49 protein-coding genes, 1 tRNA gene and 1 pseudogene (2 of these 51 only partly in view) are annotated in these 57,671 nt (G+C 45.7%); 14 read left to right on the top strand and 37 right to left on the bottom strand.

Annotated features, from left to right (window positions below):
- The 9 genes from EKN56_RS01945 to rlmE all read right to left on the bottom strand — a co-directional run.
- Positions 1-77, bottom strand: a tRNA-Leu gene (locus EKN56_RS01945) (it extends 10 nt beyond the left edge of the window).
- A 51-nt stretch (positions 78-128) separates the two neighbouring features.
- Positions 129-458 (bottom strand): preprotein translocase subunit SecG, encoded by a 330-nt coding sequence (gene secG, locus EKN56_RS01940; RefSeq protein ID WP_130590265.1) that lies wholly within the window; start codon positions 456-458, stop codon positions 129-131.
- Between the two features lie 304 nt (positions 459-762).
- Entirely contained in the window at positions 763-1,587 is an 825-nt protein-coding gene (locus EKN56_RS01935) for a hypothetical protein (RefSeq protein WP_130590264.1), read from the bottom strand.
- Positions 1,588-1,686: 99 nt separating this feature from the next.
- Positions 1,687-2,415 (bottom strand): glycoside hydrolase family 25 protein, encoded by a 729-nt coding sequence (locus EKN56_RS01930; RefSeq protein WP_210405324.1) that lies wholly within the window; start codon positions 2,413-2,415, stop codon positions 1,687-1,689.
- Positions 2,416-2,512: 97 nt separating this feature from the next.
- Positions 2,513-3,853: a phosphoglucosamine mutase gene (gene glmM, locus EKN56_RS01925; RefSeq protein ID WP_130590263.1), complete on the bottom strand. Its 1,341-nt coding sequence runs from the start codon at positions 3,851-3,853 to the stop codon at positions 2,513-2,515.
- Positions 3,854-3,860: 7 nt separating this feature from the next.
- Positions 3,861-4,694: a dihydropteroate synthase gene (gene folP, locus EKN56_RS01920; protein WP_130590262.1), complete on the bottom strand. Its 834-nt coding sequence runs from the start codon at positions 4,692-4,694 to the stop codon at positions 3,861-3,863.
- A 163-nt stretch (positions 4,695-4,857) separates the two neighbouring features.
- Entirely contained in the window at positions 4,858-5,805 is a 948-nt protein-coding gene (locus tag EKN56_RS01915; RefSeq protein ID WP_130590261.1) for a hypothetical protein, read from the bottom strand.
- Between the two features lie 190 nt (positions 5,806-5,995).
- Positions 5,996-7,948, bottom strand: a complete 1,953-nt coding sequence (gene ftsH / locus EKN56_RS01910; protein WP_168189577.1) for an ATP-dependent zinc metalloprotease FtsH — start codon at positions 7,946-7,948, stop codon at positions 5,996-5,998.
- 47 nt (positions 7,949-7,995) lie between these two features.
- On the bottom strand, positions 7,996-8,625 hold the full coding sequence (gene rlmE / locus EKN56_RS01905; protein ID WP_130590259.1) for a 23S rRNA (uridine(2552)-2'-O)-methyltransferase RlmE: 630 nt from the start codon (positions 8,623-8,625) through the stop codon (positions 7,996-7,998).
- A 116-nt stretch (positions 8,626-8,741) separates the two neighbouring features.
- Between rlmE and yhbY the strand changes: the two genes are divergently transcribed.
- Positions 8,742-9,035, top strand: coding sequence for a ribosome assembly RNA-binding protein YhbY (yhbY, locus tag EKN56_RS01900; protein WP_130590258.1), 294 nt, complete (start codon positions 8,742-8,744; stop codon positions 9,033-9,035).
- Between the two features lie 86 nt (positions 9,036-9,121).
- On the opposite strand, the gene greA is transcribed toward yhbY, so the two are convergent.
- A complete protein-coding gene (gene greA, locus EKN56_RS01895; protein WP_130590257.1) occupies positions 9,122-9,598 on the bottom strand; it encodes a transcription elongation factor GreA in 477 nt (158 codons plus the stop codon).
- 378 nt (positions 9,599-9,976) lie between these two features.
- Between greA and dacB the strand changes: the two genes are divergently transcribed.
- Positions 9,977-11,413, top strand: coding sequence for a serine-type D-Ala-D-Ala carboxypeptidase (gene dacB / locus EKN56_RS01890; protein WP_130590256.1), 1,437 nt, complete (start codon positions 9,977-9,979; stop codon positions 11,411-11,413).
- Positions 11,414-11,474: 61 nt separating this feature from the next.
- Here dacB and amyA read toward each other — a convergent pair whose 3' ends face one another.
- From amyA to rplU, 5 genes are all read right to left on the bottom strand, one after another.
- A complete protein-coding gene (amyA, locus tag EKN56_RS01885) occupies positions 11,475-12,965 on the bottom strand; it encodes an alpha-amylase (RefSeq protein WP_130590255.1) in 1,491 nt (496 codons plus the stop codon).
- A gap of 147 nt (positions 12,966-13,112) precedes the next feature.
- On the bottom strand, positions 13,113-14,291 hold the full coding sequence (gene cgtA, locus EKN56_RS01880; RefSeq protein ID WP_130590254.1) for an Obg family GTPase CgtA: 1,179 nt from the start codon (positions 14,289-14,291) through the stop codon (positions 13,113-13,115).
- Between the two features lie 86 nt (positions 14,292-14,377).
- Entirely contained in the window at positions 14,378-15,340 is a 963-nt protein-coding gene (locus EKN56_RS01875; protein WP_130590253.1) for a DMT family transporter, read from the bottom strand.
- Between the two features lie 203 nt (positions 15,341-15,543).
- A complete protein-coding gene (rpmA, locus tag EKN56_RS01870; RefSeq protein ID WP_108901277.1) occupies positions 15,544-15,801 on the bottom strand; it encodes a 50S ribosomal protein L27 in 258 nt (85 codons plus the stop codon).
- Between the two features lie 19 nt (positions 15,802-15,820).
- Positions 15,821-16,132 carry a 50S ribosomal protein L21 gene (rplU, locus tag EKN56_RS01865; protein WP_130590252.1) on the bottom strand — a complete coding sequence of 104 codons (312 nt, stop codon included), beginning with the start codon at positions 16,130-16,132 and terminating at the stop codon, positions 15,821-15,823.
- Positions 16,133-16,406: 274 nt separating this feature from the next.
- Between rplU and ispB the strand changes: the two genes are divergently transcribed.
- Positions 16,407-17,378: an octaprenyl diphosphate synthase gene (gene ispB / locus EKN56_RS01860; RefSeq protein WP_130590251.1), complete on the top strand. Its 972-nt coding sequence runs from the start codon at positions 16,407-16,409 to the stop codon at positions 17,376-17,378.
- Between the two features lie 57 nt (positions 17,379-17,435).
- On the opposite strand, the gene EKN56_RS01855 is transcribed toward ispB, so the two are convergent.
- Both EKN56_RS01855 and EKN56_RS01850 read right to left on the bottom strand, forming a co-directional pair.
- Entirely contained in the window at positions 17,436-17,810 is a 375-nt protein-coding gene (locus EKN56_RS01855; protein ID WP_130590250.1) for a DNA-binding protein, read from the bottom strand.
- Between the two features lie 28 nt (positions 17,811-17,838).
- The gene (locus EKN56_RS01850) at positions 17,839-18,219 is read right to left on the bottom strand and encodes a DNA-binding protein (RefSeq protein ID WP_130590249.1); all 381 of its coding nucleotides are present in this window, start codon (positions 18,217-18,219) and stop codon (positions 17,839-17,841) included.
- A 609-nt stretch (positions 18,220-18,828) separates the two neighbouring features.
- Between EKN56_RS01850 and EKN56_RS01845 the strand changes: the two genes are divergently transcribed.
- Positions 18,829-19,086 (top strand): helix-turn-helix domain-containing protein, encoded by a 258-nt coding sequence (locus tag EKN56_RS01845; RefSeq protein WP_130590248.1) that lies wholly within the window; start codon positions 18,829-18,831, stop codon positions 19,084-19,086.
- 84 nt (positions 19,087-19,170) lie between these two features.
- Here EKN56_RS01845 and mdh read toward each other — a convergent pair whose 3' ends face one another.
- The gene (gene mdh, locus EKN56_RS01840) at positions 19,171-20,109 is read right to left on the bottom strand and encodes a malate dehydrogenase (RefSeq protein WP_130590247.1); all 939 of its coding nucleotides are present in this window, start codon (positions 20,107-20,109) and stop codon (positions 19,171-19,173) included.
- Between the two features lie 288 nt (positions 20,110-20,397).
- Between mdh and argR the strand changes: the two genes are divergently transcribed.
- Complete coding sequence (gene argR, locus EKN56_RS01835; RefSeq protein ID WP_108901271.1) at positions 20,398-20,868, top strand: transcriptional regulator ArgR; 471 nt, start codon at positions 20,398-20,400, stop codon at positions 20,866-20,868.
- 57 nt (positions 20,869-20,925) lie between these two features.
- Here argR and mpl read toward each other — a convergent pair whose 3' ends face one another.
- Complete coding sequence (gene mpl, locus EKN56_RS01830) at positions 20,926-22,299, bottom strand: UDP-N-acetylmuramate:L-alanyl-gamma-D-glutamyl-meso-diaminopimelate ligase (RefSeq protein WP_130590246.1); 1,374 nt, start codon at positions 22,297-22,299, stop codon at positions 20,926-20,928.
- A 171-nt stretch (positions 22,300-22,470) separates the two neighbouring features.
- On the opposite strand from mpl, the gene fbp reads away from it, so the two are divergent.
- The 3 genes from fbp to ppa all read left to right on the top strand — a co-directional run bounded on the left by fbp (position 22,471) and on the right by ppa (position 25,361).
- The gene (fbp, locus tag EKN56_RS01825) at positions 22,471-23,475 is read left to right on the top strand and encodes a class 1 fructose-bisphosphatase (RefSeq protein WP_130590245.1); all 1,005 of its coding nucleotides are present in this window, start codon (positions 22,471-22,473) and stop codon (positions 23,473-23,475) included.
- 199 nt (positions 23,476-23,674) lie between these two features.
- Positions 23,675-24,421, top strand: a complete 747-nt coding sequence (locus tag EKN56_RS01820; protein ID WP_130590244.1) for a sulfite exporter TauE/SafE family protein — start codon at positions 23,675-23,677, stop codon at positions 24,419-24,421.
- A 412-nt stretch (positions 24,422-24,833) separates the two neighbouring features.
- A complete protein-coding gene (gene ppa, locus EKN56_RS01815; protein ID WP_108901268.1) occupies positions 24,834-25,361 on the top strand; it encodes an inorganic diphosphatase in 528 nt (175 codons plus the stop codon).
- Positions 25,362-25,450: 89 nt separating this feature from the next.
- Here the strand turns inward: ppa and EKN56_RS01810 are convergent, their stop codons facing one another.
- Genes EKN56_RS01810 through tamA form a run of 3 tightly spaced genes read right to left on the bottom strand, consistent with a single transcriptional unit; the run spans position 25,451 to position 31,250 of the window.
- The gene (locus EKN56_RS01810; protein WP_130590243.1) at positions 25,451-25,798 is read right to left on the bottom strand and encodes a gamma-glutamylcyclotransferase family protein; all 348 of its coding nucleotides are present in this window, start codon (positions 25,796-25,798) and stop codon (positions 25,451-25,453) included.
- Positions 25,799-25,800: 2 nt separating this feature from the next.
- Positions 25,801-29,547, bottom strand: coding sequence for an autotransporter assembly complex protein TamB (gene tamB, locus EKN56_RS01805; protein WP_130590242.1), 3,747 nt, complete (start codon positions 29,545-29,547; stop codon positions 25,801-25,803).
- Positions 29,548-29,549: 2 nt separating this feature from the next.
- Positions 29,550-31,250 (bottom strand): autotransporter assembly complex protein TamA, encoded by a 1,701-nt coding sequence (gene tamA / locus EKN56_RS01800; protein ID WP_130593559.1) that lies wholly within the window; start codon positions 31,248-31,250, stop codon positions 29,550-29,552.
- A 219-nt stretch (positions 31,251-31,469) separates the two neighbouring features.
- On the opposite strand from tamA, the gene msrA reads away from it, so the two are divergent.
- A complete protein-coding gene (gene msrA, locus EKN56_RS01795; RefSeq protein ID WP_130590241.1) occupies positions 31,470-32,108 on the top strand; it encodes a peptide-methionine (S)-S-oxide reductase MsrA in 639 nt (212 codons plus the stop codon).
- Positions 32,109-32,253: 145 nt separating this feature from the next.
- Positions 32,254-33,591, top strand: coding sequence for a hemolysin family protein (locus EKN56_RS01790; RefSeq protein ID WP_130590240.1), 1,338 nt, complete (start codon positions 32,254-32,256; stop codon positions 33,589-33,591).
- A gap of 82 nt (positions 33,592-33,673) precedes the next feature.
- Here EKN56_RS01790 and EKN56_RS01785 read toward each other — a convergent pair whose 3' ends face one another.
- The gene (locus tag EKN56_RS01785; RefSeq protein WP_130590239.1) at positions 33,674-33,880 is read right to left on the bottom strand and encodes a DUF1107 domain-containing protein; all 207 of its coding nucleotides are present in this window, start codon (positions 33,878-33,880) and stop codon (positions 33,674-33,676) included.
- A gap of 247 nt (positions 33,881-34,127) precedes the next feature.
- Positions 34,128-34,904: a 3'(2'),5'-bisphosphate nucleotidase CysQ gene (cysQ, locus tag EKN56_RS01780; protein WP_130590238.1), complete on the bottom strand. Its 777-nt coding sequence runs from the start codon at positions 34,902-34,904 to the stop codon at positions 34,128-34,130.
- 200 nt (positions 34,905-35,104) lie between these two features.
- Here cysQ and ytfE point away from each other — a divergent pair, with 200 nt between their 5' ends.
- Positions 35,105-35,770, top strand: a complete 666-nt coding sequence (gene ytfE, locus EKN56_RS01775) for an iron-sulfur cluster repair protein YtfE (protein ID WP_130590237.1) — start codon at positions 35,105-35,107, stop codon at positions 35,768-35,770.
- A gap of 71 nt (positions 35,771-35,841) precedes the next feature.
- On the opposite strand, the gene fklB is transcribed toward ytfE, so the two are convergent.
- Together fklB and EKN56_RS01765 are read right to left on the bottom strand one after the other, a co-directional pair.
- Positions 35,842-36,462, bottom strand: a complete 621-nt coding sequence (gene fklB, locus EKN56_RS01770) for an FKBP-type peptidyl-prolyl cis-trans isomerase (RefSeq protein WP_130590236.1) — start codon at positions 36,460-36,462, stop codon at positions 35,842-35,844.
- Positions 36,463-36,573: 111 nt separating this feature from the next.
- Positions 36,574-37,788, bottom strand: coding sequence for an MFS transporter (locus EKN56_RS01765; protein ID WP_130590235.1), 1,215 nt, complete (start codon positions 37,786-37,788; stop codon positions 36,574-36,576).
- 316 nt (positions 37,789-38,104) lie between these two features.
- On the opposite strand from EKN56_RS01765, the gene EKN56_RS01760 reads away from it, so the two are divergent.
- Positions 38,105-38,770, top strand: a complete 666-nt coding sequence (locus tag EKN56_RS01760; protein ID WP_130590234.1) for an OapA family protein — start codon at positions 38,105-38,107, stop codon at positions 38,768-38,770.
- Here EKN56_RS01760 and EKN56_RS01755 read toward each other — a convergent pair.
- The 7 genes and pseudogenes from EKN56_RS01755 to EKN56_RS01725 form a co-directional block, all read right to left on the bottom strand.
- A pseudogene (locus EKN56_RS01755) lies at positions 38,730-39,119 on the bottom strand (DUF488 domain-containing protein). The gene EKN56_RS01760 and the pseudogene EKN56_RS01755 overlap by 41 nt on opposite strands.
- 159 nt (positions 39,120-39,278) lie before the next feature.
- Complete coding sequence (gene rplI, locus EKN56_RS01750; RefSeq protein ID WP_130590233.1) at positions 39,279-39,731, bottom strand: 50S ribosomal protein L9; 453 nt, start codon at positions 39,729-39,731, stop codon at positions 39,279-39,281.
- 36 nt (positions 39,732-39,767) lie between these two features.
- Complete coding sequence (gene rpsR, locus EKN56_RS01745) at positions 39,768-39,995, bottom strand: 30S ribosomal protein S18 (protein WP_000135199.1); 228 nt, start codon at positions 39,993-39,995, stop codon at positions 39,768-39,770.
- A 4-nt stretch (positions 39,996-39,999) separates the two neighbouring features.
- Positions 40,000-40,320, bottom strand: coding sequence for a primosomal replication protein N (gene priB / locus EKN56_RS01740; RefSeq protein WP_130590232.1), 321 nt, complete (start codon positions 40,318-40,320; stop codon positions 40,000-40,002).
- A 6-nt stretch (positions 40,321-40,326) separates the two neighbouring features.
- Positions 40,327-40,728 (bottom strand): 30S ribosomal protein S6, encoded by a 402-nt coding sequence (gene rpsF, locus EKN56_RS01735; protein ID WP_108901257.1) that lies wholly within the window; start codon positions 40,726-40,728, stop codon positions 40,327-40,329.
- Positions 40,729-40,910: 182 nt separating this feature from the next.
- The gene (locus tag EKN56_RS01730) at positions 40,911-41,312 is read right to left on the bottom strand and encodes a RidA family protein (protein WP_130590231.1); all 402 of its coding nucleotides are present in this window, start codon (positions 41,310-41,312) and stop codon (positions 40,911-40,913) included.
- Positions 41,313-41,324: 12 nt separating this feature from the next.
- A complete protein-coding gene (locus EKN56_RS01725; protein ID WP_130590230.1) occupies positions 41,325-42,461 on the bottom strand; it encodes a threonine synthase in 1,137 nt (378 codons plus the stop codon).
- A gap of 253 nt (positions 42,462-42,714) precedes the next feature.
- Between EKN56_RS01725 and EKN56_RS01720 the strand changes: the two genes are divergently transcribed.
- A complete protein-coding gene (locus EKN56_RS01720; RefSeq protein WP_246019932.1) occupies positions 42,715-46,146 on the top strand; it encodes an autotransporter outer membrane beta-barrel domain-containing protein in 3,432 nt (1,143 codons plus the stop codon).
- Positions 46,147-46,212: 66 nt separating this feature from the next.
- Here the strand turns inward: EKN56_RS01720 and EKN56_RS01715 are convergent, their stop codons facing one another.
- From EKN56_RS01715 to EKN56_RS01705, 3 genes are all read right to left on the bottom strand, one after another.
- On the bottom strand, positions 46,213-46,950 hold the full coding sequence (locus EKN56_RS01715) for a DUF3142 domain-containing protein (protein WP_407656518.1): 738 nt from the start codon (positions 46,948-46,950) through the stop codon (positions 46,213-46,215).
- A complete protein-coding gene (locus EKN56_RS01710) occupies positions 46,920-49,088 on the bottom strand; it encodes a hypothetical protein (RefSeq protein WP_130590229.1) in 2,169 nt (722 codons plus the stop codon). The genes EKN56_RS01715 and EKN56_RS01710 overlap by 31 nt, the downstream gene beginning before the upstream one ends.
- A gap of 89 nt (positions 49,089-49,177) precedes the next feature.
- Positions 49,178-49,666 carry a YbaK/EbsC family protein gene (locus tag EKN56_RS01705; protein WP_407656517.1) on the bottom strand — a complete coding sequence of 163 codons (489 nt, stop codon included), beginning with the start codon at positions 49,664-49,666 and terminating at the stop codon, positions 49,178-49,180.
- A gap of 123 nt (positions 49,667-49,789) precedes the next feature.
- On the opposite strand from EKN56_RS01705, the gene EKN56_RS01700 reads away from it, so the two are divergent.
- Entirely contained in the window at positions 49,790-50,449 is a 660-nt protein-coding gene (locus EKN56_RS01700) for a helix-turn-helix transcriptional regulator (RefSeq protein ID WP_130590227.1), read from the top strand.
- 318 nt (positions 50,450-50,767) lie between these two features.
- Here EKN56_RS01700 and EKN56_RS01695 read toward each other — a convergent pair whose 3' ends face one another.
- Positions 50,768-57,671, bottom strand: the 3' portion of a protein-coding gene (locus EKN56_RS01695; protein WP_246019930.1) for an autotransporter outer membrane beta-barrel domain-containing protein. Its footprint extends 569 nt past the window's final position; the window shows 6,904 of its 7,473 coding nt (coding positions 570-7,473); its start codon lies off the right edge, out of view — the gene reads right to left on this strand; the stop codon is at positions 50,768-50,770.

Here is a 57,671-nt window from a genome sequence, read left to right as displayed (position 1 = left end):
GACGGGACTTGAACCCGTAAGCCCAATCGGGCACTACCACCTCAAGGTAGCGTGTCTACCAATTCCACCACCTCGGCACTACATTACATGATGACAGGGTAATCCTGTCATCTATTACTCTTTATCCCTTAACGAGGGATGTCGCTGCTTGGGGTCTGAGGAGCTGGTTTAGCTGGCTCAGTTTTTACCGGAGTGCTCAGGTCATCCCACTCGCCGACTTTTTTGTCCTGATGTGTGCTCAGGTTACCCAGCGCCAGGCTGATAACAAAGAACAGCGCAGCTAAAATTGCTGTGGTACGGGTCATGAAGTTACCTGAACCGCCGGAACCAAATAAAGTCGCAGATGCACCAGCACCAAAAGAGGCACCCATATCAGCACCTTTACCTTGTTGCAGCATGATCAGGCCAATCAGACCGATGGCTACCAACAGGAAAACAATAAGAAGCGCTTCGTACATATTCTTGCCTTTATCCTTGCGGGATAATCCCGTGCTAAAGCTTTAACCCGTTATCGGAGTAATTCATGTTGAATGATGACACTTATTATACCCGACCGGAGCGGGTGTGAATACTAACTAAAGCCAGAAAGAGGTGCAAGTGCATTTTCACAGTCAATGCGTATTTGCAGAAAAAAACAACACCAGATCGGATATTTGCATCGATTCGTTAAGCCATACGGCCTCAAATGACAACATCTCACTGCCTGTATCAAGCTTTTCTGAGCGTTAGACTATACGCTAACAGCAACAATAACTCTGATACCTAGTAGTAAACAATAGTGCGATTCTGAATAAATTTGTTATCCTCAGTGCCCCACTCTGCCTGTAACCAGTTGTAGTTTCTGTCGAAATAAGTGTAATACTTTTCAGCCCTGCGCTTTTGCGTCGAATAAGCAATAGCCTCACCTACAATGCGTTGTAACATGTCTTTATCGTTGTAATCAAAGTAGTAGGTAGAAACAAAATTATTTCGACTGGTCTTGAAGTCCCGACGGGCTAAAAATCCCTTAGAATTATAATAATACTTTTTAACCGTATATTTTTTACCGCTGTCGTAGTTGGCCTTTTGTTTTTCAACCACTTCACTCAGTTGTGCATTGTCATTATAGACATACTCACGAATCCACTCACTGTTCATTAATTCACTGCGAACAATTCGCCCTTGCCGATCGCTCAAATAACGAATAATCACCTTGCCTACATCGGATTCCTTACCATCCATCAACCATTTGATGCACTTTATCCAGTGCCCTTCCTTATTCTTATAAATCTTGGTCACTGACTCACCGCGTCGATTTTTTTCGTGTCGTTCAAAGGCGGCCATGTTGCCTGAAATATCATAATCAATCCAACTGGTGCTTACCCATTCACCATTTTGATGGGTTACTTCTTCCAGTTTTTTGACCCGATAATCAGGTGGAAATATAGAGTGGCTTGCATTCTCTGTTAACACCAGATTTGCAGAGAAAATAGCGTTTTCTTCTGTGGTTAAACTGCTGTAAGAGGTTAAAGCATAAGAAAAAGGAGAGAGGATAAATGCGACTATCGCTATAAAAGAACGAGAAATCAAAAAGCGAGCTGTCATCATTGCTATCCTGCGGTAGTTACTGTAATTCCGTTGCGCAGGATTCTACCATCGAGAAATAGTTACTTACAATGATTATAAATGATGTAAATCAATTTAAACTCAATTCTTAATGAGTGTTTCAAACTCTTCTTTAGTCCCATTAAACGTGTTGAGATCGACAACAGTTTCAATTCCACTTAAACGCCCACGGTTCGCATATTGCCAGAACATCCAGGGGCGCCGATCTTTCAAAGCCGGACGACGATATATGTTTCTAATCCAAAGAGGATTCTGCTCAAATTTTCCTACCAGAAAATCGTCAAAGAACTCTTGAGTCACGTACAAAATAGGCTTCTTCTGATAAAAAACCTCAAGTCTCTCAATAAGTATGGCTATTTCCGCCAGTACTTGCTCTTTTCCGGTGGTTAACTGGCAATTACCGCCATATTCCAAATCAATGACCGGAGGTAGCATATTCGCTACCTTTGGTACGGTTTCAATAAAATTGATTGCCTGTTCTTCCCCGGATCTGCAAAAGGTAAAAAAATGATAGGCCCCTACTACAAATCCTTGTTCGCCAGCATGTCGCCAGTTGGCGGTAAAAGAGTTATCTTTAAAGTCACTGCCTTCCGTTGCTTTGATAAAAACAAAGCGAACTCTTTCTTTATCTAACTGTTGCCAGTTAATTTCATTCTGATGATGGGATACATCAATCCCCTGAATCGGATACTCAGTAAGTGATGGATAATTGAACCTGATATAACCGCTATACAATCCATATATAAGCACTAATCCAACAATGATTAAGCCTGAAAAAATGATGAGTACTTTATTGATTAGCTTATACATGGGTATGTGGCGTCCTTGCTTACAGCGGCCTATTTATAGTTAAACAAAGGGCGGAAATATTTCCGCCCTTTGTATCAACTCAATATCTAAAAACAAATTAGCCTGCGGCTTTTACTGCATCCGCGATACGGTTAGCCAATCGCAGAACCTCTTCGTCGTTCTCGCCTTCTACCATCACGCGAATAAGTGGTTCGGTTCCTGATTTACGTAACAGTACCCGACCACGGCCTTCCAGCTCTTTTTCTACTTCAGCGGTCACGTTCATCACGGTTTCATTAGCCAGCGGATCGTGTTGACCAGCAAAACGAACGTTAACCAAAACCTGAGGTAATAGTTTCATACCACTGCATAAATCATGCAGTGACATATGATTGCGGACCATAGCAGCCAGTACCTGTAACGCTGCAACAATACCGTCTCCGGTTGTTGTTTTGTCTAACAGGATAACATGGCCTGAGTTTTCGGCACCAATAGTCCAACCAAGCTCCAGCATTTTTTCCAGCACGTAGCGATCGCCCACTTTCGCTCTGGTAAATGGAATGCCCAGTTGCTTTAGCGCCAACTCCAGGCCAATGTTGCTCATCAGCGTACCAACGGCACCGCCTTTAAGCTGCCCCTGACGTAAGGATTCACGAGCAATGATATACATTATCTGATCGCCATCGACTTTATTGCCCTGATGGTCAACCATAATGACCCGATCGCCATCACCATCGAATGCAATACCCAAATGCGCTTTTTCAGCTACTACACGCTCTTGCAGCAAACGAACATCCGTCGCACCGCATTTTTCATTAATGTTCATACCATCAGGATCGCAACCGATAGTAATAACATTAGCGCCCAACTCACGCAGTACGCTTGGTGCGATATGATAAGTTGCACCATTTGCGCAATCGACTACGATCTTTAATTCACTCAGACTAAGCTCGCTTGGGAATCCGCCTTTGCAGAACTCAATGTAACGACCCGCAGCATCATTGATGCGACTGGCTTTACCCAGCTCAGCTGACTCAACACAAGTCAGTGGTTTTTCCATTTCCGCTTCAATGGCTTCTTCAACTTCATCCGGCAGTTTTGTACCGTCAATCGAGAAGAACTTAATACCGTTATCGTAATAAGGGTTATGAGAAGCAGAGATAACAATGCCCGCTTCCGCACGGAAGGTGCGGGTTAGATAAGCAACTGCCGGTGTTGGCATTGGACCGGTAAATGAAGCAGAAAGCCCCGCAGCAGCCAAACCGGCCTCCAGAGCAGACTCCAACATATAGCCAGAAATGCGTGTATCTTTACCGATAATGATTTTACGTGAACCGTGACGGGCTAAAACTTTACCAGCTGCCCAACCAAGCTTAAGCACAAACTCAGGCGTGATTGGATGATCGCCCACCTTTCCCCGAATACCATCTGTACCAAAATACTTACGATCGCCGCTCATGTTATCTCTATTCCTTAGCAGAAAGTGTTGCTTCAACAATTCGCATTGCTTCAGCGGTTTCTTTTACGTCGTGAACACGAATAATTTGTGCCCCCTGCATCGCGGCGATTGTTGCACAGGCTATGCTGCCAATAACCCGCTGATCGGGAGGAACATTTAATAATTGCCCAACCATCGACTTTCTCGACATTCCAACCAACAGTGGAAGGTTAAAATGGTGGAAATCTGACAGATGGGCTAATAACTGGTAATTGTGCCTCAAATTCTTGCCAAAACCGAATCCCGGATCGAGCAAAATCTTCTCTCTGTCCATACCGGCATTAACGCAGCGGGTAATGTGCTCAGTAAAGAAGTCATCAACTTCAGACACTACATCGGTATATTGTGGTTCATGTTGCATGGTTCTGGGCATACCCTGCATATGCATCAGGCATACGGGCAGTCCGGATTCTATTGCGACTTCTAACGCACCCGGTTCTTGTAGCGCCCGGATATCATTAATCAGATGAACACCAACCCGATGAGATTCTCTCATAACTTCGGGCTTATAAGTATCTACAGATACCCATACTTCAAAATTTTTTGCGATGGCTTCCGCAACCGGAATAACCCGCTCAAGTTCTTCATCCGTTGGAACTTCGTCTGCACCAGGGCGGGTCGACTCACCACCAATATCAATAATGGTTGCCCCGGCCTGAATCATCTCATTGGCATGGCGCAGGGCATTTTCTATCTGGCGGTAACGACCTCCGTCAGAAAAGGAGTCAGGCGTTACGTTAAGAATTCCCATTACCTGAGGGTAATTGAGATCTAACGTTAATCCCCTACTTTCTAACTTCATGATGAATTCCTTAAGACTGGTTAAAACATGACTATCGTGCGGATACCTACTCAAAGATAAGTGAGCAGATACTTACAAATTTAATAAGGCTATCAGAATATACCAAAACAGAGGCAGGGATGAACATTCAGCTCAAATTCCCTGCCTTAAGAAATGAAAATAACTAACCGGTAATTTTTAGGCTCTCAGCAATCTTTCTGAACTCAGGCAGATATTGTTCACTTTGTTCGGCTTTAACCAACCCCTTAATCACATAATAAGTGCCATTAGATTCCACAATTAGCTGATAGACCTTCATCGGCTCATGATTTTTTGCATTTTCTGCATTAGCCAATAGCTCAACACCATGCTGACCGTTTATATCTACGGACTTAATGCTCTCTTTCTGCACCTCAATTTCGATTAAAGAGGCCGTATTCATCATATGCTTTTCGCTGAATGCGACCAGATCGCCAATAGCCACCTTGCTGTATGATGAAGCGATAACCATCATTGGTTGAACCCCAGCAGCTGCCGGAGCGGGAGCCGCATCGCCAGGCAGGCTTAATATCAGCATATTATTAACCCGGCGAACAATCTTAAGATTATCGGATTCCTGTATAGAGTAGCCCAGCGCATCCAGATTCAGTTTGCCTTCTTCTCCCTGAGCAAGCTCCATGCTGATGAGTGAACGTTTAATTGCATCACCCAGCTTAGCTTCTTCAGTTGCAGGATAAGTACCTACTAACATCAGTGAGCGCTTACTGTCGCCCTGAAGTAATATCCACTTATTGAACTGTTGATTATTTGCGGTTTGGCCAATTTTATATAACCAGACCTTATGTTGGTGGCTAACGGCTTCTTCAGTTCCCAGCAGGCGAACGCCTTCTGTTTTCATCAAATCGGGGATAAATGCGTGCTTAATCTCTTCCAAAGGAGCTGGCATCTCGTTAACCATAATCGATGCGCCTGCTGCCTCATTCATATATCCGGTAAACTGTTTGGATAATGAAAAACCAGCAGGTGGTTCAATAGAGACAGAGGTGCCCGGAATACGTTCAACAGCCTGAGCTGTACTTAAAAGACCACAGCCAGTCAGTAATACAGCTACCATTAATCGAAACATCTTCATTGTTATAATTTCACTCCTTAAAATCAAAATCATCCCTTGAATAGCACCGTGGCAGCCAAAGGTGTGTTTAGACCACTGCGAAAGCACCTGACAATAGCACACATCAAAAGGGATGTTACATCCCGGATTAATATTTTAGAGATAAAAAAACGGCTCCCGTTTGGGAGCCGTTATTATTCATTTACGCAGATTAAACCGCTGGTTTGTCACTTGGTTCATCAGTCTTGCTGAATTCCGGTGATGCAGGTTTCTCTTCTGGCGTTACCGGAGGTTGAGTATTGCTGGCTGGTGGTTTAGTTCCACCACTTTGCGCATCATCCCAACCCGCTGGCGCACGAACTTCACGACGAGCCATCAAATCATCGATTTGTGGTGCATCAATGGTTTCATACTTCATCAGCGCATCTTTCATCGCATGCATGATGTCCATATTGGCTTCCAGGATTTCTCTGGCACGCTGATAGTTACGTTCAATCAGCAGCTTAACTTCCTGGTCGATAATACGTGCAGTTTCATCAGACATATGTTTGGTTTTCGATACTGAACGTCCTAAGAAAACCTCGCCCTCTTCTTCTGCATACAACAGCGGCCCTAATTTTTCAGAGAAGCCCCACTGAGTCACCATGTTACGGGCGATAGAGGTAGCAACTTTAATATCGTTAGAAGCACCGGTAGACACTTTTGCCGGTCCATAAATCAACTCTTCAGCTAAACGACCGCCATACAGCGTTGATATACGGCTTTCCAGCTTCTGACGGTTTTCACTGATAGCATCGCCTTCCGGTAAGAAGAAAGTCACACCCAGCGCACGACCGCGAGGGATAATGGTAACTTTATGCACAGGATCGTGTTCCGGTACTAAGCGACCAATAATCGCATGTCCTGCTTCATGGTATGCCGTAGACTCTTTCTGCTCTTCGGTCATTACTAAAGAACGACGTTCAGCACCCATCATGATCTTATCTTTGGCTTTTTCAAACTCAACCATCGATACCACACGTTTATTAGTACGTGCAGCGAACAAAGCAGCTTCGTTAACCAGGTTAGCCAAATCTGCACCAGAGAAACCTGGAGTACCGCGAGCAATCACAGACTCATCCACATCCGGAGATACTGGTACTCGACGCATATGCACCTTCAGAATTTGTGCACGACCACGAACGTCTGGCAGACCAACAACAACCTGGCGGTCAAAACGGCCCGGACGCAGTAACGCAGGGTCCAGAACGTCCGGACGGTTAGTTGCAGCAATGACGATAACGCCTTCGTTGCCTTCAAAACCATCCATCTCAACCAGCATTTGGTTCAGCGTTTGTTCACGTTCGTCGTGACCACCACCTAAACCAGCGCCACGCTGACGACCTACCGCATCGATCTCATCGATGAAGATAATACAAGGTGCAGCTTTCTTCGCTTGTTCGAACATATCACGAACACGAGAAGCACCCACACCCACAAACATTTCTACGAAGTCAGAACCCGAGATAGTAAAGAATGGCACTTTCGCCTCACCGGCAATTGCTTTTGCCAATAAGGTTTTACCGGTACCCGGAGGACCTACCATCAAAATACCTTTTGGAATCTTACCACCCAGTTTCTGGAAACGGCTCGGATCTCTCAGGAATTCCACTAACTCGCTGACATCTTCTTTCGCTTCATCACAACCTGCAACATCAGCGAAAGTGGTTTTAATTTGCTCTTCCGTTAGCATGCGCGCCTTGCTCTTACCAAAGGACATCGCACCTTTACCACCACCGCCTTGCATTTGACGCATAAAGAAGATCCATACGCCAATCAACAGCAACATTGGGAACCAGGAAATAAATACCTGTTGCAGGAATCCTGGTTGCTCCGGTGGTTCACCAACGGTTTTAACATTATTTTTCAGCAGAAGACTCAGCAGCAGAGGGTCTTCTGTTGGCATGTATGTTGTATGAGACGCGTTATCTGGCTGCGTTTTATACTGAATTTCACGTCCACTTATCCGAGCTTCGCTGACCTGATTATTACTAACCTGCGTCATGAACGTCGAATAATCAATTCGGCGTCCACCCGACTCACTAGGCCCGAAGCTCTGAAATACGGTCATCAGCACGACGGCGATGACTAACCAGAGAATTAGGTTCTTTGCCATATCACTCAAGGAATTAACCTCATATTACAATGGTGTTAACAATACGCGTTAGGGTACTATAGTTTGCGCCCAGTCGCTACAATGTATACTTCACGTGAACGAGACCGTGAAGCATCGGGCTTACGGATCTTCACTGTTTTAAACAGGGCCCGGATTTCTCGTAAATACTCATCAAATCCATCCCCCTGAAAGACCTTAACCACAAAACTTCCACCTGGCGCCAGCACGTCTTTACACATGTCTAACGCCAATTCAACCAGATACATCGCCCGGGGAATATCAACGGCAGGAGTACCGCTCATATTTGGCGCCATATCAGACATAACTACCTGAACTTTACTGTCACCCACGCGCTCAAGCAAAGCCTTTAGCACCATCTCATCACGAAAGTCGCCCTGAAGGAAATCGACTCCGGCAATTGGATCCATTGGTAAAATATCACACGCAATTACTCTACCTATGTTACCAATCTGTGTCACAACATATTGCGACCAGCCACCGGGAGCTGCTCCTAAATCAACGACCGTCATACCCGGTTTAAACAGTTTGTCTGCTTGCTGTATTTCATCTAGTTTAAACCATGCGCGGGAACGTAGCCCCTTTTTCTGCGCCTGTTGTACATATTTGTCGTTAAAGTGTTCTTGTAACCAGCGCGTTGAACTGGCCGAACGCTTTTTATTACCCATGTGGTATTCCAACCATAACTTAATATCAGGTTTTACACCAAACCTTGGTGATAACTATCAGATGGCGGTAGAATACACCGTTTTCAACCCCCAACCCCAAACTGACGTAAAGAAAAATGAATCTATCTAACAAGCAAAAACAGCACCTTAAAGGCTTAGCGCACCCATTAAAGCCGGTTGTCATGGTAGGTGCAAGCGGTCTCACTGAAGGCGTTCTCGCCGAAGTTGAGCATGCTTTAGAGCATCATGAACTCATCAAAGTAAAGATATCAACAGAAGATCGTGAAACTAAACAATTGATTGCAGACGCGATCGCTCGTGAAACTGGCGCTAACAATGTGCAGGTGATTGGTAGTGTTTTAGTGCTCTATCGAGCCAGTAAAGACAAAAAAATCAGCCTGCCACGTTAAGTTTGATGAAAAAAGGTGATAATTGTCGCCTTTTTTCATTTCTTTACACTCGGTCAAATAACAACCTGCATAAATTGGGTTGATGGCTAAAGATATTCGACGTTCAGAATTTCAAACTCAATATCACCACCGGGTGCTTTAATCACTACCACATCATCGGCTTCTTTACCAATCAGACCACGGGCCATCGGGGAGTTAATTGAGATCAGATTTTGTTTAAAATCTGCTTCATCATCACCCACGATACGGTAGACAACTTCTTCTTCTGTTTCCAGATTCATCACTTTAACCGTCGCACCAAAAATTACCCGGCCGGTATAAGGCATCTTGGTAATATCAATGACTTGTGCATTAGACAGTTTAGCTTCAATTTCCTGAATTCGCCCTTCACAGAAACCTTGCTGCTCACGCGCGGCATGATATTCAGCATTCTCTTTCAGGTCACCGTGGGCCCTTGCCTCAGCGATATCGGCAATAATTTTTGGTCGACGTACACCTTTTAAGTATTCGAGCTCTTCGCGCAGTCTTTCTGCACCCAGTAACGTCATTGGAATTTGTCGCATACTCTTATATCCCTCTCAAATCACTTGTCACTCTCAAATAATCAGTGATTTATATAATAATCAACCTATAGCAGTCGGTGACTCCCACTGCTTTTATAAGCAAAAAGCGCCCGGTCCGGTATAACTTCGCCAGACCAAACGAGATGTCATAGATAAATACTATTTTACCTTAGAGTTGCATTGGGGTCATCGTTTACTTTTATTTCACCTCTGGCCATCGATAAACCAGCGATAACAACAAGGGTATAAATTAGCCGCTCAAATGATGATACACTACCCATTAAACAGACGTTTGCCCTGAGCGTATTACTGATTTATTGATATCAAACGGCGTTGGGTAATCATTTTTTCATGCAGAAAAGCAGGTCATTTTTCACTATGCGCTTATTGAAAGTTTTCAGCGGAATTGCCTGTTCACTGGTTATTACTGGTGCACAAGCCACTCAAATAGAACAGTACACTCAATTATTACCTGAAGGTGCCAATCTTTCATTAATGGTACAGAAAGTTGGGGCATCAACACCGTCTATCGATTATCAGGACAAACAGCTAACCTTACCGGCCAGTACACAAAAAGTCGTTACTGCGCTGGCGGCTCTGTTACAGTTGGGCGCCGATTATCGTTTTACAACCACGATTGAAGGCTCTGGTTCTGTCAATAATGGCGTATTAAATGGTGATTTAATTGTTCGTTTTAGTGGCGATCCTACCCTGAAAAGCCAGCAAGTACGCTCGATGATTCAATCGCTAAAACAGCAAGGGATCCGTCAGGTATCAGGTAGTCTGGTCATTGATACTTCTGTATTTGCCAGTCATGACAAAGCGCCCGGATGGTCATGGAATGATATGACCCAGTGTTTCAGCGCACCGCCATCAGCTGCGATTATTGATAAAAACTGCTTCTCCGTAGCATTACAAACCTCCAAACAGGAAGGTGGTACAGCTACGGTGCAGGTGGCATCTTACTTCCCGGTACAGGTCAGTAGTCAGGTGCGTTCTTATTCAAGAAACTCCCCAAATGCTCGCTTTTGCGAGTTTGACGTGACTGCTGGTGAGAACTTGCGCTATACCCTGACTGGCTGCCTGACCCAGCAGGATAAGCCGATAACGCTGTCATTCGCCGTTCAGGATGGTAATGCGTATGCGGCTCAAATCGTGAAAAATGAGCTGAGACAGGCAGGTATTCAAATTGGCAATGCGATTCGCTATCAAACCACTCGCACTGGCTCAGGTAAAGTATTAGTCCAAAATCAGTCTGCCCCTCTGCATGACCTGTTAAAAGTAATGTTGAAAAGTTCAGACAATATGATTGCTGATACCGTTTTCCGCACAATGGGTAATAAACAATACGACTTACCGGGAACCTGGCGTTCAGGCTCCAGCGCCGTTCGTTTGATATTGCGTCAACAAGCTGGCATTGATATTGGCAACACGGTGATTGCGGATGGCTCTGGTTTATCACGCCATAACCTGATTTCTGCAGACACTATGATGCAAATTTTGCAGTACATTGCCCGCAACGATAGCCAGCTGGATTTTATCTCTATGTTACCTACCGCCGGTCAGGATGGAACACTGCGCGCGCGCAGCGGTTTTAAAGATGCAGGTTTGGAAGGTAAAGTTTCTGCTAAAACAGGCGCATTACAGGGCGTATATAATCTGGCCGGATTTATGACGACCGCCAGCGGAGAGAGAGTGGCGTTTGTTCAATTCCTTTCCAGCTATGCCGTGTCACCACAAGATCGCTCTGGCCGTAAAGCCACGCTGGCAAACTTTGAAAGTACGCTATACCGGGATCTGTACAACAGCAATTAACTGATTCGTTGATAATACTAACCCATCTGCTTGATACACAAGCAGATGGGTTTCTTCAGTTTTATTCCAGAAACTCTTCTAACACCCAAACGCTAACACTGCTGGCATTAACCGGAAAGGTTCCCTTTCCCTGCTCATCCGTTATCACGGTATCCTGACGAATACCGAGATAATCACGATATTGTTTATTGGCTAATCCCTCACCCAGTTCGATTAACTTGCTGTTTTCTGCATCATTCGACAACACGACGACACAACCCGGTTCTTCCGCCGTTCCTTCCCGAACAAATGCAATACAGTTTGGAGAGTCAAAATAATCAGTCTGCTGACCATTAGCAAAGCGTTGACGGGCACCAATTAGCAGAGGAAGCTCACGGATGGCTGGCATATCAACCCGGCACATTTTTCCATCATGCCCCTTATCACGGTAGCTGGCACCAAACAGATCGGGATAGAAAATACAGGGAACACCCTGCTCTCGCAGTAAAATTAATGAATAGGCTAATGGTTTAAACCATGGATCAACCGGCGTTTCTAACGCTTGTAAAGGCTGGGTATCATGATTAGCAACCAAAGTAACTGAATGTTCCGCATCAGCTTCAGTTAACGTCTCAACAAAGATCTTACTGAGATCGAACTCTTTACCTTGTTGTGATGCATGATGAAAATTGAGATGTAATGGGGCATCGAACAACATCAGTTTATCGTCAACCAATTCCAGATAATTCTGTAATATCGCCAGATCGTGAGACCAGTACTCCGCCACGGTAAATAAATCGCGCTGAACCGTACCACGCGCATGATCGAGCCACTGCTTAAAAAACCATGCCGGGATATGTTTAACTGCATCCAACCGAAAACCATCGCTGGGAACCGTTTCCATCAACCAGGTAACCCAGCGTTTAAGCTCCTCCATTACCGCTGGATTACGGAACTCAATATTGGCCCCCATCAGATAGTCATAATTCCCATTTTCACTGTCGACTTCATCAACCCATCCATCGTCAGTGTAATCATTAACAATTTTGAAGATCCCTTCTTCTCTGGGTTCATCAAGATAATCCACACCGTTAAAACTGTGGTAGTCCCATACGTATTCTGAATAAGTATTTTTTCTACCAGGAAATGTAAAACGGGTATAGGCCTTCGCCTCAATAACTTCATCAGAGATAATATTTCGATCGTCAGGATCAACCCGGGAAACTTTTATCAGTTCAGTTTCATCAGCCCCGATTTTATGGTTTAGCACCACATCCAGATACACTTCCAGACCATTTTCTTTCAGCGTATTAACTGCTTTAAGTAGCCCTTCTTTATCGCCATATTTGGTTGCCCGGCTGCCCTTTTGTTCAAACTCACCTAAGTCGAACAGGTCATAACTGTCATAACCAACCGAGTAACCACCAGAAGCGCCCTTATAAGGTGGTGGCAACCATACGGCGGTAATGCCCATCTCCGCCAGCTCTGGTGCTCGCTGCGTAGCTTCTGGCCACAATTTGCCGCCATCCGGATAATACCAGTGGAAAAACTGTAATAAGGTCGCTTTCTTCATGGTGTTTCGATTCCCCGATTTATAAAGGTACGGCCAAATCATAGAATCGATTTAGCAAATAGCTGTTTAAACCATAGACAATTTTAGTTCAGATGTAAAAAAGGCTACCGTATCAGGTAGCCTTTTATGGTTTTGGTATGGGCCTAATCAACGCTCATAGACGATTTCAACACCATCATCATCTTCTTCGTCCCAATCGTCGTCATCCCAGTCTTCCTCATCAACATGTGGTTCTGGTTCTTCCAATTGAGTACGATGATAGTCATCCCACATGAATTCGACTTTTTCTGGAGATTTCTCTTCAATCGCCATCGTTTTAGGGTGCGCGTTCAGGAATGACATGACATCCCAGCAAAGTGCTGTAGTGCCTTCACGATTCGCAGCAGAGATCAGATAATATTTACCTTCCCAGCCTAATGCATCGGCAATGGTTTTTGCTCTTTGCTGTGCTTCTTCTTCGTCAACCAGATCCACTTTATTGAACACTAGCCAACGAGGCTTATCCGCCAGATTTTCACTGTATTGATTCAGTTCATTCACAATAACGTGAGCATTTTCTACCGGATCTGACTCATCAATTGGTGCAATATCGATCAGGTGTAACAATACCCGACAGCGCTCAAGGTGCTTAAGGAAGCGAATTCCTAAGCCAGCACCATCAGAAGCACCTTCAATCAAACCGGGAATATCCGCTACAACAAAGCTCTGTTCGCTGTCCATACGCACTACGCCCAAACTAGGTACCAGTGTGGTAAATGGATAATCAGCGACTTTAGGCTTGGCAGCTGAAACCGCACGAATAAACGTCGATTTACCGGCATTCGGTAGCCCTAACATACCTACGTCAGCTAACAGCAGTAGCTCCAGTAACAGTTCGCGCTTATCACCGGGTGTACCACTGGTTTTTTGACGTGGAGTACGGTTAACCGAAGATTTAAAGCGCAGGTTGCCCAAACCGTGGAAACCACCTTTGGCTACCATCAATTTTTGCCCATGACGCGTTAAATCACCTAATACTTCACCCGTTCCCTGATCCAGAATACGTGTACCGACAGGCACCTTAATGGTGATATCAGAACCTCTACGACCAGTACAAGCTTTGCTTTGACCATTTTGCCCGCGTTCGGCACGGAATGATTTTTCAAAACGATAGTCAATCAGTGTGTTCAGGTTTTCATCAGCAATCATGAAAACGTCGCCGCCGTCGCCGCCGTCGCCGCCGTCCGGCCCGCCTTTAGGAATATATTTTTCGCGGCGGAAACTGACACAACCATTACCACCATCGCCTGCTTCAACGCGAATGACGGCTTCATCAACGAATTTCATTCACTGTCTCCGTAATTTATCTGTTTGGCTTACCCACACACTTTTCTGCCAACAAGCCTTAGCATGTCTGATGCATAAAAAATGTATTATTTCAGGGGTAAACCGGTGTTTTTCTCTGACCGCCGGGGAAATAATCGATGACCCGCAGCGGAAAACATGGCGCCCATTACCACAATGAATGCGCCGCTATATCCAAGTATATTTAGCACGGTGCTGGAGAACATCTCCGGCCACATCAACGCTAATAAATCAGAAAATAATAAAGTAAACAGCGGTGTCAGGGTGATCAATGCGCTCACCTGAGCCACTTGCCAGCGCGCCATGGCTTCGCCCAGCGCACCGTAAGCAACCAGCGTGTTTAAACCACAAAAGGCTAAACAGGCAAGTTGCCAGCTATTCAGTTGATAAACCTCCGACGGATCCGCCAACGGAGTCACAAAAATAGTGCTCAACACATAGAGTAAAAACAGGATTTGAGAGGCTGAGAGCCTACGCTGCAATACCTTCTGCGCTACGCCATAACTCACCCAAACCAGAGATGCACATACGCCTAATAAAACACCTCGGGTGTAATCCGTCAGGCGAGTAAAAATCTCGATCAGGTTCGTATTAAAAAACAGTATTAAGCCCACAATCAGCATCACGGCACCGATAATTTGAGTGACCCGCATATTCTCTTTAAGAATAAGTACGCTGGCAAACAACATTCCCACCGGGGAAAGTTGCCCTATGACCTGCGAAGCCGTTGGACTCAGATACTGTAAGGCCGAGCTAAAAAAAACAAAGTTAGCCGCCAGTCCTACCGCAGCAACAAGCAGCAATATCAACCAACGAGGCCGCCGAAATAGACCTAAACGAGGCAACTTACGCTGCATCACTAATATTAAGCCTAATCCAAGAGCTGAAATTAGAAAGCGATACCATACCAACGTATAAGGCGTCATCACCGGAAGAACTTGTTTCATCGCGATAGGCACCACACCCCATAACACGGCGGTGATCAGGGCAAACGTTATGCCTAATGCCATACTTTGCTTAACTTGCGACATTTCTTTCCGGAAGCTCCAGAGCAGCGCTTCTGCTCTTAACTGTATCTAACTGATGAACGTTTGATATTTTATCAGGTATGGCGCTTGAGCTAACCAAACCTTCGCCTGCGACTTTATATAGTCCCTATAAAGTAACACATTTTGAAAATAAAAAGCCCCGCAATAATCATTGCAGGGCCTGGATCTATTTGGCTATCGGAAAATTATTCAGCAACGATGCTTATAAATTTACGATTTTTTGGGCCTTTTACTTCAAATTTGACTTTACCGTCAATTAAAGCAAACAGGGTGTGGTCGCGACCACAACCAACATTGGTACCAGCGTGGAATTTAGTACCACGTTGACGAACCAGAATGTTACCTGCCAGAATTGATTCACCGCCGAAACGCTTTACGCCCAGACGTTTACTTTCAGAATCGCGGCCATTTCGTGAGGAACCGCCAGCCTTTTTATGTGCCATTTATCCGCTCTCCTAAACCTTAAGCGCTGATACCAGTGATTTTAACATCAGTAAACCACTGACGGTGGCCCTGCTGCTTACGGTAGTGTTTACGACGACGGAACTTAACGATTTTAACTTTATCGCCACGACCGTGCGCCACAACTTCTGCTTTAATTTTGCTGCCGTCTACAAATGGAACGCCGATTTTAACGTCGTCACCATTAGCAATCATCATCACCTGATCAAACTCAATAGTTTCACCAGTTGCGATGTCCAGCTTTTCCAAGCGAACAGTTTGACCTTCGCTTACTCGGTGTTGTTTACCACCACTTTGGAAAACCGCGTACATATTAACTCCGCATTTCCGCACACTCACTTCCAGCTAAATATAGTGTTATTAGAGTGCGCTATAAAATATTCACAATAGGGCGCGAATTCTACGCAAAAAACTTACCGTTTACAAGCTCAGAATAAGAGAAGAATCAGAAGAAAATAAATAAGCACTTTTAATGGCATTCATCTATGCTATTTTTCGAGTACAATCATCCCCCGACCCTGCGTTCATTTTGCTGCGCTAGTGGATGGCTCTTACTATCAAAATCATAATATTATAATTTGACGCTATGAATATTGAAAAAATCACCCAGTTAGCAGAAAAGGACATGGCGGCAGTTAATGCCGCAATACTTGCTCAGTTAGATTCCGATGTTGTGTTGATCAATCAGTTGGGGCATTACATCATCAGCGGTGGTGGGAAACGCATTCGCCCTATGATTGCCGTTCTCTCTGCCCGTGCACTGGGATACCAAGGGGATGGGCACATTACTTCCGCGGCTCTAATCGAGTTCATTCATACCGCAACGTTACTGCATGATGACGTGGTTGATGAATCGGATCTTCGCAGAGGAAAGGCCACGGCTAATGCTGCATTTGGCAATGCTGCCAGCGTATTAGTCGGCGATTTCATCTACACCCGCTCTTTTCAAATGATGACCAGCCTGGGTTCATTAGAAATTTTAAAACTGATGTCATCGGCGACTAACGTTATTGCCGAAGGCGAAGTTATGCAGCTTATGAACTGTAACGATCCTGATATTACCGAAGAAAACTATATGCAGGTGATTTACAGCAAAACGGCACGACTCTTTGAGGCTGCCGCACAAGCTTCAGCGATACTTGCAAGCGCAACGCCAGTACAGGAAAAAGCATTGCAGGATTATGGTCGTTATATTGGTACCGCATTCCAACTGATCGATGATCTGCTGGATTACAGCGCTGATGGTTCAAAACTGGGTAAAAATCTGGGAGATGACCTGAACGAAGGCAAACCAACATTACCGTTGCTTCATGCTATGCGTAATGGCTCAGCTGAAAGCTCAGCTCAAATTCGTGAAGCTATTGAACAAGGAAATGGACGCCATTTACTGGAATCTGTACTTGAGACCATGAATCAATGCGGTTCATTAACTTATACCCAGCAGCGTGCAGAAGAAGAAGCCGCTAAAGCAATTGCTGCACTATCCTGTTTGCCAGATACACCTTATAAAACAGCATTAGAATCGCTGGCTCGACTGTCTGTACACAGAGACACCTAGATTCTCTACTTTACTATGCTCGATTATTCACAGAGCTGATTTAACCTGACGGTCATATCAGCTCTGTGAAGCATCATCACTGCCATCATCCCAATTAACTTTCGCCATTAACCCGGCAATACCCTGCCTCATAATCAGAGAAATAATCTTCTCTCGCTCTGCTTCTGTTAATTGGTGAAACGCACTTATCCAGATGGATAATGAATCATTACCAATAGCATCAAACTGCACTCCATTCTCTCTGGCCTGTAATGCAATTTGAACCTTTTCAGGAATACTATTGATATGATATTCCAAAGCCTTCCCCTGAACACCCGTGCGTTTACGGCTTTCCCACTTCTCCCGATGGGCTTTTTGATTGATGCCCTGAATGGTGCCGGGTAATCCAGCAACGCCAGTCAATTCTCTGGTCGAAAACCATTCTTTTTTCATTGCACCACCCGATATCAAAAGTGCTAAATCAGCAAACTTCTTCTACTTCAGCAGGCTCAACGGTAAACATATTAACCTTATCCATTAATCCTGAAATACCATGACGAACGATTAAAGAAATAATTCTTTCTCGTTCGGTTGCCGTCAGTTGATTGTATGCAGTGACCCAAATGGCAAAAGGATCATTAACCATCGCGCTATACTTTGCCCCTTCTTCATGGCTGCGAAGTACGATCCTGACTTTATCCGGAATGCTATCAATGTGGTATTCAAGAGCCTTACCCTGTACGCCAGTGCGTTTGCGACTTTTCCATTGCTCACGACGTGCTTTTTGATTAATTCCCTGAATGGTTGAGGGTAGCCCAGCTATTCCAGTTAACTCACTTGTTGAAAACCATTCTTTTTTCATAAAACACCATCCCTTTATTCCAATATTCCTACTGGTTCCAGTTACTTCTTACTCTCCTGAAAAAACAAACAATAAAGAAGTAAACAAATCCATATCTCTGATAATTCTCAATCAGAGTATATAAACAAGTAAGTAGTTTATGTTAGTTGATTAAATAAAAGAATAGTTTATTTATCACAGATGCCCTGTCTTTTAATACAGGGAAATGCGTTGCAATAGTGCATCCTATGTGTTGCGTTGTTTTTTATAATCAATTGATAAAAAACAACATTTAAATGTAAAACAGTATTTTACCAATATTTATTGGTGTAAATAGCATATTAATGTTATTTAAAAACAATTTAATTGATTCAATAAATTATTTTTAATAAACAAGTTAAGAAAACAAAAAAAATATTCAATTTAATTTTGTTAAAAAACAAGTCACTAAATCATACAAACCGCAGACCATAATAAAAGCCACCCTATTCAATAAAAATAAATCATTTGAATTATATTAAGAAATTTATTGATATAAATTTTACTAAAAAATCAATATGGTCAATAAATATTGTGTTATCTATCACTTATAAACAACAAGTTTGTACTGACTTTAAAAGGAGATATTAAATGATTTCAAGGAAAGAAGATTGGCATTCTGCAGATATCATTGCCGCCTTACGTAAAAGAGGTACCACATTAGCCGCTTTATCACGCCAATCTGGTTTAAGTTCATCGACATTAGCCAATGCACTTGTTCGTCCATGGCCCAAGGGAGAAAGGATTATTGCGGAAGCTCTGGAAAAACACCCTTCTGAAATTTGGCCCAGTCGATACTTAAAGATACAAAACAATCGATTGCATTCAGGTGAACAGCAGCACACCTGACAGTAATAAAAATGACATTAAATGAAAAACCGCTACCGAAATAACTTCGATAGCGGTTCGATGTAACTTAGTTCTGAGAAAAAATTATCCCTGAATGAATTTTTCACCCAGTTCAATATCTTTGTGCAGTACATCCAGCATCGAATCCAGCGCTTTTTGCTCAAATGCGCTTAATGTACCGATCTCTTTTCTGCTCTCAATACCGTTCTTGCCTAATACCAATGGCTGTGCGAAGAAGCGTGCGTACTTGCCATCACCCTCGACATAAGCACATTCAACAACGCCTTGCTCACCCTGTAATCCGCGCAGCAGTGACAGAGCAAAACGAGCGGCGGCTTGTCCCATTGACAGCGTTGCCGATCCACCACCAGCTTTAGCTTCAACCACTTCGGTACCGGCGTTTTGGATACGTTTAGTCAGTGATTCTATTTCAGCATCGGTAAAGCTTACGCCAGAGATCTGTGATAACAGAGGCAGAATAGTTACCCCAGAGTGACCACCAATAACGGGAACTTCCACATCGCCAGGTAACTTACCTTTCAGATCTGCGACGAAAGTATTAGAACGAATAATGTCCAGAGTAGTGATACCGAACAGTTTATTTTTGTCATAGACACCCGCTTTCTTCAATACTTCTGCCGCGATAGCAACAGTGGTATTGACTGGGTTGGTAATGATACCAATACAGGCTTTTGGACATACCTGAGCTACCTGCTCAATCAGATTACGCACAATACCCGCATTAATATTGAATAAATCAGAGCGATCCATACCTGGTTTACGTGCAACACCTGCAGAAATTAAAACAATATCAGCACCTTGTAGAGCTGGTTTTGCATCTTCACCGCTAAAACCGGTGACTTTAACTGCTGTAGGAATATGACTTAAATCAACAGCAACCCCCGGAGTAACCGGTGCGATATCATAGAGAGATAACTCAGAATTCGCAGGAAGTTGCGTTTTCAGTAACAGGGCTAAAGCCTGACCAATTCCACCGGCTGCGCCAAGAACTGTAATTTTCATTCATTACTCCTTTTGTTTTTGCTTATTTTGATGTGTAACTAAAATGCAACATCAAGCTTAGAGGATCGTGAGCATAATCACCAATCCTTAGATTTAAGATTGAGATATGCTGCAAAGAATAATTAATTAAAAACATTTTGGTCACATAAATCGGGAATTAAAATCATTTTGGTCGTGAGAATCAGCAGTTAAATACATTTTAATCACAACAATACGTAAAGACTTTTGAGTACTTGACCATTTTTATTCATAATACCAGTATTGTTATCCAACTATCGACGGTGCAAGATGCGAAGCCCAACAAAACAAGATGATTTGGTGAAGGCGTTTAAAGCGCTGTTAAAAGAAGAAAAACTCAGTTCTCAGGGCGAAATTGTTCAGGCTTTACAGGATGAAGGCTTTGAGAATATTAATCAGTCTAAAGTCTCCCGAATGCTAACCAAATTTGGCGCAGTACGAATTCGTAACGCTAAAATGGAGATGGTGTACTGCCTGCCAACTGAGCTGGGCGTGCCTACTGCAACCAGCCCGCTAAAAAACCTGATTCTGGATATTGATTACAACGATGCTCTGGTGGTGATCCGCACCAGTCCCGGAGCCGCGCAGCTTCTGGCACGATTACTCGATTCAATCGGTAAATCAGAAGGGATTCTCGGTACTATTGCTGGTGATGACACGATTTTTACTACCCCGGCCAGAGGGTTTAGCGTAGAACAGCTTTACGAAGCCATTCTCGATTTGTTTGAGCAGGAACTCTGATTCCGCTCAAAAAATAAAGGCCTTCCAAAGAAGGCCTTTTTTATACATCAAACCAAGCTACTGGGTATCTTTCTGCTTTTGTTTTAGCCCGGCTAACAGCTTATCGTGAATACCACCAAAGCCGCCGTTACTCATGACCAGAATGTTATCTCCCGGCTGAGCGCTGCGAACAATCATATCTACCAGAGTATCCAAATCACCAGACCAGTGAGCGGGCTGAATACAGGCATCGGTTACATCAGACACCTGCCAGGGAAGATTTGCCGGCTGCAACAAGAAGACTTCATCCGCCCGACCAAATGCCGGAGCCAGTTCATCTTTGCTCACGCCCATCTTCATCGTATTTGAGCGTGGTTCTAACACCGCCAGAATACGAGCAGTTCCGCCAACTTTACTGCGTAGAGCCGTCAGCGTAGCCAGAATGGCCGTTGGGTGGTGAGCAAAATCATCATAAACGGTAACGCCATTAACCTCGCCGCGTAATTCCAGACGACGACGAGCATTAATGAAGTCATTCAGCGCACGGCAAGCGTCCTGAGGTTGAACACCAACATGACGAGCCGCAGCGATAGCCATCAGACCATTTTGCATATTGTGTTCACCAACCAGCGACCAGTTAACTTCACCTACCACCTCGCCATTTAACAGCACCTGATAATGACTTGCATCAGCCGTGAGCTTATTTGCTGCCCATGCTTGTCCTTCACCGGTGGTTTCTAATTCACTCCAGCACCCCATATTAATCACGTGCTTTAAGTTCAGATCGTTTTCTGGCAGTAAAATCTTGCCTTGTCCCGGCACTAAACGCACCAAATGGTGGAACTGTTTCTGGATTGCGCGTAAATCTTCGAAGATATCCGCATGATCAAACTCAAGGTTGTTCAGTACCAGCGTGCGTGGGCAGTAATGAACAAATTTGGAACGCTTATCAAAAAAGGCGCTGTCATATTCATCGGCTTCAATCACAAAAAATGGACTGTCGCCCAGACGAGCAGAGACATCGAAATTTCCCGGCACGCCGCCGATAACAAAACCGGGCTTATAGCCACAGCTTTCTAAAATCCAGGTCGCCATACCAGCGGTAGTCGTTTTACCGTGAGTACCGGCAATGGCCACCACCCAACGGTCGCGCAATACATTGTCATGTAACCACTGAGGTCCGGAAGTGTATGGAATACCCTCTTCCAACACCGTTTCAACGCAAGGATTGCCACGCCCCATGGCATTACCAATAATAACCAGGTCAGGACGAGGATTAAGCTGCGATGGAGAATATCCCTGAATGAGGTCGATACCCTGTTTTTCTAACAGCGTACTCATCGGTGGATAAACGTTAGCATCAGAGCCGGTGACCTGATGTCCGAGGGCACGGGCCAACATGGCAATACCGCCCATGAAAGTGCCACAAATACCAAGAATATGAATATGCATTATATTTCCAGTTTTTGGTGTATCGAGTTAGCTCTCATTCTAACGCCTCAGGTTAGTTATAAGAAGGGGAATAACCTATCAATTTCTTTAACCTTTAGTTAAAATTTCCCCACACATAACACGGATGGCATACCATCGCCATTATACCTTCGGTTGACTCAGGAATCGTTCATGAAAACGTTAGGCGAATTTATCGTCGAGAAGCAACAAGACTTCCCTCACGCTACAGGCGAACTTACTTCACTGCTTTCAGCAATTAAACTAGGCGCCAAAATCATTCACCGTGACATTAACAAAGCGGGCCTGGTTGATATTCTGGGAACAAACGGCGTATCGAACGTACAGGGCGAAGCGCAGATGAAGCTTGATCTGTATGCCAACGAAAAGCTTAAAGCCGCATTAATCGCTCGTGGCGAAGTGGCAGGAATTGCCTCCGAAGAAGAAGATGACATTGTTGTTTTTGAAGGCGAGCGCGCCACTCATGCAAAATATGTTGTCTTAATGGACCCATTGGATGGTTCTTCAAATATCGATGTAAACGTCTCTGTCGGTACCATTTTCTCTATCTACCGTCGCATTACGCCAATCGGTCAACCTATCACTGAAGCTGATTTTTTACAGCCAGGTAACCGTCAGGTTGCTGCAGGTTATGTAGTTTATGGTTCATCAACCATGCTGGTGTATACCACTGGTGTTGGTGTACATGCCTTTACCTACGACTCTTCTATTGGGGTGTTCTGCCTGTCCCATGAAAAAGTTCGTTTCCCAACCAAAGGAAGCATGTACTCCATTAACGAGGGCAACTACATCAAGTTCCCATTAGGCGTTAAGAAATACCTCAAATTCTGTCAGGAACAGGATGAATCTACCGGTCGTCCTTATACCTCCCGGTATATTGGTTCTCTGGTAGCTGACTTTCACCGCAACCTGCTGAAGGGCGGAATTTACCTCTACCCAAGCACCGCATCACATCCAAAAGGCAAACTTCGTTTACTGTACGAATGCAACCCGATGGCTTTTCTGGCGGAACAGGCCGGTGGTCGCGCCAGCGACGGGTTCAGACGTATTCTGGACATTGAGCCTGAAGAGCTTCACCAGCGTATGCCGCTATTTATCGGCACTGAGTCCATGGTTAAAGATGCTGAACGCTTTATGCATAACTACCCGGATGAGTAATGTTTCTCGTCTATAGATAAACAGATGTTAGAAAGGGCAGATATTTCTGCCCTTTTTTATTTATTGCCATTACACAAGAAATTTGATCAATACGACAAATTTTAACATTTAAAATCATATTTATTAACATATTCAAGAATCATCGTCATTTAACGATTAAGATATCAGTATCAATCCTATCATCATTAAAGAGGATGCCATGTTAGAACACCTTCAGTGGATCGATCTGATCGTCATTGGCGTTGGACTAACCATAGCCTATATCATATTCGGCATTACCGGTTTTGGTACTGCTCTGATTGCCAGTCCGTTACTGGCCTTCTTTATTCCGGTAGATAAAATCGTTCCTCTGTTAGCCCTGCTGGATTGCTCTGCTGCTATCACCAATGTCATGCGTGACAGAAAAAGTGCCGTGATGAGTGAAATTAAACGGCTGGTTCCTTTAATGATTATCGGTAGCCTGCTGGGAGCAGCCATTTTGCTCTATACCAATCCGGACAACTTACTGATCTATCTGGCGATATTTGTTATTGCTTATGCGCTTTACTCCCTGAGCGGTTTTAAACCTAATACGCAATTTACTGTCAAAGCTTCAGTACCATTTGGTTTCATTGGCGGTATTTTCAGCGCCCTGTTTGGCAGCGGCGGATTTATTTATGCCATTTACCTGTCAGGACGGATTTCTGATAAGAATGATATTCGGGTTACTCAAAGCACGTTGATTGGACTAAGCACTTTCACTCGCATCCTGATATTTCTGGCTGCTGGCGTCTATACTGACTGGTCATTCCTTTCTATGGCATTGGCCCTGTTCCCCGCCATGATTATTGGCGTATTTATTGGCCGCCGCATCACGCTGGCACTTTCCAGAGAAAGCTTTCTACGTATCATTAATCTAGTGATTCTGGTTTCAGGTATCAGTTTGCTGATTCGTGCGGTTATTTAATGATGAGTATAAAAATTGGCGGGTTATCATTGTTTACATTTATAAAACATTTATAATAATTCTGGTTTACAATTCTCTGAGGCTGGGTAATGAATAACATCATCAATAAAAGCATTGTCGCGCTGATTTCTATCTGTGCATTATCCGGTATCGGTGGTGTGGCGCTTGCAGGTCTGATTATCTATACCCACTCCATTTCCTGATAGCACCACTTCGTTTCTGACACCAGAGAGTAATTGTACTCTGGCTGCTTCCTCGTTTGTATAAATCCCCTGCCCGCAATGTTTTAACTTATCTGTTTGATTACTCTTTAATTAAAAGCAATCTTGTCAAAAATTGAAGATTCCGCTCCAGAGTCGGCTATAATAGGCGCCAACTGTAACCAACTTTATTTGAGTAAAAGGAAATAGAGATGAGCCTTAATTTAGTCCCGGCAGGAAAAGACCTTCCGGAAGATATCTATGTTGTTATTGAAATCCCAGCCAATGCCGATCCAATCAAATACGAAGTAGACAAAGAGACTGGTGCTATTTTTGTTGACCGTTTTATGTCAACCGCCATGTTCTACCCGTGCAACTATGGCTACATTAACCACACATTATCTTTGGATGGGGATCCGGTTGACGTTTTAGTCCCAACGCCTTATCCACTGCTGCCAGGCTCTGTTATCCGTTGCCGTCCGGTTGGCGTACTGAAGATGACCGATGAGTCAGGCGAAGACGCGAAGTTAGTTGCCGTTCCTCACACTAAGCTAAGCAAAGAATACGATCACATCAAAGATGTTAACGATTTACCTGAGCTGCTGCGTGCACAAATCACTCACTTCTTTGAACACTATAAAGATTTAGAAAAAGGCAAATGGGTGAAAGTTGACGGTTGGGATAACGCCGCCGCCGCTAAAGCTGAAATCATGGCCTCTTTCGAACGCGCTAAGAAGTAATTTCGCTGTTGATGATCGTAAAAAGAGCGCTAATTAGCGCTCTTTTTTATGGTGATATACCTTAGTAATGAATATTACCCAACATGATTTTACTCATCATGTTTACGGTGAACCCAGTCACCGCTATCAATACGCGTTAACCCTTCAACAGAATGTAAATACAGATACATCCATGCACTTCCATAAGGCGTTTGTACCAGCTCTCGCTTGTAGTCCCGCGTATCGTTTTTCAGTTCATCAAGCTCAGCCAGAATGGATGAATCAATGCGATAAACTTCGCAGTCGATCTCTCCCTCTCCTTTAATCACGGCAGGGTAGTGCCCTAAATCATACAGCTCATAGCCAGCAATGCGATATTCACCAAGCCACTGGGCGTTTGTCATCCAGTGACTATTACCCTGACCCCGTCGTAAACTACCATAAACAATAATTCGCATAATCAAAACTCAAACTGATAGAGCAAATCCAACGCCTGATCGAGACCAGACACCGCTTCAAGATACAATTTTGGCATCAGTCGATAGCGTAAAGTTAATGTTGCCAGTGAGTCAAAGATCCCTACACCATATTTTACCTGTAAGCCCGGCATAATATAGCCACTCACCACAACAGAAGAACTATCGCCAACACCCTGCGTATCCAGTGATAAATTTTTAACACCAAAAGCTTCGCCGATCTGTCCAACCAGCTTACCGCTCTTGGCAACGCCTATTCCAATCAGCATTGAGGTCATCATATCACTGTCACCACCACCGCTGTCCAGCCCCTGCCCTCTGAGCAGGTAAGATAGCGCTTGTTCCTGTGACATTGCCGGATCCGAGAAAATCTCTACTTTCGGTTCACTGGCAAGCCCGGTGACGCGAACCCCGGCGGTAACATCATTTTCTGTCGCATCCGGATTTCGTATGGCCTCCAGATTCAGCATTGGCTGATCGGCAGCTCCGGCAAACAAAATTTGGCCTTTACGAATCACTAAATCCTGTCCATAAGCGCGGAAAGAGCCATCCGGAATATTAACCTGACCGTTTAAGCCCAATCCTTTTTTATCCTGAGCGACTTTTAAATCACCCTGTAAACGCGCTTTTAAACCAAATGCGTTAATCGAGACGTTATTGCCGATATGAATAACTAAATTACTGTTAATCGGTATTGATGCTGTCTTGGTTTCAATCGGTTTTAGCTGGTTGTCCAACATCACTTCATCAGAAGAAATACCCGTGGCACTTTCAGGGATCTCCTCTACCGTGATTCTGGCCCAGGGTACGCCAACAGAACCATTTAACGTCAACAATTGAGGTGTTGCCTCAAAAACAATATCAGGAGAAACATCCAGCATCACTGTTGGTGGCATAGAAATGCGAATCCGGTCGCCTTTTGCCGTAATTGAAGCTCTCCACGCATCAATTTGACGCCAGTCTGCGTTCCCCCCAAGATTCAATGAACCTTTCTCGGTCTGAATAAGTCCGGTTAATTCAGAACTGGTACCATTGAAGTTCAGGGCAATACGGCCATCTTTCACCGTCAAAGGAACCATCTGGGTATTCAATTTCAATTGATCAAGTACCAGAGGGCCAGAAATTCTTGGATTTTGTGCATTACCAGACAGGCTTAAATTAGCATTCAGCACGCCGTCAGCTTTTTCACTGCTCAGCAATACTGGCTTCAATAATGCGAGAGAAAAGGCATCAATTTTTACATTACCGGATAAGCCTCGGCTGTTCTGCGGGTCATTCACCTGAAGATTACCGCTGAAACTTCCGTTATTGGCTATTTTCATCAGCCAGTTAAGCTGGGCACGATTACCCGTCAGGTTAGCGTCCAGCTTCATATCATCCAGCACCACAGGCAGCGGACGACCATTAACAATTTGAGTTACTGCTACGCCATCCCCTTTCAGCACTACTTTTGCCTGAGGTAATCCACCATTGGCTTTCCAACTAATATCCGCATTGCCGCTAAATACGCCTTTAGCTTTGGTGTCTCTATCCAGCAATGGAGCCAGCATGGCTAAGTCAAAACGGCTAAGTACAATGGAAGCCTGACCGCTCGGGCCTGCTTCAATAGTTTTTGGCACACAAAGCTCTGCGTTCGGGTTACGCCAACAGTGAGAACCAATGCTGATGGTTTGCTGTGTGTTACGATAGTCCAGCGCAACATCTTGTGAAGTTTTCCATTCGCCAACAGGGGTGTCAAATCGGGTATTACTCAGTGCACCTTTCCATCGCTCGCTGGCCCGGTCAAAACTACCGGATAATGCCAACTGCCCGGACACCGGTTTACCGTTAATATTCAGCTTAAGGTGATGTTTGCTTTCATTACCTTCAGCATCAAGACTCAGTTGGCTAACATTTAGGTCGCCCTGCTTCAAACCGCTTATTGCCAGCGCCAGAACCCCTTTGACCTGTGATTCAGAGGTGATATCGCTGTTCAGGGTCACTTTGGCAATCTGCATATCCTGCCAGCCTAAACCACTTGCCGTTACGTCAGCTAACAGTTGAGGCGCTTTAGCATTTCCTCTGAGTTTCACTGTGCCTTTAGCAACACCGCTGAGTCCCGGCAGCATTCCCGTCAGTTTAGGTGCATTAATATCGGCATCCAGCACCCATTTATTAGCCAGATCCCCTTTAACCTCTACCGTATTAGGGCCCAGAGCCAGATTAATACCCGGAATCACCCACTGTCCGGCATCGTTGCCTTTTAGCGATCCGGTCGCACTCAGGCGATTTTGTTTCACCTGACCATTCAGATTAAGTTCCGGAACATCTATCTGCCAGCTTCCGCCATTCAGGCTGCCTTTGGTACTTACTTTCCCATTGAGGCTTACAGGCCATTCGGGCCATTGTTTTGCAGTATTGATACCATCAATCGTTAACAGTGAACGCCAACTAATGGCATTACTCCAGTCAACGACACCATTCATCTCTGCTTTGCCCTGTAAGGCATTTAAACGCAAACGAGATAAATTGAACTGTTGAATATTGCCTTTACCATCAACCTGCACATTGGCTGGAGGAATCTCTGTTCCTTCAACCGCTGAACGTAAAGATAAGGCGTAGTCGGTCGCTTTTCCGGTCAGGCGCAGACGAGTATCATTAACTTTATAATCAGCTTTCCCTGTCAGTGGCCAGCGAACCTGCTTACTTTCCAACGTTAGAGCAAGCGGTAATCCTGCAGTAGCCAGCTCAGTTTCTGCTTTTAGCTGAGCACCAATCGGTCCAGAAGCATTAAGATCGACAGTTAACTGGCCAGTAATTTCACCACCCGCCACCAACTTAACCTTCTCTCCCTTCAGAGAAGGGTCATTAACAGTAGCATTAAGCGTAAGATTCACCGGCCAGTTATTATTCATAGTGACTTCACCAGTCAGAGCGGCAATCCCTTCTGGCGCATTTACTTTTAATGACTGAATCTGGACATGAGACGCTTTGCTGGCGGCCTGTAACTCCAGACGATCTATCTGGATTGGCGTACTTCCTGCCAATCGAAGATCCTCACCAATCAAATCTGGCAGATTGAAATCCATTGGCAAAGGCACTTCCGGCAATGATGCCAACAGAGGTTCGGCAAACAGCTGTTTCAGCATCTCACCGGTAGTTTGCTGTGGGCCAGTCGGTGCGGGTTCTGGCTCCGATGACTCAGGTAACACCACCAATAATTGACGAATAGTGGTTGGCTGGATGGACACTTCACGCTGCTGCCAGTTAGCGGCGGTACGGAACTCATTCAGACTAATAGCGATATCATCAACGGTAACATTGACGTTATTTAAACGAAGTAGGTTAAGTGCAATCGGGTAAGGGGTTTGAATATCGGTAACCGGTTCACTTTCCGGCTCATCAATCACATCGGATGATGGGATCTGACTGGTATTAACCTTAACATCAACGTCGGTCGCGGTAATGGCATTAACGCAAATCTTCTTGTTAGTGATGCAGCCCCAATTTATCGACAGATGAAACTCACCAACACCAACCTCAATACCGGGCATAGCATAGTTAACTTTTGATAGCGTTAAATCACGCCATCCACCATCAACTTTGCCAATCTGTAATCCGGATACCAGACGCGGTGCCTGATTAAGCACAAAATGCAATCCACTCTGGGTTCCCAGCAACCAGGCCAGTGCACCACACAACAGCACAATCAACAATAACAGAGCAATCAGAACTCGTTTAACCCACTTCATCCTCATAGCTCTGGCCCCAAACCGATATATATCTGCATACCATGCTTATCGCTATCCCCAATAGGAGCGGCGATATCCAACTTAATTGGCCCTATCGGCGACGCCCAGCGAACACCAACACCTGCCCCTTTCTTAAAGGTATAATCATCTAATTTATTAACGGCGTCGCCACCATCAGCAAAGGCAGCTCCCCACCAGTTACCCGTGACGTTATATTGATACTCCAGCGATCCGGTTGCCAGCTTGGAGGCTCCGGTTAATTTGCCATCATCATCTTTTGGAGAGAGCGATTTGTACTTATAACCCCGAATACTGCGATCGCCACCGGCGAAGAAACGTAATGAAGGAGGAACTTTGCTGAAATCACCTGTTTCTATCCAGCCCAGATTACCTCTGGCGATAAAGCGATGCTTATCCCCTAACGAACGGATCCAAACGTTTTGCGCCTGAACCACGGCAAAATTCACATCTGAGCCCCAGCTGGTTTCCGATACGTCTAATGAATAACGCTGGCTATCGCCCCACATGGGCATCAAACCTCCGCGCTGACGAGTTCGGTTAATGCTAACGCCGGGGTAGAGCAACATGGTGGTATTGGTAACAGAACCTTGGGTAAAGTTATCCAGACTCCAGCGCAGGTTTACCGCTCGCTGCCAACCGCTGGTGCTGTCCCAATATCGGGCGACGTTAAACATTCCAGAGCTGGATTTAGTATCATTTTGGTCTTCATGTTTGTAACCAGATTGCAGCAGGTAATACTCTTCTAACGGACTTTTCTGCAATGGGATCTTATAGCTGAAATCAACGCTTTGCTCCGGAGCTGACAGGCTAATGCCGGTCTCCAGACTGTGGCCACGATCGTTAATCCACGGTTTCTTCCAGTTGGCTTTAACTCGAGGGCCAATATCCGTGGAATAACCGCCACCAAGCTCAATAATATTTTGAGTTCTTGGAGAAAGAACGCCTTCCAGCGGCAATAACTTATCACCATAAACGCCGTCAAAATTAGGAGATACCACCACACTGTTAAACCAGTTGGTTGAGGAAAGACGGCGGTTCAGTTCTGAAAGCTGGGCAGAGGTGTAATATTCACCCTCTTTAAACGGAATCAGATTCTGCAGGTAGTCATCGCGAATCTGTGAATCAATAAAGGTGACCTTACCAAAGCGATAACGATCGCCACTGTTAAAATCGATATCCCAGAATGCCTGGTGGAGATCGGCGGCAACACCTAACTGGCTTCGCTCAATGCTGGCATCAAAGAAACCGCGACGAATAGCCAGTCCGGTAAGAGAGCCCTTAAAACCATCATAAGTACCATGGTCAAGAATGGTTCCTTTGGCCGGAATATCCTTTTTCAGCAGGTCTATATAGAATTCATCATCTTTTGCCTGCCCGGTAATAACTACATTAGTCTGCTCAATACGTACTGGCTCACCTGGCGTTACCGTAGCAGTCAGTGCGGGTTTTAGTGCCAGACCAGACTGAACAACATCAAACTTAATTTCAGGATCGTAATAGCCTTTAGCCCGTAGCCCTTTACGGATAGTTTCTTCTACCTGACGGGTAAAGCGAGGATTATCAGATATTTCTTCTTCAGGAATCGTTGAAAGTAACGCCTCAACGTTTGCCTCCAGATCACCACTTAATCCTTTTACCTCCAGACTCAGTCCCGCCGTTTTTGCCGATGAGACAACCAGCATAAAGGGCAACAACAGGTAAAATACTTTGTATCGTGATTGAGGCACTACAACTCCTAAAATATTCTATCTGATTTACTACAATGATTAACAACGTAGTAAGAGTTTAGATCAGGTATGCTTTATCTCATACCCTGTTAATTACTTGTATATTGTCGGTAAAGATTGATTCAGATACAACCGGCTTAACCCTATCTTGACAAAAACATCCGGAGATAATTTATGTTACCCGTTAATATATTGGAATTCACCTCACCGGAAAACGCCCTTCCAGGCAGAGATACTCCGATGAAAGTTGCTGCTGAGCATTTGGTGTCACACACATCAATGACTGAGACGCCCCAAAATATGTCAGAGGCAATTTTCGCAATGGGTTGTTTTTGGGGGGTGGAACGTCTGTTTTGGCAACAGGTTGGTGTATATAGCACCGCCGCAGGATATAGTGGAGGCATAACGCCTAATCCCACCTATCGCGAAGTTTGCAGCGGGCAAACAGGACATGCCGAAGTAGTAAAAATCGTTTTTGATCCATCGATTATCAGCTATACCGACTTACTCAAACTGTTTTGGGAAAATCACGACCCGGCACAGGGAATGCGGCAGGGAAATGATATCGGCACTCAATACCGCTCGGCTATCTATGCAACCACTCCTGAGCAGTTGCAGCAGGCACTGGATAGTGAAACAGCGTTTACTAAAGCCATGAGTGATGCCAAAGATACACGACATATCACCACGGAAATTACCCTGGCGAAGCCTTTCTATTTCGCTGAGGATGAGCATCAACAGTATCTGGCGAAGCATCCTAATGGCTATTGTAATCTGGGGGGTATTGGCGTTTGCCTGCCGCCAGAAAGCTAAAGGCATATGACAAGCGTTAACCAACTGTTATACTAATTGATGATAACGGACTAAAGCCCGTCGGTCCTCATAGTCCGTTACCCTTTTTTGCTCATTCTGAGTACTCAACGTTAAACTCTATTTCCGATATAACTGCGGATAAAATATGTTAAACAGTCTATTACTGATTATTTTGTTGATCGCGATAAGTGCGTTCTTCTCTTTTGCCGAGATCTCTCTCGCTGCCTCACGAAAAATGAGGCTGAAAATGCTGGTGGATGAAGGCAATGTTAATGCTGCGCGGGTACTGGAACTACAGGCAACCCCTGGGGTTTTCTTTACCGTGGTACAAATTGGCATTAATGCCGTGGCCATTTTGGGCGGTATTGTGGGTGATTCGATTTTCTCACCTTATGTTGCCGCGTTCCTCAGCCGTTTTATGGAGCCTGAGCTTTCAGAACAACTTGGATTCATTGTTTCATTTTCTATTGTTACCAGCTTATTTATTCTGTTTGCTGACCTGACACCAAAACGCATTGGCATGACATCTCCGGAGGCAGTCGCAATCCGGATTATCAATCCAATGCGTTTCTGTATTGCCCTGTTCCGTCCGCTGGTTTGGTTCTTTAACGGTATGGCGACTCTGATTTGCCGCCTGTTTAAAGTTCCGATGATCCGTAACGATAATATTACTTCTGACGATGTGTATGCCGTATTCGAAGCTGGTGCGCTGGCCGGTGTATTACGCAAGCAAGAACATGAACTGATTGAGAACGTGTTCGAACTGGAATCCAGAACGGTTCCCTCTTCTATGACCGCCCGTGAACACGTAGTCTATTTTGAACTGGATGAGCAAGAGTCAGAAATTAAAGACAAAATCGCCAATTATCCTCACTCAAAGTTTTTGGTGTGTAATGGTTCTATCGACCAAATCATTGGCTATGTTGATTCTAAAGATTTACTGATTCGGGTCTTGAGCAATCAGAGTCTGACCTTAAAAGGCGGAGTCCAGATTCATACGCCGCTGATCGTTCCGGATACCTTAACGCTGTCAGAAACGCTGGAAAGTTTTAAAGTTGCCGGTGAAGACTTCGCGGTTATCCTTAATGAATATGCGCTGGTGGTTGGCATTATCACGTTAAAAGATGTGATGACTACATTAATGGGTGACCTGATTGGCCCCGGCCAGGAAGAACAGATCGTGGCGCGTGACGAAAGCTCATGGCTGGTTGATGGCGTAACGCCTATTGATGATGTGATGCGCGCATTATCTATCGACGAATTTCCACAGTCAGAAAATTATGAAACCATCGGTGGCTTTATGATGTATATGCTGCGTAAGATTCCAAAGCGTACCGATTCAGTAAAATTCTCGGGCTATAAATTCGAAGTGGTTGATATCGACAGCTACAAAATCGATCAGCTATTAGTGACTCGCCTGCAGGACAACCCGGCGGTACTACCAGAAGAGAATAAAGAAAAATCACCAAAAGAAACTGAATAAAAATTCATTATTCAGAAAACAAGATGGCCATCGTTAAGGATGGCCATTAAAGTTAACATAAGATGTGAATAATCACTCAATATCAGGCAAATTCAGCGCGTAACTCCTGAACTTCCCGGTTTACTTCTGCCATAACATTGAAGTGAATTTTATCACATACTTTTGGAAGCAGAATTTTCCCCATATCAAACTCAAATGCACCAATACCCTTGATGTAGAGCCTGCCACGGAAGAGAGTCTTCACGTATAGCGCAACCCGTTGTGGATTGTAGCTAGGGAAGATTTTCATTTCATGTCCTCCATAATTATTAAGACGTAACGTCACTATAGCCCGGTCACCCGAACAACTTATTAGTGACGCTAGCTATGTCTCTTAGTTAACACTACTATTCTTTATACTCATAGCCTCTTTAACGTTATTTACATAACATGCTGAAATGTCAGGAAAGCGATGAGTACCAATAACTATAGGAAAAAAAATGAATTTTCACGAATTAAAAACTACATATTGTGAAGTATATAAAATTTAACACTCACTAACTTAATTTATTCCGAGGGTTAGCTGATACATAAAATCCGGGATTAAGAAATGTGTGAGCTGGCGCATAGTTAAGCGGAATATTCTGCCAATTATTCACTTGTAGCCCTGTCGCACGAACAATGGCATGACCCGCCGCGGTATCCCAAATACAGGTTGGCCCGAAGCGCGGATAGATTTGAGCCCTTCCTTCTGCAACCAGACAGAACTTCAGTGAAGACCCCACCGCAGTGGTTTCATAATCACCCAAAGATGCCAGAAATTGTTCCAGCTGCTCATCACGATGTGAGCGGCTACAAACTACTTTTGGTGGATATGCCAGTGTAGGAGTAATGACCTGTCGATTACCTTCAACCTCTTTCCAGGCGAGCGCTTCTTCTGCGGCATAAAGCACATCCGGCACCGGAGCGTACACCACGCCCATCACCGGAATGCCCTGTTCAATCAAAGCAATATTGACAGTAAATTCGCCATTCCGGTTTAAGAACTCTTTGGTGCCGTCCAGCGGATCAACTAACCAGTATCGCTGCCAGTGGCGACGCTCTTCCCATTCCTGAGGAGACTCTTCAGAAAGCACCGGGATATCCGGCGTTAGCAGGGTTAAACCATCAACAATAACCCGGTGGGCTGCAAGATCGGCGGCAGTTACCGGTGAGCTGTCGGCTTTAAGATGGGCTTCCAGCGGCTGGTACCCTTGATAAACCTGTAAAATAGCCTCACCAGCCTGACGAGACAAAAGGCAAATCGCTTCTAACCTGTCTGATACCTGCAACATATATCCCCTTTTTCACCACCATCGGAATCATTCAGATTAGCAATTTTATACATAATAACCAGTTTTTCAGTTAATTAACTCACCATCCCCCCTTTATCAATAAACTGAAATAAAACACTCATTGCATTCCTTAAAGATGTATTTAAAATACACTTTAATACAGATATCAACTCTGACATCAAAATACATGGGGAACTATTATGGAATACGCCAGCCAATCATTAGGGGCTTTAGCCGTTGCTATTCCCGGAGCAACAAAGTTATTTCGTCAATACGATCTCGACTTTTGCTGTGGTGGAAAACAGACGCTACAGCGCGCCGCAGATAAAAAAATGTTAAATGTTGCAGAATTATCTCAGCAGCTTGACCTGCTAGCCAGCAAGCCTTCAGAAGCTAAAGACTGGTCCCAATCACCTTACTCAGAAATGATCTCGCATATTCTGCAACGCTATCATCAACGTCACAGAGAGCAGCTACCAGAATTGATTTTACTGGCCCAAAAAGTTGAACGCGTGCATGCCGCTAAGCTAACCTGTCCTCATGGTCTGGCGGAAAGACTGACCATTATTTATCAGGATTTAGAGCAGCATATGATGAAAGAAGAGCGAATTCTGTTTCCAATGATCCAGCAGGGAATGGGGACTCAGGCAGGCGGCCCCATCAACGTCATGGAGATGGAACATGACCAGGCGGGTCAGGATGTCGAAAAAATTAAGCAGATAACCAATAACCTAACGCCTCCGGCCGAAGCGTGTAATACCTGGAGAGCACTGTATAGCTCAACAGAAGAGTTTATTACTGACCTGATGGAACATATTCATCTGGAAAATAATATTCTTTTCCCTCGAGCTTTAGCCCACAAGTAGGCGCATAAACAAATCAGCCAGAGCAACATAAGCTCTGGCTGATATCGTTTCTGAATGCTATTTCTCAATAATTAGAGAATATCCAGCAATTCCACTTCAAACACCAGTGTGCTGAATGGCGGAATAGAAGCCCCGGCACCACGTTCACCATAAGCCAGATGCTGAGGAATAGTTAACTTCCACTTGGAACCTACTGGCATTAACGTTAACGCCTCAATCCAACCAGGAATTACACCGCTGACAGGGAATTCAGCTGGCTCACCACGCTTAACTGAGCTATCAAATACACTACCGTCAATCAGGCTACCGGTATAATGAACGCGTACACGATCCTGACGGGAAGGAATAGAACCTTCACCCTGAGTCAGAACTTCGAACTGCAAACCCGACTCAGTGCTGTTCACTTCGCTACGCTTAGCATTCTCTTCTAAGTAATGTACGCCTTCCTCGGCCATTTTTTCCTGCTTCTCACGACGAACTTTATCGGCACGCTCATGAATTTCACGCAATGCGCGATGAACAACGTCTACTGGCACAGAAGGATGGTTGCCATGCAAAGCATCCGTTAAACCGGCTAACAGCGCTTCTGGCACCAGCCCTTCTAAACCGGACTCCTGGAGCTGTTGCCCAACCTGCAAACCAATACCGTAACTGGCCTGTGATTCTACGCTGTCAAAAGATGGCTTTGTCATTATGTTTCCTCAGAAAATAGCCTTAAAAAATAGATCTGGAAAGATAAACAGAGGCGAAGCATACCACAGGAAATCCGGCAGAATAAACGACAACGACAAGCATCGCCTGAATTATGCCTGTACCTCTTCCTGCTGCACCGTTTCTTGCGCTATTTTCCCTTTGGTCATCCACCAGATAACAATTCCCATCAGACTCAATACCGCTCCGGTAATACAAACGCCGCGCCACTGGGCGTATTGATACGCCATGGCAGAAATCAGCGAGCCCGCAGCTCCACCAATAAAATAGCTGGTCATATAGCCTGCTGTTAGTCGGCTTCTTGCCTCCGGCATCATACGGTACATCACCGATTGGTTAGTGACATGAACGCCCTGTACCGCTAAATCCAGTACAATAATGCCAAGCAGTAAAGCCCAGATAGAAACCTCGCCAAAGGCAATCGGAATCCAGGAAAGAAACAGCAGCACTAAGCCAATACTGGTGGTCTGGCTGGCTTTACCTTTATCCACCAACTGCCCGGCACCACTGGCCGCCAGTGCGCCCGCTGCCCCCACCAAACCAAACAACCCAATCACGGCTTCGGAATAATTATAAGGCGGTGATGCCAGTAGAAATGCCATTGAGGTCCAGAGCACGCTGAAATTAGCAAAAGAGAGCGCCCCCAGAAAAGCTCGGGTACGCAGTATGGTATTACGGGAGAATAGCGAAATAATCGATATCAATAATTGCGGATAATTAAGACCGCTACTTTGCTTATAACGAGGAAGAGCGAACCATAAAATAATGGCTACCAATATTAAAAGTACTGTTGCAACCCAATAAACGGTGCGCCAGCCACCAACGGCAGCCAGTAAACCGGCCGCTGTCCGAGCCAGCAAAATACCCAACAGCAAGCCACTCATCACAATACCGACAACTTTTCCCCGTTTAGCGGGTTCTGCCAGCGTAGCGGCAAAAGGAACCAACAGTTGGGCCACTACCGAGAACAATCCGGTTAACGCGGTACCAATAATCACACCCAGCACCGTTGATGACGTCGCTGTGATCAACATACCCGCCGCAGAAAGCAGCGTCATTAATACAATAAGCCTGCGCCGTTCAAACATATCGCCTAACGGAACAATAAACATCAGCCCTGCGGCATAGCCCAACTGGGCCGCAGTAACAATGAATCCCGCCTGGCTTACCGATAAACCAAAGGCTTTAGCGATAGTTTCCAGCAAAGGCTGCGCGTAATAGTTGCTGGCGACGACCAGTCCGGTTGCCAGGGCCATAATAATAATTAACGTTGGCGTCAGGACTTTGTTTTCAATTTTCTGATTCATTATTTAGATTCTTAAAATGGTACTTGCAGGCATTACTGCTAAGAAAGGAACAATCGCACCGTAAAGTATACTGGGTATGAAGCACTACGCCATTAAAAGCCACCAACTGTTTTTAAAAAACGGCATAACCTGCTTATGGAGAAAACCCTAAAAATCAATCATGATGAATAAATAGCGATGAATAATCTCACCACAGATAAGGCCTATCTGTTTATATTATTTACCTAATCTATTTTATTCGGTCTATTATGGTTAAAATCACACAACTACCAGACAGGCGGTTTATGTCTGACGAAGTTCCAGATGAGGTGTTGTGATGCAGGTAAATAAAGTCAAACAGCGATCGGAAGGCGGTCACAATCCGCTCAAGATCCTATTATCTAAATTATGGCACTTGCCTGACAGTTTTAGCTGGATGGAACCACTCCCTTATGCCCATCGCCGCGGTGTGATACTCGCCACCCTATTAATTCTTTGTGCTTTCTTATGGCCCAGTGATAAAGGGGAAACCACCACCAGCAGCAATACCTCCGTTGAGCTATCGGCGCCGGAGGCGAGCACTACGCAGCCAAATGCTCCACCGCCTGAGCCATCTCAGGCCTTAAATACACCAACACCCATTCAGCCACCTCCTCTGGCTTCCAGCCAGCAAACTACCGAAACGCCAACTTCCACCCCGAAGCCTCAATCTCCTGCTATACCTGAGCAACCCACTAACCATGAGTGGAAAGAGTTTACTATCCAGAAAGGACATACGCTGACTCAGCTGTTTCGGGAAAATCGTTTTATTGTGAGTGATGCATTCTTACTGGCTCAGGTTGAAGGTTCGGGAAAACCGGTTAACGCCTTAAAGATTGGTCAAAAAATCCGGGTTCAACTAACGCAGGATAAGCAAGTTATGGCGCTGGAAGTCGAACTGTCTGCCAATAAATCAGCCCTGTTCACTCGCCAGAGCGATGGACGTTTTCGCCGGGAACGTTAAGCTGTTGCAACAAAAAATCTCGCAGCACTACCCCCTGATTATGTTCCATATCCTTACTGCCAAAGAGCAAAGTAATACGTTTATTCTGTTACAGTAACTGCAACAGCGGCATCCAACTCTGTCCCTGATTGAGTTCTGTCAGATAGTCGTGACAAAAATCATCCCAGCGCGTTGGGTCTGCGTGAAATCGTTGACGCAGTTCAGTACTTGGAGCAACATTCTTTAGCCAGATAACACCAGACAGGCATTCTTTAGTTACCCCTCTGGGCCATAAGCGATCGATAAGAAAACTATTTTCTGCAATGGGAGGGCTAATCTCATATACCCTCGCCAGATGAATATTGGCCATCAGATCCTCCGTCATTTCAATCTCAGTATCACTGCCTTCTGGCATAGCCCGGAGCTAATATCACACCGATGAAATAAAAAAGAAAGGGAACGCGCCGAAAACTGAAAAGCAAAACGCCGGCAAAAGCCGGCGTTTTAAACATGGTAAGAAAACTAAATATTAGTCTTCAGCAACCACGATAACGTTCAGTTTAGCAAATACTTCGCTGTGAACCTGGAAGCTAACTTCGAACTCACCCAGATTGCGTAAAACGCCTTCTGGCAGACGAACTTCGCTCTTGGCCACTTCAACGCCAGCTGCAGTTACTGCATCAGCGATGTCACGAGTACCGATAGAACCGAACAGTTTACCTTCGTCACCCGCTTTAGAAGCGATAGTCACGCTGCCCAGACCAGAGATCTTAGCGGCACGAGCTTCTGCAGCTGCCAGAGTTTCAGCCAGTTTGGCTTCTAACTCAGCACGACGAGCTTCGAAAAACTCAACGTTTTTCTTGGTTGCCGGAACCGCTTTACCTTGCGGTACCAGATAGTTACGAGCATAGCCCGATTTAACATTAACTTGATCACCCAGGCTGCCCAGGTTAGCTACTTTATCAAGCAGAATAACTTGCATTACCGTATCCTCTTTAAGTTCGTGGATCGTTGCCGATTACTGATGACGATCAGTATACGGTAACAAAGACAGGTAACGTGCGCGCTTAATAGCACGTGCCAGCTGACGCTGGTACTTAGCACGGGTACCGGTGATACGGCTCGGGACAATCTTCCCGCTCTCGGTGATATAATTTTTCAGCGTTGCGATATCTTTATAGTCGATCTCTTGAACGCCTTCCGCGGTGAAACGGCAGAACTTGCGACGACGGAAATAACGTGCCATATGGCTAGTCTCCAGAATCTATCAATTCAATCTGCTCGGCATGTAACACTAATTTATTGAGTCCGTTGCGGCCTTGATGGCTGCTGACAAAACCGGATACTCTCAGGTTACTGCCGACCGTTATACTGTGAGTTAACGCTTGAGACTGCTGTCCACTGACAACCACGGGCATTCTGCACCATGCTTGTCGGTTAAACCCGGCTTCCTGCTGTTGTGAGCGGTGCTCTAGCACAAACTGACAATGCGGAACCCCAGATGGACTTACTTTACGGATGGGGGTCTTGGTTACTATACCAGACAACACCAACCGATTTGCAGTCTGCATCGGCAATTACTCTTCAGAATCCTCAGCATCATCTGAGTCATCATCCATTAGCTCTTCAGCAAAATCTTCACGACGCTCGCGACGTTCGTCTTTTGCTTTAACCATTGGAGAGGCTTCAGTTACGGCATGCTTAGTACGCATTACCATGCTACGGATAACGGCATCGTTGAAGCGGAAGTTAGTTTCCAGCTCATCGATCGCTTCCTGCGGTGCTTCAACGTTCAGCAGAACGTAGTGAGCTTTATGCAGTTTGTTAATTGGGTAAGCCAGTTGACGACGACCCCAATCTTCTAAACGGTGAATTTCACCACCTGCAGTTTTGATCGCACCGGTGTAACGTTCGATCATACCTGGAACTTGTTCGCTTTGGTCGGGATGGACCATAAAGACGATTTCGTAATGACGCATCAATTGCTCCTTACGGATTATTCAGCCTCCTGTCAGGGTCAGCCGTGGCCCATGGAAGCAAGGAACGTGTTTATGTGTACGGCTGAAAAAATGACGCTGAATTGTACGTTTATGGCGGGGGAACTTCAAGGAGATTCAGCATCTGATTAGTAATAAACTGAATCTCTTGAAGTTAAACTGGTTCAAGCCTGTGCAATAGCCTCGATTTCAAGGGCAGAACCGAAATGCAGGCAAGAAACTCCGGCAACAATTCTGGCGGGGCGATGGTCGCCAATCCATTCGGCATACAGGCGATTAAATGCCGGCCACATTTCCATATCAACAATAAAAATGCGCACCTGAACCAGCTTGCTTTTATTACTGCCGGAGGCTTTCAGACTGGCTTCAATATTAAACAAGACTTGCTTTACCTGTTGTTCAAATGGTCGGTCTGCCAGAGCCAGGCCCTGAGCATCAACAGGTAACTGTCCTGAAAGATAGACCATGCCATTGCAGATACAGGCGTGAGAGTAGTGGCCGCCGGGTTTCGATAATTCAGGGCTGTTCACATTCACGATCTTGTTCTCGCTATCAGAAACGTTCATATTCACTTCCCCTTATCCGGCAAAAATATCACTCATGCCACCAGAAGCCTTCAGGCCAGAACCGGTCAGAATCACCACCGTTGTTTCACCTGGCTTAATAACGCCGCGCCGCATAAATTCATCAATAGCTGCGGCGGCGGTTGCGCTGGTTGGTTCAGCATAAAGTCCCATTGAAGTAAGCTTTATCACTGCCTGAGTAATCTGTTCTTCCGTTATCGCCGCAGTATTGCCGCCAGAACGACGAATAGCCTCTAACAGTTCTTTCAAACGTACCGGACTTCGAATAGCGGTGCCTTCTGCAATGGTTGCTGCATATTTTGTGGGTACTAACTCTGTAGCGCCGGCCTGAAAGGTGGCATCTATTGGCGCACAGTTTGTCGGTTGTGCAATCAGCAGCTTAGGCAGTTTATTAATTTGACCCGCCGCTAACAGCTCACTAAAACCAATATCGCAGCCTAAGACGTTACTGCCGGCACCGGTAGGAATAATAATGTTATCAGGCGCTTTAAAACCTAAATCTTCCCATATCTCATAGGCCAGTGATTTAGTTCCTTGCAGAAAGAAGGGATGCCAGTTGTGACTGGCGTAAAATGTAGATTCTGACTGCCGCAGTGCTTCATTTTCCGTATCCTGACGGGAGCCTGGCACTAATTGAACCTCGGCACCAAAAGCACGGCTTTGTAATAACTTAGCCGGAGAGGTTGATTCCGGAGCCAATATGCGCGCTTTAATCCCGGCAGCGGCACAGGAAGCAGCAATAGCTGCCCCGCCGTTGCCGGAACTGTCTTCAATCAGCGCTTTCACACCTAGCTGGGCCAGATAGGAAACCATCACCGCTGCACCGCGATCTTTAAAACTGCTGGTTGGATTAAACCACTCTAATTTGAACAGTACATCAGCATTGTTCCAGCGCTTACCAACCAGTGGGGTACAGCCTTCCCCCAGAGAAACTGGATTGTTGATAATGACGGGCAATGCCGCCTGATAACGCCAGAGTGAACGATGGCGGCTGTCAATTTCATCGCGGGTAATTCCGGGTAAGGGTGTAATCATCAACGGTGCTTTCTTTTCTGAACACCAGCGCAGCTCATCTATTTGATAATTCAGTCCATTACGGTGGTCGATATATTCGGGTATCACTTTTTTCATCGGCGCCCTCCGGGGATAAGGCAAATTTGGATTAGAACAGACTCTTTTATACCTCCTATTTAGTATACAAACAATAAAATATTATACAAAGTGTTAATTTGAACCTATCAAAAAACAATCTGTAACTATTTCATGGAAAATAGTTTCATTGTAAGGTTTTTTTAATCTTTAAACTTTTTTCATGTTTGTCATACATAAATAGTTTTAAAGATAATTATTCATAATATTTATTATTTAATACAAAGGAATGTAGATGAAAAATCTGATAATACCCTTGTCTCTGCCCATATTGATGTTTGGTTCCCCAATACAAGCGGCTGACAGCTACCAAATTACTAACCCACAGGGTGCATCTGTATTTCAGGTTACATTCTTTAATCAGGGTGAAGCACCTGAAGCGCATCCTGATGCAGAACCTGTCAGTCCTTCAACCTGGACCCTCGACACCCAACAAAAAGCAAAAGTTCTTAACAGCATCGATTATTGGGCTGAAGTAATTAATCCTGGTCCCGGACAACTACCCGCTCTGATTCACATCACCACATTTGATGATGAAAATGCCGTTGGTGGCGGCGAATTTGTACATCAGGGTCAATTGAGCCTCACTGAATTACAGGCTGCATTGCTTGGCCAGAATCCCGGCCCATTACCATTAGGTTCCCATGCTCAACTGACTCTGGGCAAAATGGATTATGATACGCTTGCCTATGTTCCTTCATTATTGCCGCGATCCACCACTCAGGCAGACACTTTTGGCATCGCACTTCATGAGTTAGCCCATGGTTTAGGTATTAACAGCAACATCACAGGACAAAACACGCTACTCAATGAAGATGAAGATGAAGACAGCGAAGAAGATGAAGAAACCACAGTAGATACTCCTTCAGCACCTGCATCTGACACGGCGAGTACTCCTGCTACCCCAGACGCTAATAACAGCGACAGCAGCTCAACCCAGGATAACAAACCCTATTCATCAAATACTTATGGCAGTTGGGCCGAGCACCTGCGCGATGATAATGGTCGTTCTATGCAGCCAGAACAGGCCATTTTATGTTCAGAATGTGAGAACCCTTACTCAGATAAGGCTTTTGATGTACGCAAGGATAAAGGCTATTTCACTGGACAATATGTTTGTGAAGTACTGGTTGGTTCAATGCCGGGCGTTCCGGTAAAAATCATGGCAGAAGACGGCAAACTTGATACTGATTACATGAGCCATATCGAATTAAAAAACAGTTTGATGAGCCATCAAAACTACCGCAATTACACCACCTTTATGGAGGCTGAATTGGCGGTATTGCAGGATATGGGATATCAAATTGACCGCCGCAATTTCTTTGGTTTCTCGGTCTATGGTGATAATCAAACCATTATCAACCAACGCGGCTATTCATTATGGGATGCAGCCGGACAAACTTACCTTTCGGATCAATACAATAATTCCACTCTCGGATTAGGGCTGCATATTTACGGCAGTCATAACCAACTGCATCAGGCTGCTGACATTCTGACTTCCGGTGCGGGAGCAGCCGGTATCCGAGTCGATGGGGAAAACAATACCCTGATCATTGAACCTGGTACCCGTGTTTACGCCGATGGGCTCAATGGCCGCGGCGTCATGTTTACCTATGGAAAAGATCACAACTTTATTCATCAGGGGGATATTCAGGCAAATGGGGAAATGGGGATTGCCGCTATCTTTGATTTTGGTAATAACCTGCTGGGTAACACAGCAGAATATCGTGGTTCTTTTATCCGCTTTGTTGATGCCGAAGATGCTGAGTTACTACCGGAGTTAAAGGGAGCACTGGTAGACAATGTTGATATCAGTGGTCGTCTGGCAGGAACAGATGCCGCCATTTATATTGCACCAAATGCATTAGTTAACAACATCAATATATTAAGTGGTGCACGTCTGGAGGGCGCTATCTATTCTGACTATAACCAAAAAGATGACAACGGGCAGCAGCGCCTGACCCAACTCACTTTTGGTAAATTAGCTGATGCTAATGGTCGGGCAACCGATGACGCTAATACCAACTTCAATTTGCGTTATGACAATAATATTGAAGGTATCAACAATCTGGCATTAGAGCTGTCAGGAGGACAAACCTCTCTCAATGGAACTCATCAACTCTATAGTGTTAATGTCGCTTCAGGTGCCAGACTGGGCGGTAACAGCCAATATACGCTTAACGGTAACGGATTATTCAACAACCACGGTGTTATTGCTCCGGGTAACTCAATGGGCAGAATCGATATACAGGGCAACTACCAACAGGGTCAGGATGGACGACTGTTGCTGGAAATTGCCAGCGATGGTTCCGGCGATATCTTTACCGTTAGCGGCACAGCCGACTTGAATGGTCAGTTAACCTTTGTCCCTCAGGCAGGCTGGTACCCAACTGGCTGGACACAGGATACCCGCGATATGTTGAGCTTTGGTTCAACCGTTGGAGAATTTAGCGAAACCAATAGTCAAATTGAATCAGCAACGTTGAAATTACAGATTACTCCTCAGGGTAACGGCCTGTATCAGTTATCCATGCTGCGGGATAACAATGCCTATAGCCAGTATGCTTTAGATGACAACGCCCGGCGGGTTGGTCGCGCATTAGACCAGATCGTCATGAATGCTCAGTCTGATTTACACCCCCTATTTAGCACACTGGACTTTGCCAATAGCACCACGATCGCCAATGTGCTAAATCAGCTTTCTCCGGCGAATTACAGCGCGATGTTTGCCAGCTCACTAAACCGTGAACAGCAAATTGCAGATATTATCAGCACGCAAAATACTTCAACTTCTGATTTATCAGAAACCGGCCCACGAGCTTTTGCTATCCCGTTTGGCGGAGGCTTCTGGCAAGACCGCCAGGGTAATCGCGTGGGATATAACGCTTCCAGCTACGGCGTTATCTTCGGAGCTGAGAAACCCTATGAAGCAGACCATGACTGGACATTAGGATTCCACGGCGCGGTTAGCGGTCAAACGGTAAAAGTTAAATCGCCGGAGAACGGTACCGGGAAAACTACTGCCTTTAATTTAGGTCTGCATACTCGTTACACCCAAGACCCAATGGCAGGTTTGTATCTGTTTGGTAACGGACGTATTGGTATTGAAGATGGCTCTATGGATCACAGCGTCAGAATTGGGAACTATCGTACCAATAATCAGTCTGACTGGACCGGTCTGAGTGGCTCACTGATGGCTGGCGGTGGCTACAACTGGAAACTAACGCCAGAACTGAGTGCCGGACCTGTTGCCGCATTGAACTATACGGTGTTATCTCATCCTGATATTAATGAAAACGGCTGTGGCAGCGCCTGTCTGGAGCTGGATGCTAAAAACGTTAATTCCTTGCGTTCCAGTATCGGTATTGGCAGCACACTGGATCTATCACGGGCAACGGGCCAGGGAATTAAAGCCAGCGTACAGCTAACCTGGAACCATGAATATCTGGATACTGATTTGGTGCAAAATACTAATTTCAGCGGATATGACAACGTTTCATTTAGCAGTAAGAACCGGATCGCCAGTCGTGACTCCGCAGGGGTTCAGGGAAATCTGAGCTATCAGATTAATAAAGACGTAACGGTTAACGTTGGTGTATCCAGCGATCTGTTCCGCTCTGGCTATAACTCTGTATCGGGGAATGCGGCAGTAAACTGGCGTTTTTAAGCCCTAATATATCTGTTAAACATATGCCCTGTTTTCTAAGCAGGGTATATTATCAATATAAAGCCATCAGCCCGGATTCAACAAAAAAACCACCTCACCACCATAGTAAGGCGACTGCGATAGCCGCTGTTGCCACTGTTTATCCCATTCGCCATGCTGAACTAAACCAACACGAAAAGGAATAGTTAAACCAAGCAGTGCAGGTAAATAGGCATCATAGTTGGTGACAGTCTTACGCCCCTGGTAGGTTTGCACCACCAGCTCATCCACCGGTAGTTGATTAAGTTGATTCACATTCCCAGTTTTCGCCCAGTCTAGCAGGCCGGTCACGCTTAAAGGGCAATCTTTGGGTAACTTGTTGCGTACCCGGCTTAAGAACTCTGCGTACTTATCAAGCTGGTAACTGGCGGCATCAAAATCGATTTGAATACCAACCTGCTGATTACCTGCGGCAACCCACTTTTCCCGTAACGTTAACATGGCATCCAGCATTGGTTCCGGAATATCCAGCGTCGTAACCCGTATTGATAACCAGAGTTTGGGCGCTTTTAATCGACTTACCGGGATCCCTTTACTCCACAGTCGGGCTTTTCCCTGTTGGCGAACAATCTCCCCCTGATAGAGATAAAGCTCAGACATCTGATGCAGTACGGGCTGAGGACGAACCCCAGCCCACAGCCAAAACTTCTGATACTGGCTGGCATCAACCCCTGTTTGAGCCGCACAAACAACCGGGCTCAATAACAGGCCAAATACCAGCAGAATGCGTTTGATCACCAGTAATAACGGAGTTTCTCTGCCCACTCCGATCCTTTGTAATCACGTTTTAACTGCTGGAACCAGGATTTACGCACATTACTGTCAATTTCCTGTCCATCGCAACTGTTATAACCCGAAGGGGCATAACACATTATTGCTCGATACAGGGCGTAGCTTTTATCTTCCGGTTCTGTCGCGGGGTTAGCAATCACTTGCTGATAACGCGTTAAACGGCTCTGCGCTTTGCCTTTAAACATGGCTGGCGCATCGTTTAGCTGCCATTGCAAACCATACTCCACGCCAGTATCAACACGGGTTTCTGTCAGGCGGAAAAACTCCCCCATACAGTTAAGCGCATGTCCATCTTTAGGCTGACTTGCCAGTACTTCAGCTGTTTTGTCCAGAGATGCACAATGATACCCTTTCTCTGTATTGCTGCCGTCCCAGTCAAATACCGCGATATTCACATCACCCAACTTCTCTTTATCAAACTTCGGTGATACTGAATCTTTACCTAAAGCGCGATCTTTCAGGTAGTCCGAATAATTTCCGGTGATCAAATCACGAGTGAGTAGCGTATGCAGTGCAATAATACGCTCTTCATTATTTACGCCAGAAGCCACTTGCTGACGCAATAGTGAAGCATTCGCGACATCTTTTAGCACTAAAGAACGGAAACGAAGCGAAGTTACCGGACTGTCCGCAGCAAACACCAGCTCAGGTTTTCCCTGATAGGCCAGTGAATTAGTCAGCATCAACTGTAGAAACTGCTGCTGAATCGCGGTGGTTTTTAAGGTCAGAAAATGACGCCAGTGCGCTTCGGCCTGAGGCCACTTTTTCTGAGCCTGTAACGCCTGCCCTAACAAAACTTGAAGGCTGAAATCTACGGTATCTGTCAGCGCCTGTGTTGTGGCCGCGGGAATGGCAGACTCTACTTTGGCGTAATCTTTTGGCAAATAAAACAGCCATGCATTATGCAGATAGTTCCATGCCGGGGTCATACCGGCCTTTTCAAACATTGGCTTATAGCCGTTAATTTCTGCTTCAGTTACCAAAACTGCGTTCGGACGAGACTGATAACCTTCCCGCAAACGGCGCAGCGTTTGAGTCAGGGTTAACATTGGTGTTTCTGGCGCGGAAACGAATTGATTATCGATATCCTGCCATGCATAGCTGCTCAATAATTTGGTATCAACTTCATTAACTAAAGATTGCAAGGCTTCCATATTTGCTGCCCGCCCCAGAGCTTGCTCTGAGCTTTTAGCCAGTGCATCCCAGTCAGCAGCAAACCAGTAAATGCGGCGATATAAATCCTGAGTTGATGAGGCATAACGTCCGGTTGGATAAGCAGTCAGATAATCCTTCGCTTTTTGAGCGGCCAACGAAGTCAGGTTTTTATCGCTTTTGGTGACGTCAAACATTTCATATTCATCTAAGGCATGTTCAACGGCCTGATTTAGCGCCACGCGAAACAGCATGTAAGTCGCGGCTTCTGCCACCCAAGGCTGATTCGCCTTTAGCAGATTCTGAAAGCCCGCACTGGCCTCACTAAAGTTGCCATTGTAAAAATAGGCAGCACTGAATAAGTAATTATGCAAATCGGCAGCATGTGATTTTTCCGGGAAAGCGGCGGTTGAAACATCTGCCAGCTCGGGATTAATCAGGATGTTCATTCGCTGATGAGCTAAATCTTTACGCTGTTCCGGCGTAAGTTGTTTATCATCAATCAGTAACTGGAAAAATTGAGCCAGCGCTGCCGGGGTGTTCGATACCATTCGACCACGCCCCCCCAACAGCATCTTATCCGACAGATCCAGAGAACTAATATCAACCCCAAGTTGATCCGCTAACTTTTTAATCGCCGGTATATCAACTTCGGTGATAGCAAAACCATACTCATTGCTACCGGACGGAGGCGCCACACGAGGAATATTAAAAGGTAACTCACGGCTACGAGCCGGCTCAGTTGCCAGAGGGGCATACAGAGAAGCAAACTGGTGCTTATCGGATTCCAGCAACAGCAAATTTGCACGGGTATCGTTACTTACCCATAAGAATGGATAACTACCCAGAGGAAGAGAGCACGGCGCTAACCAGAAATCACATCCATCACCATCAAAAGATGCCTGCGCCGGCTGACACAATAATCCGGTAAGGCATGCTGCTAAAAATAGCTTTTTCACTCGCTCCAACTCCCTGTCATGACTGAATTCATTCGCCGTTTTTTATCATATTCTTGGTGAGTTATCACTACATGATTAATGACCAAATATTAAGCTGATTCTGAAAATTCAACTTGCTCTGGTTTAACAATACGTTGGTAATCTTCTACATTAAGCAGTAGCGATTTTTCTAACGATCCGGCATTAAAGACCATCTCGTCTAATTGCTTAAATAACAAAGGATCAACCACCAGCTTAAGGTCAGGGTGAAAGCTAAAAGGAGGAATGGCACCAAATACACACTGAGTTAGCGTCATCACCTCTTGTGGGCTGGCCAGTGACGCCCGTGTTCCGCCCAGTTTCTGAGCCAAAACCTGCAAATTAGCCTTACGATGAGCGGGAAGTACCGCCAGAACATGTTGCTTAATGCCGTTGCCTTTCACATGACAAACCAGCGCCTTCGCACCCTGTTCAATTTGCGTTCCTCTGGCTTTAGCGGCCTCTTCAGAACGTCCGGCGCTGGCATGTTCAATGACCCGATAGCGAGCCTGTCCACACTCTAATAAAGTAATAAGCTGGTTAAAAATAACTGATGACACAATGTCCTCTCCTTGTAAGGTGCAAGATGCCGGAAAGCATACTCGTTACCCCTATAAATATGCTATAAACTTCTTATCATATTGTATAAGAGTCAACAGAAAGTAAAATCGGATACCTGACTGATGCCATCAAATAAACAACCATCTTCATCCGCAGAGCACGAAAATCAACTATTACTGCGCGAAGCGAAAAAAATAGCGACAGCGCTGGGCAAAATGTTTGCCCCCAGCTGCGAGGTGGTATTACACGATCTGACTCACCCTGAGCATGCCATTATCGCTATGGAAAACTCGCTGTCAGGACGAAAAATTGGCGATCCGGCAACGGAGATGGGGTTAGCAAGAATTCAGGACGATCAATTCCCTGATGTGGTGCAAAACTATGAAAACCATTTTCCCGACGGCAGACCGGCGAAAAGCACCTCAATCGGCTTGAGAAACAGTCAGGGAGAGTATGTGGCAGCCCTGTGTCTGAACCTGGATATTTCACTGTTTAATACCATGCAGCAAGTGCTCAGCCAGCTAACCGCAGTAAATAACCACGAAGCCCCGCTCAATGAATCGCTAAAATCATGGAAGCTGGACGATATCAGAACAGAGATCAACCACTACGCCGCCACGCTAAACACCCAGCCTCGCGCCCTCTCTTCTCAACAGAGACAGAAGCTCATTCGCCACCTGTCCGATCAGGGAATGTTACAGCTACGCGGAGCAGCCACCGCAGCCGCCGACACCCTCGGCATCTCCAGAGTCTCAATCTACAACGCCCTGAAAGGGCAGTGAGTTTTTAAAATTAAACATAAACAAACGGCAGTCTGCTGGCCGCCGTTTTTAATGAATAACAAAATCGGATAGTTTAGTTTTGATCTTTAACCAGCCAATCGGAGGGAGAGGCCGCCGTTGGGGTCGTAGCAGCTTTAGCTGCCGGAGTGCCCCTAGGCGGACTAGGCCCGACGCGCTCCGAAGCTAAGTACAAATGGTCTTCCGGCCGAGCACAATGATAAAATGTGCACATTTGTTTTTACGGCCAGAATATCCATTGATGCCAATTAAATTTACCGGCGACCAAAGGCCGCCGCTCTCCATAACACCTAATCCCAATCAGAACCTAACCTTAAACCCTACCGATCCAGCAATCGACGACTCTACCTGAGAATCATTGCTGTTATTACTGTAGGTTTTACCCACTTCACCATAGGTCTGAACCTTATCGCTGATGTTCCAGGTTCCGCCCACTGCTACTTCAGTACTCTGATAATTTTGGTCAGAACTTAATGAAGTGCTGGCAACGTTATTACTGAAACGAGAACTATCTTTACCACCAGATAATCCCTGCCACAGGTTGACACGTACATACGGTTGCAGTTTTCCTTTATCGGTTGGGTAGTCACCCACAATACGAACACCCAGACGTCCAATCACCGAATCATCCGAATCCATTGACGCGGTGGTATTGGAGTTACCACTCAGAGCAATGCTATCAAAATTGCTGTATTGATAGATTATCTGAGCCTGAGGTTCAATCCGCCATGCACTTTCAGCAATTCGGAAAGGTTTACCCATCTCAAGGGAAGCCATCAAGGTATTACCATCAGGATGATAGTTGGTACTCCCGGTTTTCAGATTCACATCAATGCTGTGGTTACCGTACTGCAACACACTGTCGAGATAAAAATCATTATCAGCGGTGTAAGTGGCATAACCACCTAAATAGAGCGAATTGGAATCAATTGACCCCGCCGTTCCCCGGCTGCCGGAGAAATCACCAACAACGTTACTATTAACATCCATCACCGAAGTATAAAAACCGGCTTTCCAGTTGCGATTGCTGTAAACATCAACACCAACCTGCAATCCAGTCATATGGGCATTCAGCTTAGAACCAACCTGATCGTTAAGGGTTAAATCGGAAGATTTACCAATCATTCGACCCCAAACCCGATTTTCATGGGCCAGCTCGCTGCCTTCATTAACTGCCAGTTCGTCCCCTACACGTTGATGAAGAGTACCCAGAACCGCCAGATCCGACTGACGAATCAGCGGTGCAACAGAAGTCATCAACGGCACTTCCGGGCGATAAGCAGTACGTAAATACCAGTTCTCACCGCGGCCCTGAGCATTACCGGCAAACAGCTGATACTGATAAGCACCGGCTTCCAAATGGTCAGCCGTTAACGCGAAGGCATCACGGGAGCTTTGTGCGGTAGTGGTTGCGCCATTCAGAGCCGTAACCACCTCAATACCATCACCAACACTCTGGCCACCTAACTGGCTAACATCAATATCCAGAATCGTTTTGCCTGATACATTACCGCCGTCAATCACCAGCCGGTCAGCGGTGCCGTTACTACCCGGTTGCTGTTGTGCTGCAAGTTTAATAACCCCATTCAGACCAACATAGTCACCTTTAGCCGTCAGAGTTGAACCAACCTGAGCGCCGCGTAACGAAATGATCCCCTGGTTCAAAATACCGGCAACGGTCTGGTTACTACCACCGGTATCCAGTAAGGCATCACGGCTTACCACATGGATAGAACCTGCACTAAGGGTATTTGCCCCCTGAGCCAACAATGTTCCCTGTTCCACCAGCGTTCTACCGGTATAGCTATTTTGTCCGGCAAGAACAGTGGTACCACTACCTTGCTGCCACAGTTGACCTGTTCCACTCATCACACCATCAAGGGTGTAACGGTCTGAGCGATCAACCTGTAATATTCCGTTATTCAGCACATCGCCAGAAATACTACCGATAGTGCCACCGGTACCCAGTTTCAGTGCGCCCTGGTCTATCACCGTTCCACCGGTATAGGTACTGTCCTGAGTTAACGTTAGCTGACCTTCACCCGTTTTCGTTAATTTGCCTTCACCGGTCACTGCCGTCAGTAGCGAAACCACCTGTCCGGCAGTATCAATGGCACCACCATAGCTACCAAGGCTAACCTCACGAGCGGTATCAAATGCTGCACCATAACGTAGAGTACCGCCGTTAATGGTGATGCCGTTTGATATCAGCCCCAGATTATTATCACCGGAGACTTGCAGCGTACCGCCGCTGATGGTGGTTCCACCCAGATAATCGTTATTACCGTTCAGAATTAATCTGCCGATATCTGCTTTATCCAGACCGCCGCTGCCGGTAATCACACTATCAATAGTCGCGGTGTAAGAAGCTCCCGGTGCAGTACCATCACCAACCCGAATGACAGTGTCCGCAGTATTCGTCGTGATGCTATCACCGACAACCACATAGCCATCGGAAGCAAACTGCGCCCCGCTGATGCGAACGGCACCTAAGCTATTATCAACGGTAACGGTACCTTTATTACCTTCAAATACCGCAAAAGCATCATCGCTGTATGGGGCGTTAAATGCACCTTCAGGTGTGGTTTCATCGGTGGTCCAGTTGTCGTTACCAGCACTGGCCTGCCAGAGACCATCACCACCATCAATGGCATTATTGTTTTTCAGGTTGCCGCCGGTGCCACCGGTACCATCCCAGAAGCGTAACGTAGTACCAGCACGGTTAACCAGATTCACCTGATTAGCTACCGAAGTTTGAACATACAAGTCGTCAGCTGCCACCGGACCGCTGGCGATATCCAATACGTTATTGGTCAGAGAACCGGTATAGTTGATCAGGCGGTAAACCCCCACATCAAACCGACCACCCGCAGGCTGAGTAATATTCAATTTCCCGTTAAGATTCAGGTCACCATTAACATTCATCAGGTCGTTATAAGCACCGCCCGGGTGGTAAGCCTGACCCAGTTGATAATCCAGTTGAGCATTATCTGCCAGCGTTAATCCACCCATGGTTAATACACCCACCTCACCAATGGTAGAGCCTGCGGCAATATGTCCATCGTCAGCAACGTTAACGTGGCCACCCAATACACCAGAACCGCCCAGTGTAGTTTGAGCCATGACGCTAACGTCACCCGTTGCAGCACCTTGCTGACCATTGACTAATAAGATGCCCTGCTCAATCAACGTATTACCGGTATAACTATTGCTACCGGTGAATGTCAGGGTACCGCTACCGGTCTTAGTAAAGCCACCACCAGCACCGCTGATGACACCGCTAATGGTTTCACTACGATTAAGCGTTCCTTCCGTTAAGGTATTTGCCCCTAAATGAATATCACCTGCACCAGACAGAGAACCAACCGTCGTCGAAGCATTCGTGGTATCAACCAGCCCACCAGCCTGATTCACAATAGTGGCGTTTTCCGCTAAGGACTGACCGAAGAAGGCAACGGTTCCGCTGTTGGTAATCAAAGCAGAACCAGCATTAGCGTTATCCGCCAGATTCAACGTTGAAGTACTCAGCAAGTTGATATTGGATTGCGCACCATTTGACTGACCAAAGAAATTAATCACGCCACTGGCTTTACCATCAATTAGTGCCGTATTTGCTGATGAAGTGCCATTAAAGTTCAGCGTACTGCTGTCTACGGAGAAGTGATGCTGCTCTGCACTGCTGGTTCCATTCATATTAACAGTAGAACCGGTTTCCAGAGTAACGAGGCTACTGCTTTTACCTAATGCTCCGGTAACGTTAGCATTCACCACCACCTGGCTCAGACCGTTGGTGCCTTTTACTGTGGTATCACCCTGATAATCATTTAACAAATCAAGATTAAGGGTGCTGTCTCTTTGGGTTTCACTACTCAGTACCGTCAGCGAACCGTTGCCGCCAATAACTCCCTGAGTATTTAACGTGTAACCATTCAGGTCAAAATTCCCCCCGGAGGTTCCCAGGAAGATCTCACGCTGAGTGGTAAAGTCCGCACCGTTTTGTAAGGTGGAACCGTTATTAATCGTCAGTGATGTCCCCAACAGCCCCAGGTTTTGTTCTGCAGATACCTGCAATATCCCGCCGTTGATACGGGTTCCACCGGTGTAACTGTTGTTGCCTTTCAGAATCAGACGACCGTTGTCAGTTTTCAGCAATGTCAACGAATCGCCGCTGTTAAGCTGCTGGAGATCGGCATTAATGGTGGCGGTATAATCCGCACCGGCACCGCCGGCACCGACACGGATCAGGAAGTCACCGCTACCAACGGTTTGTCCGGTATACAGCTCAGGAGCCATAGATGTCGTGGTCTCGACAATTTTGATAACATCGCCACCGATCACATAACCAGATGAAGCAAACTGGGCTCCGGCCAATACGACGTCACCAAGGCTGTCATTTACCGTAACTGCCGCGGCTTCTCCCTGAAAGATTGCAAATGAAGCCTGTTGCCATGGCGCATTACCATTGCCATCCGGCAACGTCCAGTTGTTGTCTCCCAACGAGTTACCCGGTGCTAGCCAGTTGCCCACACCGCCATCGACTTTTTTGTTACCTACTACGCCATCGATACCATGGTGCGAGAATTCACCACCATCCCAGAATTGCAGGGTCAGGTTATTACCGTTTACCAGGTTAACTTCAGTATCAATTGAGGTTTGGACAAACACATTATTTCGGTCTGCCGTTGAAGGAATTGAACCAATAGTCAGAGTGTTATTAGCATTATTAGGATCGGAATCGTCGTTAGTGATATTACCGGAGTAGTTAAACAGACGATAAACCCCCGGGCCAAAATACCCGCCCTGAGATACATCGACATTCACCTGACCTTTTAATACCAGATCTTTCACATTAACCAGATCGTTCAGATCACCACCCTGAGAGTATGCTAAACCCAACTGAAAATTACTTTGGGTGGTACTGGTCAGGTCTAAATTACCTTTAATATTTAACGTACTGGCGCTATTGTCCCCCGGTGTCAGGATGCTGTTAGCATTCATAACCACATCACCACCAATGGTGCCTTTCCCGCCCAGAGATGCGCCTGAAAGTACCGTTGTCAGCCCGGTAGCTGCACTCTGATCGCCATTGATCAGCAAAGTACCATTATCAACGCGCGTTTCTGCCTGATAACTGTTATTACCGTTTAAGCGGGTTAAGCCACTGCCGATTTGATGGAATGCGCCGGTACCAATGATGGCTCCGCTTAGCGTTAACTCTTTTGATAAATCAATGGTAAACAGGCCATTATCGATAATAGATGTCGCTTCAGACAGGCTACCGCTGGTACCACCATCACCAATTTGTAATGCGCCCGTTGCATCAATGAGCGTATTACCGGTATAGGTATTTTCTCCCAGTAAGGTGGTGGTTCCGGTAGCGCCTCGTTCAAGCTGGCCGTCACCACTAATCACTCCGCTGTAAACCTGAGTAGCCGATATACCGTCCAGCACCACTTTACTGGTGCTGCCACTGGTAGCAATATCATAGTTATTTAATGTGGCTTTGGTGGCATCACTGATATTGTCAGCAGCACGCAGAGTCGCACCATTCGCCACGTTAATGGTTGGTGTTGTGCCGGATAACGCTAAATTATCAACAACACGGACATCGGCCTGGCCTCCAGTGACTGTAAGACTATTCCAGCCGGTACCAATGTTTGTCGCTTTAGCCAGATCGTCAATTATCAGAGAACCAATTTTGGTACTTGGACCGGTGCCATTCCATAAATGGGTATCGGTTAATGTCAGTTGGCTGTCCGTTCCCCCTTCACTAAGAAGGTGGCGAGTAGCGAACAGGTCAACATTACCCAACTGTGCGGTATCACCACCGTCAGCACCGGAGAAATTAACTTCCCCGCCAAAAGTACCGCTATTCCAGACGAAACGATCCTGACCGGAATCAGCATTGATTATGCCGAGCGTTGCACCACCGTCGAGAGTAATAACATCATTACCGCTGCCTGACTGAATAGCTAATGCCGTATCACTGGCAGCCTGCAATGTTCCTTTATTAGTAATGGTATTATTCGCACTACCACCGGCATTTATCAGCGTAGCCTGCTGGCTGTTAGCAATAATGGAAGCGTTGGTATCATTAAGAATGGTTCGGCTGCCGGCACCAGCACCGCTGATATCAATAACATCCATCGGGCTGGTGGTACTACCTGATGTAATAGAACCGGTATTGGTAAATGCGCGGGCCAACGCCGCCTGAACAATATTCGACCCTTCACTGAAGCTGTTAATCACGCCACCATTACTGATACTGCCAAGGGCTATCGGCGCATAGATAGCTGCACCACCCGCGGCATCAATATAGATATTGGCCTGAGTATCGACACTGCCATCGGTTCTTGCACGAATAGCGTCCCCGGTTGCGGTGTGCGTGGCATTATCTACGTTGATGGTATAACCGCTACCGATATGCAAATCACCGGTGGTATTGCTGCCATCTTCATTTTCAAAAGCGAAGCCCGCGCCGCTGAAGTTACTGTCGTCTCCCATAACGTTCAGCACGTTACCGGTATTGGCATTACTGTCATCGGCAGTAAATGTCACCGCAGTACGTATTGCCGGGCCATCTGCCGCATTAATCGTAACGTTATTCAGTTTGATATTGGAGCTGTTGGCATTGTTCTGGATACCTGCTCCGCTACCACTAACGTTGATAGTGGTATTTTGCGCTGTCAGAGAGACCGCACCGGTATCCATCAGAATACCGTGAGCACCATCCGTTGCATCAACCCGGTTATCATTACCATTGATGGTTAACGTGGCACCATCAATCAACTGTACGGCAGCCAGTCCACCATTGGCGGTAACCGCACCCAGTTTATTAACCACCGCGCCGCTACCTTCAACCTTAACCCCAACGCTGCTGCTTGGGCCTGTACTACCCGCGCTGCGGCTAACGGAAATGGTACCGTTGTTAGTTAACTGCCCCTGATTTTGGATATACACGCCAAGGTTGTTATCACCTTTAACGGCTATCGCAGAGTTATTGGTAGCAATGCCGCCATTGTGCAGATAAACACCAATATTATCGCTGCCTCCCAGTTGAATACCTGAGCCACCAGTCAGCGTTAACTGGCCATTATAAGAAACGTCATATCCTTTAATACCGCTTTGGGAGCTTTGAGTACTGATTTGTGCACGGGAAGCAACGGTGGTTGGCAGAGTCGTAGTGCTAATTTTGCCATTGATT

The sequence above is a fragment of the Limnobaculum zhutongyuii genome, assembly GCF_004295645.1.
Classification (GTDB): domain Bacteria; phylum Pseudomonadota; class Gammaproteobacteria; order Enterobacterales; family Enterobacteriaceae; genus Limnobaculum; species Limnobaculum zhutongyuii.
This window is presented reverse-complemented; position numbering and strand designations above follow the sequence as displayed.

Excerpts from the sequence above, each read along its gene's own strand:
- EKN56_RS01760 (WP_130590234.1), top strand. The coding sequence starts at position 38,105 with ATGCAGGTAAATAAAGTCAAACAGCGATCGGAAGGCGGTCACAATCCG.
- EKN56_RS01850 (WP_130590249.1), bottom strand. The coding sequence starts at position 18,219 with ATGAAAAAAGAATGGTTTTCAACAAGTGAGTTAACTGGAATAGCTGGG.
- rplI (WP_130590233.1), bottom strand. The coding sequence starts at position 39,731 with ATGCAAGTTATTCTGCTTGATAAAGTAGCTAACCTGGGCAGCCTGGGT.
- EKN56_RS01915 (WP_130590261.1), bottom strand. The coding sequence starts at position 5,805 with ATGAAGATGTTTCGATTAATGGTAGCTGTATTACTGACTGGCTGTGGT.
- folP (WP_130590262.1), bottom strand. The coding sequence starts at position 4,694 with ATGAAGTTAGAAAGTAGGGGATTAACGTTAGATCTCAATTACCCTCAG.
- rpmA (WP_108901277.1), bottom strand. The coding sequence starts at position 15,801 with ATGGCACATAAAAAGGCTGGCGGTTCCTCACGAAATGGCCGCGATTCT.
- secG (WP_130590265.1), bottom strand. The coding sequence starts at position 458 with ATGTACGAAGCGCTTCTTATTGTTTTCCTGTTGGTAGCCATCGGTCTG.
- EKN56_RS01700 (WP_130590227.1), top strand. The coding sequence starts at position 49,790 with ATGCCATCAAATAAACAACCATCTTCATCCGCAGAGCACGAAAATCAA.
- dacB (WP_130590256.1), top strand. The coding sequence starts at position 9,977 with ATGCGCTTATTGAAAGTTTTCAGCGGAATTGCCTGTTCACTGGTTATT.
- fklB (WP_130590236.1), bottom strand. The coding sequence starts at position 36,462 with ATGACAAAGCCATCTTTTGACAGCGTAGAATCACAGGCCAGTTACGGT.
- EKN56_RS01845 (WP_130590248.1), top strand. The coding sequence starts at position 18,829 with ATGATTTCAAGGAAAGAAGATTGGCATTCTGCAGATATCATTGCCGCC.
- argR (WP_108901271.1), top strand. The coding sequence starts at position 20,398 with ATGCGAAGCCCAACAAAACAAGATGATTTGGTGAAGGCGTTTAAAGCG.
- rplU (WP_130590252.1), bottom strand. The coding sequence starts at position 16,132 with ATGTACGCGGTTTTCCAAAGTGGTGGTAAACAACACCGAGTAAGCGAA.
- amyA (WP_130590255.1), bottom strand. The coding sequence starts at position 12,965 with ATGAAGAAAGCGACCTTATTACAGTTTTTCCACTGGTATTATCCGGAT.
- rpsR (WP_000135199.1), bottom strand. The coding sequence starts at position 39,995 with ATGGCACGTTATTTCCGTCGTCGCAAGTTCTGCCGTTTCACCGCGGAA.
- EKN56_RS01765 (WP_130590235.1), bottom strand. The coding sequence starts at position 37,788 with ATGAATCAGAAAATTGAAAACAAAGTCCTGACGCCAACGTTAATTATT.
- rpsF (WP_108901257.1), bottom strand. The coding sequence starts at position 40,728 with ATGCGTCATTACGAAATCGTCTTTATGGTCCATCCCGACCAAAGCGAA.
- EKN56_RS01790 (WP_130590240.1), top strand. The coding sequence starts at position 32,254 with ATGTTAAACAGTCTATTACTGATTATTTTGTTGATCGCGATAAGTGCG.
- EKN56_RS01810 (WP_130590243.1), bottom strand. The coding sequence starts at position 25,798 with ATGCGAATTATTGTTTATGGTAGTTTACGACGGGGTCAGGGTAATAGT.
- ppa (WP_108901268.1), top strand. The coding sequence starts at position 24,834 with ATGAGCCTTAATTTAGTCCCGGCAGGAAAAGACCTTCCGGAAGATATC.
- EKN56_RS01785 (WP_130590239.1), bottom strand. The coding sequence starts at position 33,880 with ATGAAAATCTTCCCTAGCTACAATCCACAACGGGTTGCGCTATACGTG.
- glmM (WP_130590263.1), bottom strand. The coding sequence starts at position 3,853 with ATGAGCGGCGATCGTAAGTATTTTGGTACAGATGGTATTCGGGGAAAG.
- EKN56_RS01875 (WP_130590253.1), bottom strand. The coding sequence starts at position 15,340 with ATGTCGCAAGTTAAGCAAAGTATGGCATTAGGCATAACGTTTGCCCTG.
- fbp (WP_130590245.1), top strand. The coding sequence starts at position 22,471 with ATGAAAACGTTAGGCGAATTTATCGTCGAGAAGCAACAAGACTTCCCT.
- rlmE (WP_130590259.1), bottom strand. The coding sequence starts at position 8,625 with ATGGGTAATAAAAAGCGTTCGGCCAGTTCAACGCGCTGGTTACAAGAA.
- msrA (WP_130590241.1), top strand. The coding sequence starts at position 31,470 with ATGTTACCCGTTAATATATTGGAATTCACCTCACCGGAAAACGCCCTT.
- tamA (WP_130593559.1), bottom strand. The coding sequence starts at position 31,250 with ATGCTGGTTGTCTCATCGGCAAAAACGGCGGGACTGAGTCTGGAGGTA.
- cysQ (WP_130590238.1), bottom strand. The coding sequence starts at position 34,904 with ATGTTGCAGGTATCAGACAGGTTAGAAGCGATTTGCCTTTTGTCTCGT.
- yhbY (WP_130590258.1), top strand. The coding sequence starts at position 8,742 with ATGAATCTATCTAACAAGCAAAAACAGCACCTTAAAGGCTTAGCGCAC.
- EKN56_RS01730 (WP_130590231.1), bottom strand. The coding sequence starts at position 41,312 with ATGAACGTTTCTGATAGCGAGAACAAGATCGTGAATGTGAACAGCCCT.
- EKN56_RS01720 (WP_246019932.1), top strand. The coding sequence starts at position 42,715 with ATGAAAAATCTGATAATACCCTTGTCTCTGCCCATATTGATGTTTGGT.
- tamB (WP_130590242.1), bottom strand. The coding sequence starts at position 29,547 with ATGAAGTGGGTTAAACGAGTTCTGATTGCTCTGTTATTGTTGATTGTG.
- EKN56_RS01725 (WP_130590230.1), bottom strand. The coding sequence starts at position 42,461 with ATGAAAAAAGTGATACCCGAATATATCGACCACCGTAATGGACTGAAT.
- mpl (WP_130590246.1), bottom strand. The coding sequence starts at position 22,299 with ATGCATATTCATATTCTTGGTATTTGTGGCACTTTCATGGGCGGTATT.
- ispB (WP_130590251.1), top strand. The coding sequence starts at position 16,407 with ATGAATATTGAAAAAATCACCCAGTTAGCAGAAAAGGACATGGCGGCA.
- priB (WP_130590232.1), bottom strand. The coding sequence starts at position 40,320 with ATGCAGACTGCAAATCGGTTGGTGTTGTCTGGTATAGTAACCAAGACC.
- mdh (WP_130590247.1), bottom strand. The coding sequence starts at position 20,109 with ATGAAAATTACAGTTCTTGGCGCAGCCGGTGGAATTGGTCAGGCTTTA.
- ytfE (WP_130590237.1), top strand. The coding sequence starts at position 35,105 with ATGGAATACGCCAGCCAATCATTAGGGGCTTTAGCCGTTGCTATTCCC.
- EKN56_RS01935 (WP_130590264.1), bottom strand. The coding sequence starts at position 1,587 with ATGATGACAGCTCGCTTTTTGATTTCTCGTTCTTTTATAGCGATAGTC.
- cgtA (WP_130590254.1), bottom strand. The coding sequence starts at position 14,291 with ATGAAATTCGTTGATGAAGCCGTCATTCGCGTTGAAGCAGGCGATGGT.
- EKN56_RS01855 (WP_130590250.1), bottom strand. The coding sequence starts at position 17,810 with ATGAAAAAAGAATGGTTTTCGACCAGAGAATTGACTGGCGTTGCTGGA.
- greA (WP_130590257.1), bottom strand. The coding sequence starts at position 9,598 with ATGCGACAAATTCCAATGACGTTACTGGGTGCAGAAAGACTGCGCGAA.
- EKN56_RS01930 (WP_210405324.1), bottom strand. The coding sequence starts at position 2,415 with ATGTATAAGCTAATCAATAAAGTACTCATCATTTTTTCAGGCTTAATC.
- EKN56_RS01820 (WP_130590244.1), top strand. The coding sequence starts at position 23,675 with ATGTTAGAACACCTTCAGTGGATCGATCTGATCGTCATTGGCGTTGGA.